64 protein-coding genes (2 of these 64 cut by a window edge) are annotated in these 56,990 nt (G+C 42.2%); all 64 read right to left on the bottom strand.

The genetic code is table 11. The features are described from left to right. Window positions 1–207 carry the start of an isoprenyl transferase gene (locus ACFVP7_RS09510; protein ID WP_003231925.1) on the bottom strand. The gene continues 576 nt to the left of window position 1, outside the view, so only the first 207 of its 783 coding nucleotides appear in the window; the start codon lies at window positions 205–207; its stop codon lies beyond the left edge, outside the window. Window positions 208–337: 130 nt separating this feature from the next. After that, window positions 338–895: a ribosome recycling factor gene (frr, locus tag ACFVP7_RS09505; protein ID WP_003231927.1), complete on the bottom strand. Its 558-nt coding sequence runs from the start codon at window positions 893–895 to the stop codon at window positions 338–340. A gap of 1 nt (window position 896) precedes the next feature. After that, on the bottom strand, window positions 897–1,619 hold the full coding sequence (gene pyrH, locus ACFVP7_RS09500; protein ID WP_003220923.1) for a UMP kinase: 723 nt from the start codon (window positions 1,617–1,619) through the stop codon (window positions 897–899). Window positions 1,620–1,764: 145 nt separating this feature from the next. Next, complete coding sequence (gene tsf, locus ACFVP7_RS09495) at window positions 1,765–2,646, bottom strand: translation elongation factor Ts (protein ID WP_003231929.1); 882 nt, start codon at window positions 2,644–2,646, stop codon at window positions 1,765–1,767. 101 nt (window positions 2,647–2,747) lie between these two features. Next, window positions 2,748–3,488: a 30S ribosomal protein S2 gene (gene rpsB / locus ACFVP7_RS09490; RefSeq protein ID WP_003220918.1), complete on the bottom strand. Its 741-nt coding sequence runs from the start codon at window positions 3,486–3,488 to the stop codon at window positions 2,748–2,750. A gap of 143 nt (window positions 3,489–3,631) precedes the next feature. Continuing rightward, the gene (swrB, locus tag ACFVP7_RS09485; RefSeq protein ID WP_038828246.1) at window positions 3,632–4,135 is read right to left on the bottom strand and encodes a swarming motility protein SwrB; all 504 of its coding nucleotides are present in this window, start codon (window positions 4,133–4,135) and stop codon (window positions 3,632–3,634) included. A 28-nt stretch (window positions 4,136–4,163) separates the two neighbouring features. Next, window positions 4,164–4,928: an RNA polymerase sigma-28 factor SigD gene (gene sigD / locus ACFVP7_RS09480; RefSeq protein ID WP_032725704.1), complete on the bottom strand. Its 765-nt coding sequence runs from the start codon at window positions 4,926–4,928 to the stop codon at window positions 4,164–4,166. Window positions 4,929–4,950: 22 nt separating this feature from the next. Further along, complete coding sequence (gene cheD / locus ACFVP7_RS09475; protein ID WP_014476818.1) at window positions 4,951–5,451, bottom strand: chemoreceptor glutamine deamidase CheD; 501 nt, start codon at window positions 5,449–5,451, stop codon at window positions 4,951–4,953. Continuing rightward, the gene (gene cheC / locus ACFVP7_RS09470) at window positions 5,448–6,077 is read right to left on the bottom strand and encodes a CheY-P phosphatase CheC (RefSeq protein WP_003231935.1); all 630 of its coding nucleotides are present in this window, start codon (window positions 6,075–6,077) and stop codon (window positions 5,448–5,450) included. The genes cheD and cheC overlap by 4 nt, the downstream gene beginning before the upstream one ends. Before the next feature lie 18 nt (window positions 6,078–6,095). Further along, window positions 6,096–6,566, bottom strand: a complete 471-nt coding sequence (cheW, locus tag ACFVP7_RS09465) for a chemotaxis protein CheW (RefSeq protein ID WP_003231938.1) — start codon at window positions 6,564–6,566, stop codon at window positions 6,096–6,098. 21 nt (window positions 6,567–6,587) lie between these two features. Continuing rightward, window positions 6,588–8,606, bottom strand: a complete 2,019-nt coding sequence (cheA, locus tag ACFVP7_RS09460; RefSeq protein ID WP_015483230.1) for a chemotaxis protein CheA — start codon at window positions 8,604–8,606, stop codon at window positions 6,588–6,590. A 5-nt stretch (window positions 8,607–8,611) separates the two neighbouring features. Further along, the gene (gene cheB, locus ACFVP7_RS09455) at window positions 8,612–9,685 is read right to left on the bottom strand and encodes a protein-glutamate O-methylesterase CheB (RefSeq protein ID WP_014476816.1); all 1,074 of its coding nucleotides are present in this window, start codon (window positions 9,683–9,685) and stop codon (window positions 8,612–8,614) included. Window position 9,686: 1 nt separating this feature from the next. Further along, window positions 9,687–10,583 carry a flagellum location/number ATPase FlhG gene (gene flhG / locus ACFVP7_RS09450; RefSeq protein ID WP_338733787.1) on the bottom strand — a complete coding sequence of 299 codons (897 nt, stop codon included), beginning with the start codon at window positions 10,581–10,583 and terminating at the stop codon, window positions 9,687–9,689. Beyond that, a complete protein-coding gene (flhF, locus tag ACFVP7_RS09445; protein WP_038428960.1) occupies window positions 10,574–11,674 on the bottom strand; it encodes a flagellar biosynthesis protein FlhF in 1,101 nt (366 codons plus the stop codon). Before flhF ends, flhG begins: the two co-directional genes overlap by 10 nt. Further along, window positions 11,674–13,707 carry a flagellar biosynthesis protein FlhA gene (gene flhA / locus ACFVP7_RS09440; RefSeq protein ID WP_338733784.1) on the bottom strand — a complete coding sequence of 678 codons (2,034 nt, stop codon included), beginning with the start codon at window positions 13,705–13,707 and terminating at the stop codon, window positions 11,674–11,676. The genes flhF and flhA overlap by 1 nt, the downstream gene beginning before the upstream one ends. A 32-nt stretch (window positions 13,708–13,739) precedes the next feature. After that, entirely contained in the window at window positions 13,740–14,822 is a 1,083-nt protein-coding gene (flhB, locus tag ACFVP7_RS09435; protein ID WP_003231949.1) for a flagellar biosynthesis protein FlhB, read from the bottom strand. After that, the gene (gene fliR / locus ACFVP7_RS09430; protein WP_003245510.1) at window positions 14,822–15,601 is read right to left on the bottom strand and encodes a flagellar biosynthetic protein FliR; all 780 of its coding nucleotides are present in this window, start codon (window positions 15,599–15,601) and stop codon (window positions 14,822–14,824) included. The genes flhB and fliR overlap by 1 nt, the downstream gene beginning before the upstream one ends. 7 nt (window positions 15,602–15,608) lie before the next feature. Further along, window positions 15,609–15,878, bottom strand: coding sequence for a flagellar biosynthesis protein FliQ (gene fliQ, locus ACFVP7_RS09425; protein ID WP_003220888.1), 270 nt, complete (start codon window positions 15,876–15,878; stop codon window positions 15,609–15,611). A gap of 14 nt (window positions 15,879–15,892) precedes the next feature. Beyond that, window positions 15,893–16,558, bottom strand: coding sequence for a flagellar type III secretion system pore protein FliP (fliP, locus tag ACFVP7_RS09420; RefSeq protein WP_003245692.1), 666 nt, complete (start codon window positions 16,556–16,558; stop codon window positions 15,893–15,895). Next, the gene (fliZ, locus tag ACFVP7_RS09415) at window positions 16,551–17,210 is read right to left on the bottom strand and encodes a flagella biosynthesis regulatory protein FliZ (RefSeq protein ID WP_076457714.1); all 660 of its coding nucleotides are present in this window, start codon (window positions 17,208–17,210) and stop codon (window positions 16,551–16,553) included. Before fliZ ends, fliP begins: the two co-directional genes overlap by 8 nt. Window positions 17,211–17,224: 14 nt before the next feature. Beyond that, complete coding sequence (gene cheY / locus ACFVP7_RS09410; protein WP_014476812.1) at window positions 17,225–17,587, bottom strand: chemotaxis protein CheY; 363 nt, start codon at window positions 17,585–17,587, stop codon at window positions 17,225–17,227. 25 nt (window positions 17,588–17,612) lie between these two features. Next, window positions 17,613–18,749, bottom strand: a complete 1,137-nt coding sequence (fliY, locus tag ACFVP7_RS09405; RefSeq protein WP_014479788.1) for a flagellar motor switch phosphatase FliY — start codon at window positions 18,747–18,749, stop codon at window positions 17,613–17,615. Further along, a complete protein-coding gene (fliM, locus tag ACFVP7_RS09400) occupies window positions 18,739–19,737 on the bottom strand; it encodes a flagellar motor switch protein FliM (protein ID WP_003220879.1) in 999 nt (332 codons plus the stop codon). The genes fliY and fliM overlap by 11 nt, the downstream gene beginning before the upstream one ends. Window positions 19,738–19,770: 33 nt before the next feature. Beyond that, window positions 19,771–20,193 (bottom strand): flagellar basal body-associated protein FliL, encoded by a 423-nt coding sequence (gene fliL, locus ACFVP7_RS09395; RefSeq protein ID WP_003231964.1) that lies wholly within the window; start codon window positions 20,191–20,193, stop codon window positions 19,771–19,773. Beyond that, complete coding sequence (gene swrD / locus ACFVP7_RS09390) at window positions 20,190–20,405, bottom strand: swarming motility protein SwrD (RefSeq protein ID WP_003231966.1); 216 nt, start codon at window positions 20,403–20,405, stop codon at window positions 20,190–20,192. The genes fliL and swrD overlap by 4 nt, the downstream gene beginning before the upstream one ends. 39 nt (window positions 20,406–20,444) lie before the next feature. Then, entirely contained in the window at window positions 20,445–21,239 is a 795-nt protein-coding gene (flgG, locus tag ACFVP7_RS09385; protein WP_003231968.1) for a flagellar basal body rod protein FlgG, read from the bottom strand. Between the two features lie 21 nt (window positions 21,240–21,260). Beyond that, window positions 21,261–21,683 (bottom strand): flagellar hook assembly protein FlgD, encoded by a 423-nt coding sequence (flgD, locus tag ACFVP7_RS09380; RefSeq protein WP_003231970.1) that lies wholly within the window; start codon window positions 21,681–21,683, stop codon window positions 21,261–21,263. Continuing rightward, the gene (locus ACFVP7_RS09375; RefSeq protein WP_257432689.1) at window positions 21,680–23,143 is read right to left on the bottom strand and encodes a flagellar hook-length control protein FliK; all 1,464 of its coding nucleotides are present in this window, start codon (window positions 23,141–23,143) and stop codon (window positions 21,680–21,682) included. The genes flgD and ACFVP7_RS09375 overlap by 4 nt, the downstream gene beginning before the upstream one ends. A 12-nt stretch (window positions 23,144–23,155) precedes the next feature. Further along, window positions 23,156–23,770: a MotE family protein gene (locus ACFVP7_RS09370; RefSeq protein ID WP_338733780.1), complete on the bottom strand. Its 615-nt coding sequence runs from the start codon at window positions 23,768–23,770 to the stop codon at window positions 23,156–23,158. 11 nt (window positions 23,771–23,781) lie between these two features. After that, on the bottom strand, window positions 23,782–24,225 hold the full coding sequence (gene fliJ, locus ACFVP7_RS09365; protein ID WP_003231977.1) for a flagellar export protein FliJ: 444 nt from the start codon (window positions 24,223–24,225) through the stop codon (window positions 23,782–23,784). A 2-nt stretch (window positions 24,226–24,227) separates the two neighbouring features. After that, complete coding sequence (gene fliI / locus ACFVP7_RS09360; protein ID WP_338733777.1) at window positions 24,228–25,544, bottom strand: flagellar protein export ATPase FliI; 1,317 nt, start codon at window positions 25,542–25,544, stop codon at window positions 24,228–24,230. Next, entirely contained in the window at window positions 25,541–26,293 is a 753-nt protein-coding gene (fliH, locus tag ACFVP7_RS09355) for a flagellar assembly protein FliH (RefSeq protein ID WP_003244804.1), read from the bottom strand. Before fliH ends, fliI begins: the two co-directional genes overlap by 4 nt. Beyond that, window positions 26,286–27,302 (bottom strand): flagellar motor switch protein FliG, encoded by a 1,017-nt coding sequence (gene fliG / locus ACFVP7_RS09350; RefSeq protein WP_003231981.1) that lies wholly within the window; start codon window positions 27,300–27,302, stop codon window positions 26,286–26,288. Before fliG ends, fliH begins: the two co-directional genes overlap by 8 nt. Before the next feature lie 12 nt (window positions 27,303–27,314). Then, a complete protein-coding gene (fliF, locus tag ACFVP7_RS09345; RefSeq protein ID WP_010886506.1) occupies window positions 27,315–28,925 on the bottom strand; it encodes a flagellar basal-body MS-ring/collar protein FliF in 1,611 nt (536 codons plus the stop codon). Between the two features lie 45 nt (window positions 28,926–28,970). Next, a complete protein-coding gene (gene fliE / locus ACFVP7_RS09340; RefSeq protein WP_003238544.1) occupies window positions 28,971–29,291 on the bottom strand; it encodes a flagellar hook-basal body complex protein FliE in 321 nt (106 codons plus the stop codon). Window positions 29,292–29,301: 10 nt separating this feature from the next. Continuing rightward, window positions 29,302–29,754 carry a flagellar basal body rod protein FlgC gene (gene flgC / locus ACFVP7_RS09335; RefSeq protein WP_003245521.1) on the bottom strand — a complete coding sequence of 151 codons (453 nt, stop codon included), beginning with the start codon at window positions 29,752–29,754 and terminating at the stop codon, window positions 29,302–29,304. Then, window positions 29,754–30,143, bottom strand: a complete 390-nt coding sequence (gene flgB, locus ACFVP7_RS09330) for a flagellar basal body rod protein FlgB (RefSeq protein WP_003245656.1) — start codon at window positions 30,141–30,143, stop codon at window positions 29,754–29,756. Before flgB ends, flgC begins: the two co-directional genes overlap by 1 nt. Before the next feature lie 379 nt (window positions 30,144–30,522). Continuing rightward, window positions 30,523–31,302, bottom strand: a complete 780-nt coding sequence (gene codY / locus ACFVP7_RS09325) for a GTP-sensing pleiotropic transcriptional regulator CodY (protein WP_003220850.1) — start codon at window positions 31,300–31,302, stop codon at window positions 30,523–30,525. A gap of 39 nt (window positions 31,303–31,341) precedes the next feature. Next, window positions 31,342–32,745 carry an HslU--HslV peptidase ATPase subunit gene (gene hslU / locus ACFVP7_RS09320; RefSeq protein WP_003245556.1) on the bottom strand — a complete coding sequence of 468 codons (1,404 nt, stop codon included), beginning with the start codon at window positions 32,743–32,745 and terminating at the stop codon, window positions 31,342–31,344. Window positions 32,746–32,761: 16 nt separating this feature from the next. Continuing rightward, window positions 32,762–33,307, bottom strand: coding sequence for an ATP-dependent protease subunit ClpQ (gene clpQ, locus ACFVP7_RS09315; RefSeq protein ID WP_003238555.1), 546 nt, complete (start codon window positions 33,305–33,307; stop codon window positions 32,762–32,764). A 12-nt stretch (window positions 33,308–33,319) separates the two neighbouring features. Further along, a complete protein-coding gene (xerC, locus tag ACFVP7_RS09310; RefSeq protein WP_003231988.1) occupies window positions 33,320–34,234 on the bottom strand; it encodes a tyrosine recombinase XerC in 915 nt (304 codons plus the stop codon). 67 nt (window positions 34,235–34,301) lie between these two features. Continuing rightward, window positions 34,302–35,609 (bottom strand): FADH(2)-oxidizing methylenetetrahydrofolate--tRNA-(uracil(54)-C(5))-methyltransferase TrmFO, encoded by a 1,308-nt coding sequence (trmFO, locus tag ACFVP7_RS09305; RefSeq protein ID WP_003244725.1) that lies wholly within the window; start codon window positions 35,607–35,609, stop codon window positions 34,302–34,304. A gap of 75 nt (window positions 35,610–35,684) precedes the next feature. After that, window positions 35,685–37,760 carry a type I DNA topoisomerase gene (topA, locus tag ACFVP7_RS09300; protein WP_003245599.1) on the bottom strand — a complete coding sequence of 692 codons (2,076 nt, stop codon included), beginning with the start codon at window positions 37,758–37,760 and terminating at the stop codon, window positions 35,685–35,687. Between the two features lie 187 nt (window positions 37,761–37,947). Next, window positions 37,948–38,841: a DNA-processing protein DprA gene (gene dprA / locus ACFVP7_RS09295; RefSeq protein WP_014479775.1), complete on the bottom strand. Its 894-nt coding sequence runs from the start codon at window positions 38,839–38,841 to the stop codon at window positions 37,948–37,950. A 60-nt stretch (window positions 38,842–38,901) separates the two neighbouring features. Then, on the bottom strand, window positions 38,902–39,804 hold the full coding sequence (gene sucD / locus ACFVP7_RS09290) for a succinate--CoA ligase subunit alpha (RefSeq protein ID WP_003238566.1): 903 nt from the start codon (window positions 39,802–39,804) through the stop codon (window positions 38,902–38,904). Between the two features lie 28 nt (window positions 39,805–39,832). After that, a complete protein-coding gene (gene sucC / locus ACFVP7_RS09285) occupies window positions 39,833–40,990 on the bottom strand; it encodes an ADP-forming succinate--CoA ligase subunit beta (RefSeq protein ID WP_003244732.1) in 1,158 nt (385 codons plus the stop codon). Window positions 40,991–41,162: 172 nt separating this feature from the next. Beyond that, window positions 41,163–41,444 (bottom strand): FlhB-like flagellar biosynthesis protein, encoded by a 282-nt coding sequence (locus ACFVP7_RS09280; protein WP_338733765.1) that lies wholly within the window; start codon window positions 41,442–41,444, stop codon window positions 41,163–41,165. Further along, on the bottom strand, window positions 41,441–43,171 hold the full coding sequence (locus ACFVP7_RS09275; protein WP_338733763.1) for a hypothetical protein: 1,731 nt from the start codon (window positions 43,169–43,171) through the stop codon (window positions 41,441–41,443). The genes ACFVP7_RS09280 and ACFVP7_RS09275 overlap by 4 nt, the downstream gene beginning before the upstream one ends. A gap of 31 nt (window positions 43,172–43,202) precedes the next feature. Continuing rightward, window positions 43,203–43,970 (bottom strand): ribonuclease HII, encoded by a 768-nt coding sequence (gene rnhB, locus ACFVP7_RS09270; RefSeq protein WP_038828231.1) that lies wholly within the window; start codon window positions 43,968–43,970, stop codon window positions 43,203–43,205. Between the two features lie 70 nt (window positions 43,971–44,040). Beyond that, on the bottom strand, window positions 44,041–44,889 hold the full coding sequence (ylqF, locus tag ACFVP7_RS09265; protein WP_338733756.1) for a ribosome biogenesis GTPase YlqF: 849 nt from the start codon (window positions 44,887–44,889) through the stop codon (window positions 44,041–44,043). 142 nt (window positions 44,890–45,031) lie between these two features. Continuing rightward, window positions 45,032–45,379, bottom strand: coding sequence for a 50S ribosomal protein L19 (gene rplS / locus ACFVP7_RS09260; protein WP_003220825.1), 348 nt, complete (start codon window positions 45,377–45,379; stop codon window positions 45,032–45,034). Window positions 45,380–45,518: 139 nt separating this feature from the next. Continuing rightward, window positions 45,519–46,250 carry a tRNA (guanosine(37)-N1)-methyltransferase TrmD gene (trmD, locus tag ACFVP7_RS09255; RefSeq protein ID WP_003232011.1) on the bottom strand — a complete coding sequence of 244 codons (732 nt, stop codon included), beginning with the start codon at window positions 46,248–46,250 and terminating at the stop codon, window positions 45,519–45,521. Next, window positions 46,247–46,771, bottom strand: a complete 525-nt coding sequence (rimM, locus tag ACFVP7_RS09250; RefSeq protein ID WP_003232013.1) for a ribosome maturation factor RimM — start codon at window positions 46,769–46,771, stop codon at window positions 46,247–46,249. Before rimM ends, trmD begins: the two co-directional genes overlap by 4 nt. A 4-nt stretch (window positions 46,772–46,775) precedes the next feature. Then, the gene (locus ACFVP7_RS09245; protein ID WP_015715875.1) at window positions 46,776–47,162 is read right to left on the bottom strand and encodes a YlqD family protein; all 387 of its coding nucleotides are present in this window, start codon (window positions 47,160–47,162) and stop codon (window positions 46,776–46,778) included. A 121-nt stretch (window positions 47,163–47,283) separates the two neighbouring features. Beyond that, window positions 47,284–47,529 carry a KH domain-containing protein gene (locus ACFVP7_RS09240; RefSeq protein WP_014476792.1) on the bottom strand — a complete coding sequence of 82 codons (246 nt, stop codon included), beginning with the start codon at window positions 47,527–47,529 and terminating at the stop codon, window positions 47,284–47,286. Next, a complete protein-coding gene (rpsP, locus tag ACFVP7_RS09235; protein WP_003220815.1) occupies window positions 47,529–47,801 on the bottom strand; it encodes a 30S ribosomal protein S16 in 273 nt (90 codons plus the stop codon). Before rpsP ends, ACFVP7_RS09240 begins: the two co-directional genes overlap by 1 nt. Before the next feature lie 105 nt (window positions 47,802–47,906). Further along, on the bottom strand, window positions 47,907–49,247 hold the full coding sequence (gene ffh, locus ACFVP7_RS09230) for a signal recognition particle protein (RefSeq protein WP_014113771.1): 1,341 nt from the start codon (window positions 49,245–49,247) through the stop codon (window positions 47,907–47,909). 13 nt (window positions 49,248–49,260) lie between these two features. Continuing rightward, window positions 49,261–49,593 (bottom strand): putative DNA-binding protein, encoded by a 333-nt coding sequence (locus ACFVP7_RS09225; RefSeq protein WP_003238590.1) that lies wholly within the window; start codon window positions 49,591–49,593, stop codon window positions 49,261–49,263. Between the two features lie 130 nt (window positions 49,594–49,723). Beyond that, entirely contained in the window at window positions 49,724–50,494 is a 771-nt protein-coding gene (locus ACFVP7_RS09220; RefSeq protein ID WP_144531034.1) for a phosphotransferase family protein, read from the bottom strand. Window positions 50,495–50,578: 84 nt separating this feature from the next. After that, entirely contained in the window at window positions 50,579–51,568 is a 990-nt protein-coding gene (gene ftsY / locus ACFVP7_RS09215; RefSeq protein WP_338733752.1) for a signal recognition particle-docking protein FtsY, read from the bottom strand. 19 nt (window positions 51,569–51,587) lie between these two features. After that, the gene (smc, locus tag ACFVP7_RS09210) at window positions 51,588–55,148 is read right to left on the bottom strand and encodes a chromosome segregation protein SMC (protein WP_338733749.1); all 3,561 of its coding nucleotides are present in this window, start codon (window positions 55,146–55,148) and stop codon (window positions 51,588–51,590) included. Between the two features lie 100 nt (window positions 55,149–55,248). Then, window positions 55,249–55,998 carry a ribonuclease III gene (gene rncS, locus ACFVP7_RS09205; protein WP_003232030.1) on the bottom strand — a complete coding sequence of 250 codons (750 nt, stop codon included), beginning with the start codon at window positions 55,996–55,998 and terminating at the stop codon, window positions 55,249–55,251. 139 nt (window positions 55,999–56,137) lie between these two features. After that, on the bottom strand, window positions 56,138–56,371 hold the full coding sequence (acpP, locus tag ACFVP7_RS09200) for an acyl carrier protein (RefSeq protein ID WP_003154310.1): 234 nt from the start codon (window positions 56,369–56,371) through the stop codon (window positions 56,138–56,140). A gap of 83 nt (window positions 56,372–56,454) precedes the next feature. Then, on the bottom strand, window positions 56,455–56,990 hold the 3' portion of the coding sequence (fabG, locus tag ACFVP7_RS09195) for a 3-oxoacyl-[acyl-carrier-protein] reductase (protein WP_003232035.1). 205 nt of this gene lie beyond the right edge of the window; 536 of the gene's 741 nt are visible here — the last part of the coding sequence; its start codon lies beyond the right edge, outside the window; the stop codon is at window positions 56,455–56,457.

Genomic DNA, 56,990 nt, shown 5'->3' with positions numbered 1-56,990 from the left:
CTTCGTGGTCCTTTTTACCACCTTCATCCCTTCATGGTGGCCTGCAATTCTGGGAAGAGAGCGTTTTTTAGCCCAACGGCCATTTCCATCCATGATAATGGCGATGTGTTCGGGAATTTCTCCCTTAAGTATGTCTTCTTTTGTATAACGTTCTAAGTTGGAAGCCGCTGTTTGCTGATTCTTCCAATTTTTGAGTATGTTGAGCATGAGATTCCTCCGTCACCCAAAAAGGTTACATTCCCTGCTGATAATCAATGTAATCAACAGTATTAACAAAAAAACCCCCTGTAAACATGAGAGGGTCTTTTCACTATTATCTATTGTACATAGTTTTTCATTAAACTTCCATGATTTCTTTTTCTTTGTCTTTTGTGACACTGTCAATTTTTGACACATATTCATCTGTCAGTTTTTGAACGTCTTCAGTGGAAGCACGCAGTTCATCCTCAGTAATGTCTCCGTTTTTCTCAAGTTTTTTGAGATCATCGTTAGCATCACGGCGAACGTTACGAACAGCTACTTTTGCTTCTTCAGCATATTTTTTTACAACTTTCACTAATTCTTTCCGTCTCTCTTCTGTTAGTGCCGGAATTGCAATTCGAATCATATTGCCGTCACTTGTTGGTGTAAGACCTAAATCAGCTTTTAAAATCGCTTTTTCGATATCGCCGATTGCTGTTTTGTCGTATGGTGTGATAACGAGCATACGAGCTTCAGGCACGTTAATAGAAGACAACTGATTTAAAGGTGTCTGCGCTCCGTAATATTCAACCGTTACTTTATCTAATAATGATGGATTTGCACGGCCTGCGCGTACAGTAGCCAATTCGCGCTGATAAGCAGCAATTGCCTTTTCCATTTTTTCTTTTGTTTGAGTTAATACTTCTTTTGACACGTTATTTCCCCCTCACGATCGTTCCGATTGATTCACCGATAACGGCACGTTTGATATTTCCTTCTTCCATAATAGAAAAGACGATAAGCGGAATGTCATTGTCCATGCATAAAGAGGAAGCTGTTGAATCCATGACTTCCAGGCCGTCTTTAAGAACGTCAAGATAAGAAAGTGATTCATACTTAACAGCTGATTCATCTTTTCTAGGATCAGCATTATACACACCGTCAACGTTATTTTTAGCCATCAAAATAACGTCTGCCTCAATTTCAGCAGCCCGCAGTGCAGCTGTCGTATCAGTTGAGAAATATGGGTTTCCTGTGCCCGCAGCGAAAATAACGACACGTTTTTTCTCTAAGTGGCGTATCGCTTTTCTTCTTATGTACGGTTCAGCAACTTGTCTCATTTCAATGGATGTTTGCACTCTGGACTGGATTCCGAGTGTTTCCAAGCTGTCTTGAAGAGCAAGCGAATTCATTACTGTCGCCAGCATTCCCATATAGTCAGCAGTCGCGCGGTCCATGCCCAGGTCACTTCCTGTTTTTCCGCGCCATAAGTTGCCGCCGCCTACTACAACAGCCACTTCGACTTCAAGCTCAGCGATTTCCTTCACTTGCTTTGCAATGGATTGAATGACAGTTGGGTTAATTCCATTTCCCTGTTCTCCTGCCAATGCTTCCCCGCTAAGCTTTAATACGATACGTTTGTATTTTGGTTTTTCCATGATAACCTCCAAGTGTAAACATTGCCGTTTTCTATTATGCAAGAGAAAAAAAGGTTTGTAAATATAGTTTTAAAAATAGGGAACACAAAATGTGTCCCCTATACTGCCTGAAAAGACGCGACTTAGCCGCGAAATCTTTTCACCATTATTTTTTCACTTGGTTCATTACTTCTTCAGCAAAGTTTTCTTGACGTTTTTCGATGCCTTCTCCAACTTCATAGCGGACAAAAGTTTGAACAGTAGCGTTTTTCGCTGCAATAACTTGTTTCACTTTTTCATCTGGGTTTTTAACGAACGCTTGGTCTAATAGACAAATTTCTTCGAAGAATTTGTTTAGACGGCCTTCAACCATTTTCGCTACGATGTTTTCAGGTTTGCCTTCTTGGAGGGCTTGCTGAGTTAAGATTTGACGCTCATGATTTGTTTCTTCTTCAGATACTTGATCACGAGAAATGTAACGAGGGTTAACTGCAGCAACGTGCATTGCGATATCTTTCGCAGTTTCTTCATCAGTTGTACCGTTGAGAACAGTTAATACACCGATGCGGCCGCCCATGTGAAGGTACGCACCGAATGCAGAGCTGTCGTCTTTTGTAAGAACTGTAAAGCGGCGAAGAGTGATTTTCTCACCGATTTTAGCAACTGCGCTTGTGATGTACTCTTCAACAGTTGAGCCATTTTCCATTTTTTGGCCCATTGCTTCTTCAACATCAGCTGGCGTGTTTGCAAGAAGGTGGTCAGCTAAAGTGTTAAGAAGCTCTTTAAAACCTTCGTTTTTCGCAACGAAATCAGTTTCAGAGTTTACTTCTAGGATAACGCCTTTGTTGCCGTCAGTTTTAATAAGAGTAGAACCTTCTGCTGCGATACGATCAGCTTTTTTCGCTGCTTTTGCAATCCCTTTTTCTCTTAAAAGGTCAATTGCTTTGTCCATATCTCCGTCAGTTTCAGTTAACGCTTTTTTACAATCCATCATGCCCGCGCCAGTTTTTTCACGCAGTTCTTTTACTTGCTGTGCAGTAATTGCCATTTGTATTCCTCCTTATATGTTTAAACAAGAGTATGTATATTACACATTTTTCTTGAAAAAAGGTGATAAAAGGCAGTCCCTCTTATCACCTTTTGAATAGGTTACGCAGTTGTTGTTTCTGTTTCTGGTGCAGTTTCTTCAGCAACTTCCGCTTCTTCTTCGCCTTGCTTCGCTTCTAAGATTGCATCTGCCATTTTAGAAGTTAGAAGTTTAACAGCGCGGATAGCGTCATCGTTCGCTGGGATAACAACATCGATTTCATCTGGATCACAGTTAGTATCTACGATACCGATGATAGGGATGTTTAATTTGCGAGCTTCCGCAACAGCGATGCGCTCTTTGCGAGGATCGATGATGAATAATGCATCAGGAAGATCCTTCATATCTTTAATTCCGCCTAGGAATTTTTCAAGACGCTCTAATTCTTTTTTCAATTGAACGACTTCTTTTTTAGGAAGTACATCAAACGTACCGTTTTCTTGCATTTTTTCAATGTCTTTAAGACGTTTAATACGTTTTTGGATTGTTTCGAAGTTTGTTAATGTACCGCCCAACCAGCGTTGGTTGACATAGTACATGCCAGAGCGTTGAGCTTCTTCTTTAACAGAATCTTGAGCTTGTTTTTTTGTTCCGACGAAAAGGATTTTTCCGCCTTCAGCAGCAAGATTTTTAGTGAAGTTGTAAGCTTCCTCTACTTTTTTGACTGTTTTTTGAAGGTCAATGATGTAGATTCCGTTACGCTCCGTGAAAATGTAACGCTTCATTTTTGGGTTCCAACGGCGTGTTTGGTGACCGAAGTGAACACCAGCTTCAAGCAATTGCTTCATAGAAATGACTGACATGTTATTTCCTCCTAATATAATGGTTTTTTTCCTCCGCTTAGGTCATTTTTGTGCAGAACTGCCGCCTGCAGCACCCTCTGCATAAATCGTTAAGCGTGTGTATTTAACACCAAGACATAATATAACACAGCTTTATCCGACAATCAAGAATCCTTTACACCTTTGGAGCGAAATTTTAAAAATAGCTCGATTTCTGTCTTTCCGCTCTTCATTTTCTGGGCAATTTGACTTGCCGAATATCCCTGTTCATATAATTCTATGACCTGGTCTTCAAATGATTGGACCTCACTGTTTACGATCTCTTCCCGACGGTCAACCTCTGTAATCAGACCTTCAATATGTTCAGGAAGATTCTCTGCCTCTTGGACTGGATCCCGCTCTTGATATGTTTCAGAGGTCTGAAGGCCTGGCTTTTGGGATTCTTCATCTGATTGACTTGCAGATGAAGCTTTATTTTCTATCAGTTTCTCATTTTCTTCTTTTAATTCAAGCAGAAATGCCGCCAAGGTGTTTTCCGTCTCTTCAAGTATCTGTTTTTGCTGTTTTTCTGTTTCTTTCACTGCAGCGAGCCTCGTATACAGGATAATGACAGCGTACAGAAGAACGCCGTGGAGCGTAAAGCTTAAAAGCCATAATAGTGTTGACATGTTTTTCACTCGCTAACCATGAAATTCATTATTGTATCACTTTTTCCAGCAGATTCTTTAATTTAAATAATGCCTTTGAATGGATCTGAGATATGCGGGACGTAGAAAGATTTAATACTTGTCCGATTTCTGTCAGTGTCAACTCCTCTTTGTAGAACAAACTGACAACCAGCTGTTCTTTTTCAGAGAGTTCGTGAATTTTTTCTGCAAGCTGTGCAACCAGTTCATCCTTCATAATCTTTTCTTCAGGCGGAACATTTTTGTCATCTCTGATCATGACTTGAATGTTTTCCCCGTCATCTTGATCATGGAGCTTTTCATCAATTGACAGCAGATTTGCAAAAAAACCTTCATTCATTGTTGACACGACATCCTGTACCGTCATTCCGAGTTCCTCTGCAATTTCCGCGGGCGATACATTGCGAAGATACCGCTGTTCAAGCTTTTCAATTGCTGCTTCAACCTTTTTTGTTTTTTCGCGCGAGGTTCTGGGCAGCCAATCTTCTTTGCGAAGCCCGTCTATGATTGCGCCGCGAATTCTAAACGAGGCGTAGGTATCAAATTTTAAGTCCCGGCTGGGGTCAAATTTTTCAAGGGCATCATATAAACCAAGCATACCAAGGCTCATAAGATCGTCTTTATGCACTGATTTCGGCAGTCCGACAGAAATTCTGCCTACATGATATGTGACAAGCGGCATGTAACGGCGCATTAAGTCGTCACCGGCTTTAGGATCTTTCCACTCTTTCCAGCGCGTCCAAAGCACCTGATCTTCATAATTCAAGGATTGCATTGTTATCCCCCTAATACCTTAATTAAATCGTTTTTTCACCTTGTTTAACAGTTCGAATATGCAGCATGCAGGACTTCGGTTCAAATTCTATCGTCCGGCCGCTTGAGCCGCCCGTATCTTCACTAATAATAGGAATATTAAATAAAGACAGCTGTTCTTTTATCGCTAATACATTTCTCGGTCCGATCTTCATTAAATCATTTGTCGATTTAAATTTAAACATCTCTGATCCGCCGGCCAGCTTTGCTTTTAATGCAAATTTCCGGCATCCCGCTTCTATCAGCATATCAATCGTGGTCTTTACGGCGGTGTCAGCGTACTTAGCCCGGTTGAGCTCGGCAGTTTTCGATAACGTCGAATCCGGAAGCATGACATGAACAAGACCCGCCGTTTGCTTTTCTTTATCATAAAGCACCAGCCCCACACATGAGCCCAACCCAGAGGTCCGGATGGTATCCGGGAAGCGGGCGATCTTCACGTCAGCAATCCCAACCTTTATAACAACAGCCTCAGTTGTACTCATAATGATGCACCTAAGGCGACAAAGAGCTTTTCAAATGAATCATAGTCCGGCAGCATAAACATATGCGCTTTCAGCTCCTGCTGATGGCTTTGGTCAAAAATTGACGTGTCGACAACAATGGCGTGTTCTCCAACCTGACTGAGCTCCATCAGCCCTTCGCTGATCACAGCTCCGAACATGTCCAATGAGACTTCAGGAACACTTGGATAGAGCTGGAGCTTCGTCAAATCCGCCAAAGCTGTTAAATATGACCCCGCTAAAATATTGCCCAGTTCATGCAAAGCGGATGAGCTCATGTGGTCTTCACCTAAGTCCTCTATGTCAAAATCGGGGTTTCCAATCAGCTCTCTGATAAACTGCTCCGCCTGAAAAAAAGGCATTATAAAGAACATTGAACCCGTTAAATCGCCTTCCATTCTTAAAAAGATGCTGGCAACCGGGACATCGGCGCCGCCGAAAAAATCAACAAGCTCATCAAAAGACAGCAGCTTTGCAAATGGGACTTCCATATCTATCTTTCTATTTAACAGCTGGGCCATTGCAGAGGCGGAGTGGCCGGCGCCTATATTGCCGACTTCCCGCAAAATGTCCATCTGCTCTTCTTTGATTCCATTAAAAATACTCATGTCATAACCCCTTTAAGATTAAGCTTGATCGGGCACAGCGGACTGAGATGATTCTTTATCCAAAACCGCGTTCGCATCAATAATATTTAAGAGTCTGTTCTCTTGTTTCACAATCTGTTCGATCGACACATCCGTATCTTTCTGAACGCCTTCTGGAGCAGATTCTATTTCACTTTCGTGTACGGTAATCACATCATTCGCTTCATCCACAATCCAGCCGACTTCAATATCACGATAAGCAATAATGATAATTCGTGTTTCATCGGTAATTTCATACTCTGGCAAATTCAGGCGTTTTCTTAAATCAATAACCGGAGTCACCACCCCGCGTAAATTGATTACCCCGCAAATATATGGTTCGACGCCAGGTACCCTCGTTGGCTTTTGCCATTTTTCAATTGATTTCACCTGAGTGACAGAAATGGCATATTCTTTGCCATTTACCATAAAGACTATCATTTTTTCGCCTGTTTTAATTTCTGCAGTCATGTGAGACACCTCCTCGAATGGTTAAATAATCAGTGCATTACAATCAATAATGAGCGCTACTTCTCCGTCTCCTAAAATAGTAGCTCCGGAAATTGCAAAGACGTTTGTTAAATAATCTCCGAGTGATTTCAGCACAACTTCCTGCTGGCCAATAAAGGAGTCCACCACAAATGCAGTAGGTTTGTCGCCTTTTTTCACGACAATGATATGGAGCTGTTCCGCATCTTTTCTTGTATCTTCTATTTTAAACTCTTCTTTTAAATAAACGACAGGGACAATATGCCCTCTAAAGTCAATCACTTCACGGTCATGAGTTTGCAAAATGTCTTTTCTGTCAATAACTGCTGTCTCAATGATTGAAGAAATCGGAATGGCAAATGTCTCTTCTTCCAACTTAATCAGCAGAACTGAAATAATAGACAAGGTAAGCGGCAGCTGGATGCTGAATAGAGAGCCTTGACCCTCGGCTGATTTCACACTGACTGAACCGCCAAGAGACTCCAGTTTGTTTTTTACAACGTCAAGTCCTACACCGCGGCCGGAAATATCAGAAATTTGGTCAGCAGTTGAGAACCCCGGAGCAAAAATCAATTCGTAAATTTGGTTGTCTTCTAAGGTTTCAGCTTCTTTTTCCGTTATGACCCCGCGCTCAAGCGCTTTTTCCAGAATTTTTTTGCGATTAAGGCCTGCGCCGTCATCCTCTACTTCGATAAAGACATGGTTGCCGCTGTGATAAGCTTTAAGCACAACTTTTCCTGATTCCGGTTTTCCCTTTTGCAAACGTGTTTCCGGTGCCTCGATACCATGGTCAATACTGTTTCTGATCAAGTGAACGAGTGGATCTCCGATTTCATCAATTACTGTACGATCCAGTTCAGTTTCCGCACCGATGATCGAGAGTTCAATTTTTTTATTCAGCTCTTTCTGAAGCTGGCGAATCATTCTCGGGAATCTGTTAAAAACAGTTTCAACCGGGACCATTCTCATATTCAGAATAATCGATTGCAAATCTCCGGAAATTCTCGTCATTCGTTCAACCGTTTCAGTCAGTTCATTGTGCTCAAGCTCTTTCGCAATCTGCTCGAGACGCCCGCGGTCAATGACAAGCTCTTCAAATAAGTTCATTAAAGAATCAAGCCTGTCAATGTTGACACGAATTGTTTTAGATCCGCCGGCTGAATGCTTCGCCTGTTCATCGTTTTTAGCAGGCTGTTTTTGTTTCTCCTGCTTCGCAGGTACAGCTGCTGCTGGTGAATCTTCTTGCTTAGATTCTTCAGGCTTTTCAGCTGATGTTAAAGGAGCCCCTTGAATGACTTCAACATGCTCAATTTCCGACACGCCATTGATTAATTGTTCAATGTCTTCCGCTGATTGATGTGTTAAGAAACAAACTTGAAAGTCAGTTCCAAAATCTTCCGTTTCAAGCACTTCAGCACTTGGAATTGTTTTGGCTACTTCTCCGACTTCATTTAGTTTTTCAAACACCATATAGACACGAACTGCTTTTAACATACAGTTTTCGTTCAGAGAAATCTTGATTTCATATCGTTTGAAGCCTTGCTCCTCCGCTTCTTGTATAACTGTACGTTCAAATTCATCATATTCCCAATCAGATGCTGAACTCTGTGCTTCTGCAGGTTCCGCGGAGGCAGCGGATTCAGCGTGCGCACCATTCACATCAAGCTTGGCACTCACTTCTGAAATATCTCTTTTACCATCCCCGCCATCAATAATAGACTGAACCATTGCTTCCAGATGATCCAGAGCTTCAAACAAAATATCCAGCCAGTCTGAGGTGACTGCCATGTCTCCGTTTCGGATTGCATCCAGCACGTTTTCAAGCAGATGGGTAAGATGTGCTAAATCCGTGTAGCCCATCGTTGCGCTCATTCCTTTTAATGTATGGGCAGCCCTGAATATATCATGTACGAGCTGAAGATCAGTCGGGTCTTTCTCTAAAAGGAGAAGCTTTTCATTACATGTTTGTAAATGTTCTTTACTCTCATCAATAAAGACATCTAAATACTGATTCATATCCATTTGAATCACACCCTCTCTTTTTTCACACAGCTTGTGATGGATGCTGCGATATCTTCCACATGTTTAATCTCATGAATGAGACCCGCTTTAACAGCAGCTTTTGGCATCCCGTATACGACACAAGATTCTTCAGACTCCGCAATGGCTTTCACATTGCCGGCTGTTAGCATGTCCTTTAGCCCAGCAGTGCCGTCACTGCCCATGCCGGTCATGATAACCGCTACTTTTTCATAATCTGTCAGTTTCCCGACAGAACGGAATAAATAATCAGCAGATGGTTTATGACGGCTTGGTGTGTCATGGTTATCAAGCACAATCTGGAGTCCTTCGCTGTTTTTAATAACGGATATGTTTTTTCCGCCCGGTGCTATGTAAACACAGCCGTTAAGAGCTGCTTCACCATCTTTTGCTTCTTTTACCTGAATGTCAGATAAATGATTCAGCCGATCAGCCAAAGAAGCAGTAAACCCTTCAGGCATGTGCTGAACGACAACCACTGGTGCGTTCAAATCCTTAGGGAGCTTCGGTATCACCTTTTGTAATGCCCGTGGACCGCCTGTTGATGTGCCGATACACACAATTTGTCTGCCCGTGCCAGGTTTCGGTTTGCTTAATTCAGGCTTAACGACAGCACGCACAATAGGTTCGGGCCGAACTGTCTGGGAAACAGGACGTTTCCGCTTGCCAGAAAGTCCTGCCGCGACGACACGCTCAACTAATTGTTCTTTAATTTTGTATAAATCCAGAGATATTGAGCCTGATGGCTTTGTGATAAAATCAAAGGCACCGATCTCCAAACAATTAATTGTGCATTCTTTACCTTTCTCGGTCTGGCTCGACACCATAATGACCGGCAAGTTATAAATCTCAATAATTTTGCGGAGCGTATCTGTCCCATTCATGACCGGCATTTCAACATCAAGAGTAATAACATCCGGTTTTAATAATTCAATCTTCTTAAGCGCTTCTTCTCCGTTTCTCGCAGTTCCGATTACTTCTATCTGCTTTTCCTCGGTCAGAAAATCACTTATCATTTTTCTCATAAAAGCTGAATCATCAACTACAAGCACACGAATCAAATTAAGCCCTCCTCATTAAAAAAGAAGATAATTTCTCAATAAATGTCTGTTTGTCTTCTTTGTGTCTCGTTTCTTCTCTTTCAAACAAGGCGTCCGCTAAAATACGGACTGACCGGCTGGCTTTTGCCTGAGGGCTTTTTATGAAAAAAGGAACCTGTTCGACAACCGCTTTGCTCACGATCACATCGTCAGAAACGGAACCGGCAAACTGAACCTGAACATCCAAAAACATATGAATTGTACGGGAGAGGCGGGCAAAAGCCTCAAGCCCTTCCTTTTGGTCACGGCACCGATTGACAGCCACCTTCATTGAAAGCTTATTTTCTGTCAAAACCAAGTGCTTGACAGCGCTGTATGCGTCCATAATGGCCGTCGGCTCAGGAGTTGTTATAATCAAAATATCTTCTGCTGATAAAATAAAAGGCAGTTGATCTTTTGATAAGCCTGCTCCCATGTCAAACAGCACATAATCGAACTGGCTCAATGCATGAGAAAGTTCATTGGCAAAAAACGTCCATTTTCTCTGATCGAGCTGAAACATCACATCCAGACCAGTTCCCCCTGATATATACCGCAAACCCTTTGGGCCAACGGATAATGACTGCAGCAAAGGCTTACGATCGGTTAAAACATCGATTATCGTGGCAGACGATGAATTTCCCATTAATATATCAATGTTTCCCATCCCGATATCAAGGTCGATGAGCAGCACCTTCTTACCTTTATCCTGCAGCGCAAGTGCCATATTTAAGGTAATATTGGATTTTCCGACACCGCCCTTGCCGCTAATGACAGCAAGTGTCTTCGCTTTTTGTGAATAAACCATCGGCAGAACGCGCTCACGTTTTTCCATTTTCGCCCGTAAAGTTGCTGCTTGGTCATATCTGTTCATCTGCACAGCATCCTCACAAAACCAAGTGGAGATACAGTCTGTATATCCTCAGGCACATTCTGTCCGTTTGTCATAAACCCGACACCTATTTTTGATTCTGCCAGTATATTAAATACAGAACCTAAGGAAGTCGTTTCATCTATTTTCGTAAAAATATACTGATTGACAGGGACGGATGAAAACCGTTTGACAATATGCTTCATATCTTCATATTTTGCAGTCGCGGATAAAACAAGAAATGACTGAATGCTGCTCTCAAAAGGAATCGTTTCTTTCAGTTCATCAATGTATTGCGGATCCTTGAAGTTTCTTCCGGCTGTATCAACAAACACATGATCATACTCAGAAAATAACTCCTTCGCCTGCTGAAATTCTTCTTTTGTATAGCAAACTTCCAGAGGAGCCTGCAGCAGTTCAGCGTATGTTTTCAACTGTTCAACAGCTGCAATACGATACGTATCTGTTGTAATAAAAGCGATTTTTTTATGTTTTTCAAGCATAGATATGGCTGCGAGTTTAGCCAGTGTAGTTGTTTTACCAGCCCCTGTTGAACCAAAGAGAACGATATATTTTGAATGAATTGGCTCCTGCCACTTGTCTGCTGAGGGCAGCATATCGCATAGTATTTCCTGAAGTTTGCCGACAACATTTTCTTCAGTCAAGCCGCCTGCTTCAACAGAGAAGCGAAGCAATTTTTTCAGAGTGTTCGTTTTCGTAGACTCTTTGATCCCTGTTTCGTGCAAAAGCTTTTCTGCTTTTCGCAGCGGCTCAGGAAGTACAGATTGATATGCTGAAAAATCACCTAGCTCCTGTTGCGCCGGAATTTGAGGGGGATATGTTCTCTCCTCTATTTTCGGACTGCTGACCGGAGTTTTTAATGTTTGTTTCGGTTCAGCTGCCTTCTGAGGCGTTTTTTTCTCAAGAAAGTCCTGATCCAATACGGCGATTACTTCAACAGCAGGCTTGTTGACGAGGCCAAACCATTTTCGCTTTTTAATTTTTTTCGAATTTAATATGACCGCTTCATTACCTAACTCTTTTCTGATGAGAAGTGCCGCTTCTTGCATTGAAGCAGCAGTAAATTTTTTTATTTTCATTAAATATCCACCACTCCAATGCTTTGTACCTCAACATTCGCCTCAAGTTCGTTATAAGAGAGTACCGGAAGATCAGGGAAGTACCGTTCCAGAAGCTGCTTCACATACATTCTGACAGGCGGCGAGCAAAGAAGAATCGCGGTTTCCTGACGTAATGAGAGCTGTTCAGCTTCTTTGGCGACAGAGCGCACTATACTTTCTGAAATATCTGGTTCAACTGATAAATAGTTCCCGTGTTCCGTCTGCTGCACACCGTCTGCTATTGCTTTTTCTACACGGCCCGAACAAGTAACAACCTTCAACACTTCATTTTCTTTGGCAAACTGGGCTGTAATTTGTTTAGCAAGCGCTTGTCTTGTATACTCTGTCAAAAGATCAGAATCTGTTGTTAATTTCCCATAGTCAGCAAGTGTTTCAAAAATCGTTACTAAGTTTCGAATTGAAACTTTTTCTTTTAAAAGCTTAGCAAGCACTTTCTGAATATCACCGACAGACAATGGATTCGGCGTAACCTCTTCAACCAGGACTGGATACGATTCTTTCAAGTGATCGATCAGCTGTTTTGTCTCCTGCCTTCCGATCAATTCGTGGGCATGCTGCTTAATTTTCTCCGTAATATGCGTTGAAACGACTGATGCAGGATCAACTACTGTATAACCAAGCATGTCGGCTTCATCCTTTACCGCTTCGCTAATCCATTTAGCCGGCAGTCCGAATGAAGGCTCCACTGTTTCAATCCCTTCAATGAGATCGTCCTCAGGAGTAGGCGACATCGCTAAATAATGATCAAGCAACAGCTCGCCTTTTGCTACTTCGTTTCCTTTAATTTTCAATCGGTATTCATTAGGCTGCAACGCTATATTATCTCTGATTCGCACGACAGGAATGACAAGCCCGAGTTCCAAAGCCAACTGACGGCGTATCATAACAATTCGGTCTAATAAATCACCGCCTTGATTGGCATCAGCAAGCGGTATCAGGCCATATCCAAACTCAAATTCTATCGGATCTATATGCAGAAGCTGAACAACACTTTCAGGGCTTTTAAGCTCGTCCACCTCAGCCTCTTCCTCAAGAATCTCATCCACTTCTTCTTTTTCCTTACCTGATTTAGATAGTGTATATGCGCCAAAAGCAAGCAATCCCGCAAGCGGCCCCGTCAGAAGGATGCCGATCGGAGTGAAAATACCTAAAAGCATGATCGTAGCTGCTGCGACGTATAAAAGCTTTGGATACGCAAACAGCTGGCCTGTAATGTCATGCCCTAAGTTTCCTTCAGATGCAGCTCTTGTGACCACAATACCCGTAGCCGTAGAAATTAACAGTGCCGGGATTTGCGAAACAATTCCATCCCCTACAGTCAGCATCGTAAAGTGTGAAGCAGCTTCTTGAATGGACATGCCCTGCTGAAGCATTCCGATCACGATTCCGAAAATAATATTGATCATCACAATGATGATTCCGGCAATGGCGTCACCTTTTACAAATTTACTGGCACCGTCCATTGCTCCATAAAAGTCTGCTTCTCTTGCCACTTTTTCGCGGCGATGCTTCGCTTCCTGTTCGGTAATCATCCCTGCGTTTAAATCAGCATCAATACTCATCTGCTTCCCCGGCATTGCGTCCAGCGTAAACCTTGCTGCAACCTCGGAAACACGTTCAGCACCTTTTGTAATGACGATAAACTGAATAATAATAAGGATGATAAATACAACGAGTCCAACTAATACATTTCCGCCGACAACGAAATTTCCGAAAGTCTCGACGACTTTACCTCCCTCACCGTGTGAAAGAATTGAACGGGTAGTTGAGACGTTCAAGCCCAAACGAAATAGGGTCAAAAGCAGCAACAGTGACGGAAAAATCGAAAACTGAAGCGCTTCCTGCATATTCATTGTGGTGAGAAGCACGATCAACGCAAGAGAAATATTAATAATGATCAAAATACTTAACAGCCATGGAGGAAATGGAATCACCAGCATCGCCACAATGAGGACAACACTTATTAAAACGGATAAATCTCTTGTTGACATGCTGTTTTTTCTCTCCTTTTAAATCGAAAAATTCAATATACTTTTTGTTTTGTTTTATATACGTAAGCCAGAATTTCTGCTAAAACTTTAAAAAATTCTTCCGGCACTGCCTGGTCAATTTCCACCTGATCATATAACGCACGGGCAAGCGGTCTGTTTTCTACCATCATGACATCATGCTCTTTAGCAATTTTCCTGATTTTTAACGCCAGGTGGTCGACACCTTTTGCAACAATATAAGGAGCGTCCATTTTTTCTTCATCATATTTCAAAGCAATCGCATAGTGAGTCGGGTTTGTGATAATGACATCTGCTTTTGGAACTTCCTGCATCATCCGCCTCATCGCCATTTCCCGCTGTCTTTGTTTAATTTTAGACTTGATAATCGGGTCTCCTTCAGATTTTTTGTACTCATCTTTTATATCTTGTTTTGACATTTTGATATTTTTCTCATAGTCAAATCTCTGATATAAATAGTCGAGACCAGCAAGTATCAACAATGCACCTGCACCGCTTAGTCCCATCCACAAAGTGAGTTTTGAAACGAAAGAAAGTGCCTCTTCGGGTGTCAGGAGAGGAAGCCGGAGAATTTCTCCATAATGCAGCCAAAGCACAGCAAAAGCCGCAAAACCGACGACTACGATTTTCAAAATTGATTTAATCAGCTCTACAATCGCCCGCATACTGTATATTCGTTTAAAGCCTTTGATCGGATCCAGTTTTTCAAGCTTAGGCTGTATCACTTCAGCAGAAAATAAGAACCCAACCTGCATATAGTTGCTTACGACTCCTGCAACAAGAGCAACAAGCAAAATCGGTGCGAGTATCATGCCCATATCCTTTAATAAGCTGACAAACAATGTATGCACATTTGATTCTGAGAGCTTCATTGTGAGCGATTCGGTATAAAATGTTTCTATGAATGACAGCAGCCTGTCTCTCATATACGGACCAATTGCAATAAGCGAAAGGAATATTACCAGTAAAGAAACGGCGGTATTGACATCCGAGCTTTTGGCTACCTGCCCTTTTTTTCGCGTATCCTTCCGTTTTTTCGGAGTTGCTTTTTCTGTCTTCTCTCCCGCAAAAAACTGCAGGTCAACTCTAAGCTTCATTAAGAAACACCGACCAATGCTAAAAGATTCCGCATCGTTTCAATCGTTAAACTGAAAACATTCCGGACAACGACGAAGATAACGGACATACATACAATGAGCATGATGAAACTGACAGCGATCTTTAAAGGCAGACCGACCACAAATACATTTAACTGCGGAACAGTTCGAGCCACGATGCCTAATGCTAAATCAACTAGAAACAAGCTGGCCACAACCGGCGCTGACATTTGAAAAGCGATAATAAACATTGCATTAAAGCTTTTCGCAATAAAATAGGCAAACTTTTCATCGCCGAAATTCGGAAATGCCTGATCAACTGAAATATACTGAAAGCTGTAGTAAATACCATCCAGCAACAAATGGTGGGCATTGACACTCAGCATAAACAAAAGTGCCATCGTATAGATAAACTGGCCAATCAACGGACTTTGTGCACCGGTTTGCGGATCAATAACGTTTGCTATTGAAAATCCCATTTGAAAATCAATAAACGAGCCGGCAATCTGCACTGCGGCAATCATCATATAAGCAATTAAACCCAGACATAGGCCGACCAAAGCTTCTTTAAACGCCAAGAGCATATAGTGCTCATCTATCTCCAAAGAGGGCGGTTTATCAATGGTGCTGAAACAAATAACTGCAAGAAAAAAAGCAAATCCTATGCGATGAACAGCTGGCACATTCCGATGTCCAAATAGCGGAATCGTTACAAAAAAAGCAGAGATTCTAATAAAAACCAATAAAAAAGCAGGAAATAAGTCAATAATTGAATTCATCTCTACATTACCCTGCAAAACGATTTAAATTAGAAAACAGCTCTGTTGTAAATGAAAGAATCGTCGACAGCATCCACGGACCAAAAAAAATGAGAGCCAGGAGAACCGCCACGATTTTCGGAATAAACGCCAAAGTCTGTTCCTGGATTTGAGTTGTCGCCTGAAATATGCTGACAATTAAACCGACCAGTAAAGCAATAGCCAATAATGGCCCGCTGATCATCAGCGTTACGTATACGGCTTTTTCCGCCATAGAAATTACAAATTCTGAACTCACGTTTAGCACCTACCCTAAAAGCTCTGAAGCAAAGATTTCACAATTAAATACCAGCCGTCTACCAAAACAAAAAGTAATATTTTAAAGGGCAGAGAAATCATAACTGGAGGCAGCATCATCATTCCCATTGACATCAAGACGCTCGCCACTACCATATCTATAATTAAAAAAGGGATAAAAATCATAAAACCTATTTGAAATGCTGTTTTAAGCTCCGATATGGCAAAAGCCGGAACCATTGTTGTTAACGGAATATCCTTTAATGATTCAGGTTTATCCATTTTCGCGTAATTCATAAACAGCGCCAGATCCTTCTGCCTTGTGTGTTTACTCATAAATTCTTTAATCGGTTCCTCAGCTTTCGTATACGCTTCATCCAAGCTGATTTTGTTGTCCATTAATGGGGTCAGCGCTTCTTTATTAATTTCTGAAAAAGTAGGAGCCATAATAAAAAATGTTAAAAACAGCGCAAGCCCGATAAGAACCTGGTTTGGGGGCATAGATTGCGTCGCAAGTGAAGTTCTGACAAATGACAGAACAATGACGATGCGAGTAAAACAAGTCATAAGAATCAATATTCCAGGCGCCACTGAAAATACAGTTAACAATAATAGTAATTTAACAGTTGAACTTACGTTTTCCGGATCGCTTGAACTGAAAATATTAATAAACTCATTCATGATGACGTGGGCCTTTCTTCTTTCCTTCAGAACGGTTTTGTTTTAACTCTTCAAGTTGCTCTTTTAATGCTTTTGAAAATGAAGGCAGTTTTTGCTGCGGCTGATGTTCAGAACTCTTATGCGGCTTCACAAACTTTTGCCACTCTATTTTGCTTGACATTGCCTCTTCATGCTGACTGAGAATGACTTCAATCTCTTTTTCATCCTCAATTTCTTTCAGCAGCTGGATCGTCTCTCCTACACCGACGACGAGCACACTTTTCCCGACCTTGATCAATTGTATGGATCTGTTCTGGCCGACCGATGTGCCGCCAATATTTTCAACATATTGAAAAGGCTTTAGGAGCCGATTTCTTTTGTTCATGAGCTTAACCAGCCCGTAAATCAGCACGATAACAAACAGTAAAGCGAAAATCATCTTTACAAAATCAAAAGCTGAGACAGAAGGAGCAGCCGCTCCCTCCGTCTCATCAGCAGTTTTTGTTGTTTTCTCTTTCTTTTGTTCTGACTTATCTGCAGTTTTTTCATCTTTCTTTTGAAACCATTCGTTTACAGTTGAATTATCAGAGTCTGCCGCGGCAGCAGCAATCGGATGTACACTGAATAAAACGAAAAAACAAATAAAAACGATAAAATATTGACTCTTTTTCAACAGTCGTACACCCTTTAACTTAATGTTTTGTTGATTGCTTCAAGCACACGGTCAGCCTGGAAAGGTTTCACAATGAAATCCTTAGCGCCGGCCTGAATGGCATCAATAACCATTGATTGCTGTCCCATAGCAGAACACATGATGATTCTTGCCTGCGCATCAATTTGTTTAATTTCTTTTAATGCTGTAATACCATCCATTTCTGGCATCGTGATATCCATAGTAACAAGGTCAGGTGAATGCTCTTTATATTTCTCTACCGCTTGTGCTCCATTTTCAGCTTCCGCCACAACTTCAAAACCATTTTTAACCAAAATATCTTTAATCATCATTCGCATAAATGCTGCGTCATCTACAATTAAAATTCTATGTGCCATAATCTATCTCTCTCCTTGTGTTTCGTTATTTTAAATTATTAATGCGCTCTGCCTGGCTTAAAATGTCAGTGACTCTTACTCCGAAGTTTTCTTCAATGACAACGACCTCGCCTTTGGCAACGATACGCTGATTAACTAAAATATCTACAGGCTCACCGGCTAATTTATCAAGCTCGATAATACTTCCGGCAGAAAGCTCTAAAATCTCTTTTACGCTTCTCTTCGTTCTGCCAAGCTCAACAGTAATCGAAAGCGGGATATCCAAAAGCATATCCAGATTATGAATAGGGGCTTGTACAGCTTCGTTTGGATCAAACGCTGAAAATTCCACCGGTGAAACCTGAACTGGCGCTGCTTTTTTTGCTGTTCCCTGCCTTTTTGGCGGCTGCTGCTGTTGCTTCGGTTCAATACGCGGCTCTGGCGTCACAGGCTCTTTCGGCTGTTCGTATGTAACTTCAGGCTGCACCGTTTCTTCTTCCTCTGCACTTTCTGAGTTCATAAGGCTTGAAATTAAATCTTTCGCAAATGTCAATGGGTAAAGCTGCATAATGCTGGAGTCTATTAATTCTCCCACCTTTAAGTTGAAAGAAACTTTCACCAGCATTTCATCATCAGGAATACGGTCTGTACCCTTTTCTTCAGTAACATCCAACAATTCAACCCGAGGAGGCGAAATATCAATTTTTTTACTGAATACAGTAGACATTGATGTGGCAGCCGATCCCATCATTTGGTTCATTGCTTCTTGAACCGCACTTAAATGGATTTCACCCAGTGAAGGGTCCGCACCTTTTCCGTCTCCCCCGATCATTAAGTCAGCAATGATCGCCGCGTCACTTTGTTCCACGACTAACAGGTTGCTTCCGCTGAAGCCCTCCGTATAATTCACTTCAATCGCTACATACGGTTCAGGAAACGCATCGCTGATTTTACTTCTTGGAATGACCGTTACGCTTGGAGTCGTAATATCGACCTTTTGATTTAAAAGCGTTGAAAGTGCTGTCGCAGAACTGCCGAATGAAATATTACCGATTTCACCGATCGCATCACGCTCCATTTCCGATAAGTCATCTACTTCCGGAACCTCTGGCTCATCAAGCGTGCTGCCAGTACCGTTAAGAAGCGCGTCAATCTCATCTTGAGATAATCTATTATTCTCCATCTTGTTCACCTCTTATGTCGTGATCTAAAATTTGCACTGCCTGTTTTCGATTCACCCGGCCGGCTTGTCCTAAAAATTTCGGCTTATCTCCGACCAATACAGTAAGAGGATCCGTGACTGATTTGTCCAAAGTTATGCAGTCTCCGACTTCTAAACTTAAAAACTCTTCTATCGTCAGTTCAGATGTGCCGAGCTCGGCCACGACAGGTATTTGTGCTGTCATGATACGTTTTTCAAGCGACTTTGTTTCCTCAGGCTTTGGCTCATTTCGGTCTGATTGCATCCAATAGTGGACTGAAAGCTTCGGTATGAGCGGCTCGAGTACGATATGCGGGATACAGAGATTAATGACACCGCTGATTTCACCAATTTGAGTATTGAGCGAGATCACCACGACTGTTTCATTAGGAGATACCATCTGAACAAATTGCGGATTCACTTCAAACTCAGTCATTTCCGGTTCAATATCAGCAATTGACTGCCAAGCTTCTTTATAATTACCCAGTGCATTTTCAAATAAATTAGAAATGATTTTTGTTTCAATTTCTGTCAAACTGTCAACCTTGTTATGACTGATTCCAATCCCGCCCATGACCCGATCCATCATCGTATAAGCTATCGTGGGGTTGACCTCCATCATAATTCTTCCTTCCATCGGATGAACATCAAATAGATTTAGAATCGTCATGTTCGGGATCGATCTGATAAATTCCTCATACGGGACCTGGTCAACAGAACTGACAGATATGTGAATATATGTTCTGAGCTGAGCAGAAAAATGAGTGGTAAGAAGTCTTGCAAAATTGTCATGAATTCTCGTTAAACTGCGGATCTGATCCTTAGAAAACCGCAGCGCACGTTTGAAATCATAAACCTTGACTTTCTTCTCTTTTTCTTCTTTTTTCAGCTCTTCAGCGTCCATTTCACCTGTTGATATTGCAGAAAGCAGTGCATCTATTTCATTTTGGGAGAGAACTTCTCCTGACATTTTCCTCACCTCCGTATTCTGTCAAATTATGCTTTATTGCAGATTAAAGGAGGTAATATACACTTTTTCTACTTTTCCTTCTTGGAGGTAGCTATTTATTTTATCTTTTAGTTCCTTCTTAAAGGTTTCTTTTCCCTTGTCTCCCTCAATCTGATCAGCATTCGTATCAGCCAGCAGTGATATAACAGCGTCTTTCACTTGGAAATCACGTTTCTCAAGTTCTTCTTTTGATTTATCAGAATCGGTTTCAAGTTTAATAGCAAGACGGATAATGTTATCAGACTTTAAATTTGTTGTGATCTCTTCTACATCAACAGAAGACGCAACGATTTCATCAATACTTTTTTTCGCTTCACTTTTTTCGGACTTTCCGCCTAAAACAAAATAAGCCGCCGCCCCGAGAGCACCAATTACGATAAGAATAATTAGTAATATGATCATTAACTTTTTCTTCATTCCGGTTCCTCTATTCCTTGATCCATTGCAAATATTTGTATTTTTCGGTAGAAAGCTGCGATCTTTTCCAGAACAGCTTCTTCATCTTCTTTTACTACAAACTTCTTACCATTTGACAGAGTAATTGTAGTATCCGGAAAACATTCAATCTGTTCAATAAATAGCGCATTCAGTGTAAAGGGCTGCCCGTTCAAACGGGTTACTTTAATCATAAAACAGCGGAGAAGCGATTACTCGCCTCCCCTCCCTCCTTAACGTTTAAGGTTAACCAGTTCTTGAAGGATTTCATCAGATGTTGTAATAATTTTTGAGTTTGATTGGAATCCGCGCTGGGCTACGATCATTTCAGTAAATTCGTCAGTTAAATCGACGTTAGACATTTCGAGAAATCCTGATTTAAGAGCACCAGTTCCGCCGTCACCAGGCTGGTTCGCTGCACTGGCCGTACCAGAGTTTAAAGATTCACGGTATAGGTTGCTTCCGATTTTATCCAATCCATCACTGTTGGCAAAAGTAACAATCCCGATTTGTCCCCCGTCTTGTGTTTTCCCCTCAGCATCAACAATTGACACCTTTCCATCAGAACCAATGCTAAAGCTTTGAGCGTCAGTAGGAATTTTAATTGTTCCCCCATTCATATTTAACACATGGTAGCCATCACCTGTAACCAGTGTTCCGGTGTTATCTAAATAGAAGTTCCCTGCTCTTGTATAAGCTGTCCCGTCACCTGTATCAATTCGGAAGTAACCGTCGCCGTCAATTGCTAAATCAAGTGTTCTTCCTGTACTTTGTGTCGCGCTTGTTGAATGAATTGTATCAATTGTGCCAGATGATGAACCTAAACCGATTTGCTTAGAGTTTGTTCCGCCGATTGTTGCACCAGCAGCAGAACCGCCGGCAATCGTTTGGCTTACCATATCTTTAAAGGTCACACGGCTCTTTTTGAATCCTACTGTATTTACGTTGGCAATGTTGTTACCGATTACGTCAAGCTTTGTTTGAAAGTTTTTCATACCGCTGATTCCAGAATAAAGTGAACGTAACATAATATATTCCCCCAGATGTTTTTATTTAGATGATTGTCCCACAGACATGACATTCGCAGGACTGATCTCGGTCCCATCATCAAGAACGAGATAATAATTTCCTTTAAAATGTTTAACAGAGCTTACTGTGCCTGTTTTATCTGTTGCACTTTTACCATCAGTCCAAGATACTTCTTTTCCCATCCAATCAACATACGTTGTAAACGGATCTTGGTTTTCAACGAATTGAGTCATTGTCGTGTTCAGATTCATCATTTGCTCCAAGCTTGAAAAAGTCGCCATCTGGCTGATAAATTCTTTATCGTCAATCGGGTTAAGCGGATCTTGGTTTTGAACTTGAGTCATTAATATTTTTAAAAACTCGTCTTTCCCCAAGCTGCTGTTGTTCGTCGACACAGTGTTCGTTTTTTCAGGCAGTTTATATTCTGAACTTATAGAAGTCATTCTTCTTCCTCCATTTCAACCATCGACACTTCATCGAGCAGATCGCCAAAATCATTTGATTGCTTTTTCTGTCTTTGCTGTCTCTGCCCCTCTTGCTGCTGTTTCTGTTCATCAGCAAGCTGGCCGTATATCGGCTGATCCCCGCTTTGGACCGGAAGAGTAAAACGGTCAATTTGGACGGCCATATTCGGCAATGATTGCTTCAGCTGAGGAAGATGCTGTTCAAGCAATTCTTTTGCTGATTGGCTAGATGCTATGATTTTACTCTGAAACATTCCATTTTCATTTGTCAGCTTGATTGTGACAAATCCTAAATGTTCAGGGTTCAGCCGAATAGTGAAACTTCCCGTCGATCTGCCGAAAGGCGTATATTTCATCTGCTTCCACGCATTAATCACTTGATCAGCCACCGTTTTTGTTTCGGCATTTGGTATATCAGATGACATCTGCTGCAGATCAAGTGTTTGAACTCCTCCTATGCCCCGATACCCCGAAAACAGCATTTGGAGTCCTGATTTACTATCTACAGGCTGAATACTTCCAGAAACATCCGATGCATTTTTGCTGGATGAACTCTGCGAGAGCGGTGTGAGAACACGCTTCCCAAAGTCTTGTGATGATTCGGATGATTTCGATAACAAGAAGGCTTTCAGCTGGCTTTCAGCTAAACTCCATTCTTTGGTCCCTTTTTGAGGAAGCATAGACATTTGATCCATTAAGCTTTGAAAACTTTTCAGCTCTGACGCTGTCATCGAGTAAAGTTTTGAACTTGACTCAGCTTTAGTGAATATTTGCTGTTTAAGATCCTGAATTAGTTGTTGAGATACACCCTTCTTTTCTAATGCAGAAAGGAATTGATCTCCATTTTGGTAAATGGCATGAGCTTCATTGCCATTCCCGAGATCAGTCAGCTTATTCCCTTCTACGAGCTGGCTAATGAACATCTGGATATAGATAAGCTCTTTAGCAGGCTCGGATACTTCATTTTCCTGATTTGATTGCTCTTTATCAGACTTCAGTGCTCCATTAATGTCAGAAGCAGAATCATTGGCACTCAGAGCCGTTTTAGCTTCTGAAAAGATTTTCTCCGTTTCTGTGAGCAATTGATCCGTCCCGCCTGACATTTTTGATTCAACTGCTTGCAAAAGATTTTGCAACATTTGCAGAGCATTCGCATCCAATTGCTTCCCTGTCAGTTTGCTTAATGTTTGCAAAAGATCCGCATTTTGTTTGTCTTGATCTTCAGGACTTGCATTTAGCCATTCACCGATCTTTTTAAGCGCATCTGCTAAAAGCTGATCTTCAGAATTAGGAGTTCCCTTTCCTTGTTCTGAAAGTTCCTTCAATCCAGCCTCAGACATAAGCCAGTTTTGAAAAACTCCCTGGCTACTTTTCATGTTTTTAGCGGCAGAACCCGTTGTGGTTTGCAGCAAAGGTCCGGCTAATTCAAGCAGCTTCACCTTTCATTCCCCCTATTCTTGGCTGGCAGCAATTTTTTCTGTATAGGTTGCTGCTTGCTCAGGAGTCATTTTCGCCAATATGTCAGCAAGCTGCTTTTTGCTTAGGCCATTCAATATTTTCAGTGCTTCTTTCTCCTTTAATTGGGCAATAATTTTAGCAGCCTTTCCGCTGTCCATGCTTTTGTACACACTGATCACTTTGTCATTTTCAGAAGAAGCTTTCGAGTCTGCTGATCCTTCAGTATGATCTTCTGATGACTTTTTTTGATCCTCAGCCGTCTTTTCAAGTGAACGGATCTTTTGATTGAGCCTATCGATTTCTGATTTACTTGTTTCTAGATCTTTATTCAATATACTGATTTCACTTTTTTGATCCTTAATGGTCTTTTCCAGAGCTGCCGTATTACTGCTATCCTTACTTGATGCTGTGCCTTTTTTATTTTCGGTTTCAGGGACCAATTCTTTAAGAACCGGCGTTTTTGCCGCAGCATCCTGTATCGGCTTTAAGACATTGATACCAGTAGCCCAAAGAACAATCCCCCCTGCGATTAATAGAAACATCAGCGGGAGGATAATGATAAGCAAAACCGAACGGAACTTACCTGATTCTTTCTTTTTGCCGGACATTACATTCGCTCCTAATGGCCTTGAATCATAAACTGCTTAATCGAAATATCGTCCATTTCTTTCATTTCTGCAGCTTTATCTTCAAGAGCAAACATTTTAAACTGTTTTTCACGCATTTTTTCAAACTTTTTCACTTCAATGTTTTTCTCTGTCAAAATTTCTTGTTTTTGATTCATTTGATTTCTTTTCATAATGACAAGCTTTTGATAGTGATAAATCGTATTATCAAGATTTGAGACAAATTGTTGGTAGTGCCTCATTTCTTGTACACTCATGCCGCTTTTTAATTTCTTTTCCTTATTTTGTTCCAGCAATTCTTTTTTGCTCATATTCTCATATAATTTTTCAGCAACGTTTTCAAATTCAGAAACTGATTGCTGATACTCGGATAAGGATTGGTCTTTTTCATTTTCTTTTAGTTCCAGCAGCTTTTGGAATCTAAATTGATAAGCCACGTTTATTCCTCATTTCCTGTCAAACTAGTTAATGCAGCAACGCTTTCTTCCAATAAAGCCGGTTCGTCTGTTCCCTGCTTTAAAAATTGAATAAGCTGCGGATAAAATTGTATCGCTTCATCAATTTCTCTGGATGATCCTCTTTTGTAAGCTCCGATATTAATGAGATCTTCCGAATTTTGATATGTCGATAAAAGTTCACGGAATTTATTTGCCGCATCCAGATGCTGTTTTGTTGAAATGTTTGACATCACCCTGCTGATGCTTTTTAGTACGTTAACTGCAGGAAACTGGCCTTTATTGGCAAGCGCCCTGTCCAACACAATATGTCCGTCTAAAATTCCGCGTACAGTATCGGCAATCGGCTCATTCATGTCATCCCCGTCTACCAACACTGTATAAAATGCCGTAATGGTTCCATGCTCGTTTGCACCTGTTCGTTCTAGTAAACGAGGTAAAATAGCGAACACTGAAGGTGTATAACCTTTTGTCGTCGGAGGCTCTCCTGCAGCCAGTCCAATCTCTCGCTGCGCCATTGCCACCCTTGTAACAGAATCCATCATAAACATGACATTTTGGCCTTTATCTCGGAAATACTCGGCAATTGCAGTCGCTGTATATGCCGCTTTCAATCTCATTAATGCTGGCTGGTCTGAGGTGGCAACGACTACAATCGATCGTTTCAACCCCTCTTTCCCCAGATCTTTTTCAATAAACTCCCGAACCTCTCGTCCGCGTTCTCCGACAAGTGCAATGACGTTTAAGTCAGCCTCTGTCTGCTTGGCGATCATCCCCATTAATGTGCTTTTTCCGACACCGCTTCCTGCAAAAATTCCAATCCGCTGGCCTTTACCGACTGTCAGCAAGCTGTCAATTGATCTGACTCCAACACCCATCTTTTCACGGATAGGCGGCCGTTTCATCGGGTTGGGCGGTGATTGCTCCGTTGATACAGGCGAAAGCCCTTTCGGCAGAAGCTTTCCGTCAAGCGGTTCTCCAAAAGCATCGATGACTTGTCCGATCAGTCCGGTCCCAACTTTAACCCGAAGTGATTCCCCAGTAGCTTCTACAATGCTGCCAGGTGCAATGCTCGCAGCCTCTAAATAAGGCATAAGCAAAATATTTTCTTCCTGGAAGCCGACTACCTCAGCTTTAATGACTTTCCCAGACTGTCCTTTTGCATAAATCAGGCACAGGTCGCCAATTGAGCTTGCTGGCCCTTTTGATTCAATCATCAAGCCGATTACCCGCTTGACTTTTCCGTACCGTTTATACGAGTCTGTCATTTCTATACAATCTATCAGACTCTGTGTCTTCATTCAGCTGCACCTGCTTCCAGCGCTGTCAGAAGTTTATCTTTCAATTGCATCAATTGTGTGTCAACACTCGCATCTACCCTGCCAAAAGGAGTTTCAATATAACAGGTTCCTTTTTGAGCTTTTTCATCAGCATATATGCCAAGCCGACATTCTTTATAAAGAAGCTGCTGGATTTCATCTTTTTGCTGAAAGATTGTCTCATAGTAATATGGATCAACATAAATTGATATATCGTCATATTCCTTCACTTCGTTTATAACCTGTTGTACAAGCAGGAGGAAAGCCTCTTTATCATCAGACTTTTGCTGCCAAACTTTTTTTGCTAGGGCAACGGCAAGCTCAACGATTTCTTCATTTGCGTCTTCAAGCTTGTCCTCAACAGCTTTTCTGGACATTTCAGTTATACTGTTTGCTTGGCCGATCAGTTCTGCATACTGTTTCATTGCCTCAGCTTTGCCCAGCGCTACTCCTTGTTCAAAGCCCTCGGCTTTTGCTTCTTCAATAAGCTTCTGTTTTTCAGCCGCCCAATCGTTTTTCTCCTGTTCAATTTGACGGCGAATATTTTCTATATGACTGTTTGCCTGCTCAGAAATCCGATCAGCTTCCTCTTTCACTCGGGCCATAAGCGCCTCCGGGTTCTCTTCAGCCTGCAAAAGGTGAGAATGATCAATACGCACCTCTTGTATAGAAAGTTTTCTTTTTTCCTTTTGTGGAGAAATAGATGATTCTTGTTTAATGATATTAGACAATAATATCATCCCCTCCGCCTCTTGCTATTACAATTTCACCGGCTTCTTCAAGCTTTCTGACGATACTTACAATTCTCGATTGAGCTTCTTCTACATCTTTCAAGCGTACAGGGCCCATAAATTCCATTTCTTCTTTGAAGGTTTCAACCATACGCTGTGACATATTGTTGAATACAATTTCTTTGACTTCCTCGCTTGCAACCTTTAATGAAAGGAGCAAATCGTCGTTCTCAACATCGCGAATGACTCTCTGAATGGCACGGTTATCAAGTGTGACAATATCTTCGAAGACAAACATCCGCTTTTTAATTTCTTCAGCAAGATCGGGATCCTGAATTTCCAATGAATCCAAGATCGTCTTCTCTGTCCCTCTGTCTACCCCGTTTAACACTTCCACAACAGCTTCAATTCCGCCTGTTTGTGTATAATCCTGAGTAAATGCAGAAGATAATTTTTGTTCCAGAATCCGTTCTACCTCATTAATTATTTCTGGAGATGTTCTATCCATAACCGCGATTCTTCTCGCAACCTCAGCCTGTACTTCAGGATTCAGCTCGGATAAAATCTGCCCAGCCTGCACTGGATCTAAATAAGACAAGATTAACGCCATCGTCTGCGGATGCTCTTGCTGGATAAAATTCAAAATTTGTTCAGGCTCCGCTTTTCTGGCAAAATCAAATGGTTTAACCTGCAAAGAAGAAGTCAGCCTGTTTAGAATGTTCTCCGCCTTATCCTCTCCAAGCGCCTTTTCCAGAACTTGTCTTGCATAGCTTAAACCGCCTTGAGAAATATAATCTTGCGCAATGGCTATATTATGAAATTCTTCTATGATTTCATCCTTTTTTTGATGATCGACGCTTCGAACACCTGATATTTCCAGAGTAAGCCTTTCAATTTCTTCATCGGTTAAGTGCTTATAGACAGAAGCTGACACATCTAACCCCAAGGAAATCATGAGAATGGCTGCTTTTTGTTTTCCTGTAAGCTTATCTTGATCACGTCTCGCCATTTCTAATTCCTCCTAATCCTCGGCCAGCCAGCTTCTCAGCAGTTTTGCAAAATCTTCCGGCTTGTCTTTCGCCATCTTTTCAAGCTGTTTTCGTCTGACTGATTCCGCTGTTTCATTTTCCTCTTCGTTGATATCAGGCAAATTGATTGGTTCTTGAGGAACCTCATACTCATATTCCTCAAATTCATCCTCTTGCGCCCGTTTCTTTCTGATAAGCATAATGATCAGAACAATGATCGCTGCGATTAAAACACCGCCTACAATATATGCCCACAGCGGGATACCTGAGGATTCTTCCGTATTTGTATCCAAATTGACTTTTCCGTCGAATGGCTGAACGGAAACAACAATCTTATTATTGATATCAGCATCAGATAAATTCTGATTTTGCGTTTCATCTTTATCCAAAGATGTTCTGACTACAGTTGAAAGGATTTTTTGTATATCATCCTGTCTTTCAGTTGATAGCGACGCAGTGTTTTTGGCATCAGGCGGCTCTACCATTACTTGAATCCCTAAATCTCTGACCTTATAAGGACTTTCAGCGATTTCTTTATGAATTCGGTTAACCTCGTAATTGATTTTGTTGCTGTTTTTTTCGTAGTTCCCGCTTTCGGTATTTTCACCGTCAGCCTTATAATTTGTAACATCTTCCTCGCCGGTTCCGGCAGTTCCGCCGTTGGCTGCACCGTCGCCCTGATATGTTTCAGATACCTTTTCAGCGCTGACTGCAATACCTTCCATGTTTTCTTTATCCACAGGCTCGACAATGTCTTCTGTCCGATTTTCTTTTGTGAAATCAATGTCTGCTGTAACGGAGACAACGACTTTATCTTGGCCCATCATCGTACCCAGCAATGACTGTACATGTTTTTGAATGTCTTTTTCAACTTGAGACTTAATTCCTTGCTGAGAAGAATAACTATCCGCGTAGGACCCTGCATCGCTGTCTGATTTGTCGTAGTATGTAGAATTTTGGTCCATGATGACGATGTTATCTTCTTTTAGGTTTGGCACGCTTTTAGATACCAGATGATATAATCCGTTGATTTGGCTTTGATCAAGTGTATAACCCGGTTGAATCTGCAAAACGATTGATGCAGATGCTGCAGATTGCTCCTCACCGACAAACACAGCGTCTTTCGGGAGATTAATCATTACTTTTGAATTTTTAATACCGTCCATTTCATTGATCAAGTTTGACAGTTCTGTCTGTGTAGCTTTCACTTTCACCATATCAAACTCATTGTCTGTCAAACCAAAGCCGGCATTCTGTCCAAAAAACGAATAATCAATTGATCCCGTTTTAGGAAGTCCTTCTGCAGCCATCTGCACTTTCAAAGAATCAACCTGATCCTCCGGAACACTAATCACTGTACCGCCATTCGAAAGTTCGTTTGGCACTTTTTTTGCATCCAATTCTTCTTTGATTTGTCCTGCTTCTTCGGCAGACAAATCTTTGTACAGCGGCGCCATTTTAGAATTCGAAGCAAAAACACTAATAATAATTCCAATAATAATAATTGCCGCTAAAGCACTAACCATTAAAATCTTTTGTAATTTAGATCTATTTTTCCAAAACTCACTCGTTTTGTTTTTCATTTGCATTAGAGTACGATTCATGTTAACCCCCGGTCATTCCACTCTTTCTCTAAATCGTCAGACCCCCTACATTTGCATTCTCATAATCTCCTGATAAGCTTCCACAGCTTTATTGCGGAACTCTGTTGCTGCAGTTAGAGAGATGCTGGCTTTTTGAGCAGCGATCATGACCTCATCAAGATTTACATCTTTTCCTGCAGCCAAGGCATTAGTCATGTTGTCAGAAGCTACTTGGGACTCATTTAACGAACTAATAGAGTTTTTTAAAAGCTCCGAAAAGCTTGTTTGATTTGAAGAATCTGTTTTTTGGCTATTGTTTACTTGATTTGTTGCATTTTGAGTGTTTTGAGTATTTTGAACCTGAAAAGGAGAAATTGCATTAATCACATTCATTCACCTACTTTCCGATTTCTAACGCCTTCATCAGCATTCCCTTTGTGGCATTCATCGCCGTGACATTCGCCTCGTATGATCTGGTGCTGCTGACAAGATCAACCATTTCCTTTAATGGATCAACATTAGGCTTTTGTACATATCCTTCAGCGTTTGCATCAGGGTCTGTCGGATCATAGACAAGATTAAAATCTGAATCATCCTCCGTAATTTTTGAAACCTTCACACCGTTTCCAGCATTCCCGCTTCCGCTCATTTGAGAATTGAGAATAGAAGAGAACGATTCACCTTTTGACTGAAGGGAAACCATTTTTCTTCTGTAAGGCACCCACTCTCCATTCACCTGCTTAGCTCTTGTCGTATCCATATTTGCTAAGTTAGATGATACAACGTCCATTCTGACTCGCTGAGCTGTTAAAGCCGATGCTGAAACATTTAAGCTATGAAAAGCTGTCATCATTTTCCTCCTGTTAATACGGTCTTCAGCGAATTAAATTTACCGTTCATTCTTTCAACCAAAGCTTGATAGTTGATTTGATTTTGCGCCAATTCTGTCATCTCTTTGTCAACATCAACATTGTTTCCGTTTTGCTGATACGATGTATCTCCGCTCGCAACAATTGAATAATTCGAATCAGTATCAGAAAAATCAACATGACGATAGTCTGTTTTTATCGCTTCAAGACGCGAGGATTCTTGATCTAATAAATTTTGGAAAGAGACTTTTTTTGCCTTATAGTTCGGTGTATCTATATTGGCGATATTATTAGTTATGACTTTTTGCTTAATATCCGCTCTACTCAAGGCATTTTCAAGATTTTGTATCGTTCCAGAAAATAAGCTCAAATCCACTTACCTCCATTTCAGTTTTTTTCACCCTCAATATCCTTGTCGAGAATTGTAAAACTATATGCTTATTGTAAGAAATAACAGGCATAAAGTCTATGAAGTTCGTGTAAAAAAATGTCCTCACAATTATCTATTTTGCAACTAGGTATAAAGTCCTAGATTGTTAGAACTACATTTCTCGCCTTGATATAAGCCTGAAAATAGCAGAATTTCTGTTTTTTCTCCTTTCTTTTCGGCATTTTTGAAACTTTTTGAAGAAAAATGCAAAATTTATTAAAATTATTACATAGAAAGACTTTCAACCCAGGAAATAAAGCTTATTGATTTCCTTTATTTGAAATAAAAAAAGAACCCTCAAAAAGGGTTCTTTTTGTGATTAATGAGATTTTAGATTTTCTAATTCAATTAGGAATTTGTTGTTTAGTACCTTGATATAAGTACCTTTCATTCCTAATGATCTAGACTCGATAACACCGGCGCTCTCCAGCTTTCTGAGTGCGTTCACAATAACAGAACGGGTAATGCCGACACGGTCAGCAATTTTACTTGCAACAAGAAGACCTTCATTTCCGTCAAGCTCCTCAAAAATGTGCTCAATTGCTTCAAGCTCACTGTAAGAAAGCGAGCTGATAGCCATTTGTACGACAGCTTTGCTTCTTGCTTCCTCTTCAATTTCTTCTGCTTTTTCTCTTAGGATTTCCATTCCGACAACTGTTGCGCCGTATTCAGCTAGAATTAAGTCATCGTCATTGAATTGATCTTGTAAACGCGAAAGAATAAGTGTTCCTAATCTTTCCCCGCCTCCGATGATCGGCACAATTGTTGTTAAACCAGCTTGAAACAGGTCTCTGTTCTCAACAGGGAAAGCAGTATATTCACTATTAATATCCAAGTTAGAAGATGTTTCAGGGACATTAAACAGATTTTTCGTATATTCTTCAGGGAATTGACGATCCTCAAGCATTTTTTTCATACGATCATTTTCAATTTGCTGGTTAATAGAATACCCAAGGAGTTTCCCTCTGCGGCTTACAACGAAAATATTGGAATCAATTACATCCCGCAGCGTCTCCGCCATTTCCTTGAAGTTTACCGGTTTCCCTGCCGCAGCTTGCAGCATGGAGTTAATAATTCTTGTTTTTTGTAATAAAGCCATGATAAATAATCCTCCTAAACATTCCTCATATTAAATTTTTCACAATATAAATTGACTTAAATCTTTGTTTTTGGCTATCGTTCCGAGCTTTTCTTCGACATACTGTGGTGTAATCGTTATTTTCTCCATCGTTACATCTGGAGCTTCAAACGACAAATCTTCTAATAGGCGTTCAAGTATTGTATGAAGGCGTCTCGCACCGATATTATCTGTGTCCTGGTTCACATGATAAGCAACTTCAGCAATCTTATGAATAGCTTCGTCAGAAAATTCAAGAGATATACCTTCTGTCTGCAATAATGCCTGATATTGTTTCAGCAGCGCATTATCCGGCTCAACCAAAATTCTCACGAAGTCGTCTACCGTGAGTTTGTTCAGTTCTACACGAATCGGGAAACGCCCCTGCAGCTCAGGAATCAAATCAGACGGTTTGGCCATATGAAACGCTCCTGCTGCAATAAATAATACATGGTCTGTTTTTACAGAACCATATTTTGTGACAACGGTAGAACCTTCAACAATCGGAAGGATATCCCGCTGAACGCCTTCTCTTGAAACATCGGCAGAAGAAGATGCACCGCCGTTCTTTGCGATTTTATCAATCTCATCGATAAAGATAATCCCGCTCTCTTCTGCTCTCTGAACAGCTTCCTGGCCGACTTCATCCATATCGATGAGTTTGCTTGCTTCTTCATTCGTCAGGACTTTTCTGGCTTCTCTGACTGTCATTTTGCGCCGCTTCTTTTTCTTTGGCATTAATCCGCTCAGCGCATCCTGCATGTTCATACCCATCTGCTCCATACCCGAGCCCTGCAGCATGTCAAACATAGAAGGCTGCTGCTCTTCGACTTCTACTGTTACATAGTAGTCTTCGAGCTCTCCTAAAGCCAGCTGATGCGCCATTCGTTTTCTTTTTTCTTCGATGTTTGCTTCTTCCTGGCTCTCCGCCTCATCTTCACCATTCGGCTGGCTGCCTCCAAAAAACATTTCAAACGGATTTTTAACGCCAGATTGTTTTTTCTTCCCAGGAACTAACAGACGAACAATGCGTTTGTTTGCATTTTCTTCTGCCTGTTCCTTTACTTCATTCATTTTCTCTTCTTTTATAAGCCGAACAGAAGTCTCCACAAGATCTCTGACCATTGATTCAACATCTCTGCCTACATAGCCGACTTCGGTAAATTTAGTAGCTTCAATTTTGATAAATGGCGCACCTGAAAGCTTAGCGATTCGTCTGGCAATTTCAGTTTTCCCGACGCCGGTAGGACCCATCATTAAAATGTTTTTCGGAACGACCTCGTCCTTCAGCTTTTCATCCAGAAGACTTCTTCTATAGCGGTTTCTTAATGCCACGGCGACAGCTTTTTTCGCATTTTGCTGACCGACAATATATTGGTCTAACCGATCTACAATCTGTCTAGGAGTTAACGGTTTTTTTTCCATGCGCCTCAAGTCCTTTCTATTCAAGCTCTTCCAGTATGATTTGATCGTTCGTGTAAACACAAATTTCGCCTGCTGTTTCTAACGCGGCTCTGGCAATCTCACTTGCAGACATGCTTTCACCGGCATGCTTTTTCAGTGCTCTTCCCGCTGCCAAAGCGTAATTGCCTCCTGATCCAATCGCGAGAATGCCGTCATCTGGTTCGATCACCTCGCCTGTTCCCGATACGAGAAGCAAAGTATCCTGATTCATAACAATCAGCATGGCTTCGAGCTTTCTTAGCACTTTATCACTGCGCCATTCCTTCGCAAGCTCAACAGCCGCCCGTTTTAAGTTGCCGTTATATTCTTCAAGCTTAGCTTCAAACTTTTCGAATAAAGTGAAAGCGTCTGCAACAGATCCCGCAAAACCAGCAAGAACTTTGCCGTTAAACAGTTTTCTCACTTTCCGTGCCGTGTGTTTCATGACAACAGCCTGACCAAATGTTACTTGGCCGTCTCCGGACATAGCGCTTCGTCCTTTATGCTGTACGGCAAATATTGTGGTCGCATGAAAAGATGACATAAAGGGCCTCCTTTAATTTTTCTTAAATGCTCTTGGATGGTGAGACATATATGTGTTTCTCAACATTTCCTTCGAAACGTGCGTGTATATCTGTGTAGAAGACAGATTGGAATGCCCGAGCAGTTCTTGAACGCTTCTCAAATCCGCTCCTTCATTTAACAGATGCGTGGCGAACGTATGTCGAAGCATATGCGGATGGATATGTAAAGTGCTTGACGCTTTTTGAACAAGCCCGCTTAAAATATGTCTGATGCCACGGGCTGTAAGCGGTCCGCCTCTTTGATTTACGAATAATAGATCATGAGGTTCTTTTGCCTTCATCAGCAAGCACTGTCTTCCGCTATTCATGTATACCTTCAACGCTTCGCGGGCATAAGACCCAAAGGGGATATAGCGCTGCTTCTTGCCTTTACCGTGAACAAGCACAGTGTCCATAAATAAATCAACGTCGTTAATAGTTATGGAACAGCATTCACTGACCCTCATTCCAGTGGCATAGAGCAGCTCTAACAGCGCTTGATCCCTCATTCCGGCCGGCTGGCTTATATCTGAAACTTCAAACAGCTCCTCAAGCTCTTTTTGATATAGAAACTTCGGTATCCGTTTCTCCTGTTTTGGCAGATGAACAAGCTGAAACGGATTTTCTTCAATAAGCTTTTCCCGCATCAGAAACTTATAAAAGCTTCTTAATGCAGATATCTTTTTGCTTATTGTTCTTCTCGATAAACCTTTTTCATAGGCTTCTGTCAAAAAAATCCTAGTATCTTGATATGCAGCTTCTTCAAATCCATTTATACCTTGAACGCGCAGGAAAGTCTCGAATTCTTCAATTGAATCCACATAATTCACAATAGTATATTGTGAATAATTTTTTTCAATTTGTAAATATTCAACGAATAACTTTACGAAATTCTTAACATTCTCCATGCCTAATACCTCCCCAGGAAGGGCTTTTAAATGGTATCACAAATCGCGCTCAGGTTGCAATCAATACCTATATTGTTTTCGAAATTGTTTGAATTGTTTCAATCGCACGGTTCGCGTATTGTTCATTTCGTTCTTTTTTATTTTTAATTTTAACTGGCAATTCTTTCAAAAGCCCAAAGTTTGCATTCATCGGCTGGAAGTTCTTCTGGTTTGTTGTTGTAATATAATGTGCCATACTGCCAATTGCTGTTTCCTGAGGGAAGATCACAAGCTCTTCTCCCAATACAAGCTTCGCCGCATTAATGCCTGCTACAAGTCCTGAGGCAGCTGATTCCACATATCCTTCTACTCCCGTCATTTGGCCTGCAAAGAACAGATCACTGCGGTTTTTAAATTGATAAGTCGGCTTTAACAGGCTTGGAGAGTTAATAAATGTGTTTCTGTGCATCACGCCATATCTGACGATTTCTACATTTTCAAGTCCTGGAATCAACTTGAGAACTTCCTTTTGGTCTCCCCATTTTAAATGAGTCTGGAATCCTACAATATTATAAAGTGTTCCCGCAGCATCATCCTGTCTGAGCTGAACGACGGCATAAGGGCGTTTTCCTGTAACAGGATGCTCTAGACCAACCGGTTTCATCGGACCGAAAAGCATTGTTTTCTTACCCCGTTTTGCCATAACTTCAATCGGCATGCAGCCTTCAAAGAAAATCTCTTTTTCAAATTCTTTTAACGGCACTGTTTCTGCTGATGTTAATGCTTCATGAAAACGGTCAAACTCTTCTTCTGTCATCGGGCAGTTCAAATATGCTGCTTCACCTTTATCATAACGGGATTTTAGGTACACTTTATCCATATCAAGGCTGTCTTTTTCTACAATTGGCGCCGCTGCGTCATAAAAATATAAATAGTCCTCTCCAGTCAGCTCCTTCAGCTGGGCAGACAGCGATTCAGATGTTAACGGACCCGTTGCGATGATAGTAGGGCCTTCAGGAATTTCAGTCACTTCTTCATTAATAACGGTTACGTTTGGATGATTTTTCACCCGATTTGTCACACTTGCGGCAAATTCATGACGGTCTACTGCAAGAGCGCCCCCGGCAGGCACCGAACATTCGTCAGCCGCAGCGATAATGGCTGAATCAAGCGCACGCATTTCTTCCTTTAATACACCGACAGCGTTAGCAAGTGTATTAGAGCGAAGAGAGTTGCTGCAGACAAGCTCAGCAAATTTATCTGTATGATGCGCAGGCGTTTGTTTAACTGGCCGCATTTCATACAATTTGACTTGAATCCCACGTTTGGCAAGCTGCCATGCTGCTTCACTTCCTGCGAGTCCGGCTCCGATTACATTCACTGTTTGTTGGTTCATCTTTCACATCTCCTAGTTTATTATTCAAGGCCTTCTTTTAACACACAAAGAAGGTGAGCAAGACCCTGCTCACCGCTACTTCTGTGGTTCTTCCTTATAATCGCATTCCACGCATTGGACTTGTATACCTTTTTTGAGTTTTTTCTCGACGAGCATTTTTCCGCATTTCGGGCATTTTCGTTCAATTGGTTTGTCCCATGATACGAATTCACAGTCCGGATAACGGTCACAGCCGTAAAACACCCGTTTCTTTTTCGATTTTCGCTCAACAATGTTTCCTTCTCCGCAGCTCGGGCACTTCACACCGATTTGTTTCACAATCGGTTTCGTGTTCCGGCAGTCAGGGAAGTTGGAGCAAGCTAAGAATTTACCGTACCGTCCCATTTTATATACCATTGGAGAACTGCACAATTCACAATCCTCTCCAGCATACTCTGGTTCAATCTCAACTTCCTTCATTTCCGATTCGGCTTTTTTGACGCGTTTTTCAAAATCGGTGTAGAAATTATCGATAATCTTGACCCATTCGGTATTTCCTTCTTCAACATGATCAAGATCTCTCTCCATTTTAGCTGTAAACTCAACGTTAATGATCTCAGGGAAAAACTCCATGATCAAGTCAAGAACGATCTGACCTAATTCAGTCGGAACGAAACGTTTATTATCCAATGCCACGTAGCCGCGCCGCTGAATAGTATCAAGTGTCGGAGCATATGTGGATGGACGGCCGATACCGCGTTCTTCAAGGGTTTTAACAAGCCGGGCCTCAGTATATCGCGGAGGCGGCTGGGTAAAATGCTGCTCAGGTTCTATATCTTTTGATAATACCGTGTCGCCTTCTTGTAAGTCAGGCAGCATCCGGTCTTTTTCTTCCATTTGATCGTCTTTTCCTTCAACATACACCTTCATAAACCCGGAAAACTTGACTTTACTTCCATTTGCACGAAATGTCAAACCGTTGTTTGTCAGGTCGACACTCATTGTATCGAGAACAGCCGGTGCCATTTGGCTGGCAACAAAACGCTCCCAAATTAATTTATACAGTCTCATTTGGTCTCTGCCGAGGACTGCTTTTAATTCACTTGGTTTTCTAAGAACTGAAGTCGGCCGAATTGCTTCGTGGGCATCCTGGGCGTTTTCATTCTTTTTCGCAGGCTTCCGTTTTCCGCCTAGGAACTCTTTTCCATAAGTCTGATCAATAAATGCAGCTGCTTCATCAACAGCCGTATTTGAAATACGGGTTGAATCCGTTCTCATATACGTGATCAGACCAACCGTTCCTTCTCTTCCTAAATCAATTCCTTCATATAATTGCTGTGCAATCATCATCGTTTTCTTCGCTCTGAAATTGAGCTTGCGAGCCGCTTCCTGCTGCAGGGTAGAAGTGGTAAAAGGCAAAGCAGGATTACGTTTGCGTTCCTTTTTGGTTACTTTTTCAACTGTATATTGATTCCCTTTGAGCTGAGAAAGAATCTCTTTTACATCAGCTTCACTATTTAAAGGAAGTTTTTTGCCGTTTTTCCCGAAAAAGCTCGCTTCAAAGGTTTCTTGACCTTTTAAGAACGTACCGTCAATTGTCCAATATTCCTCAGGCTTAAAGTCGTTAATCTCTTTTTCACGGTCAATAATCAAACGGAGGGCAACGGATTGCACGCGTCCTGCGCTAAGCCCTTTTTTGACTTTTTTCCATAAGATTGGACTGATTTTATATCCGACAAGCCTGTCTAAAATACGTCTCGCTTGCTGTGCATCCACTAAATCCATATTGATCATGCGGGGATGCTTAAACGATTCCTTAATAGCGTCTTTTGTAATTTCGTTAAACACCACACGGCAGTCTGAGTTGAGATCTAAATCAAGACTGTGTGCCAAATGCCATGCAATCGCTTCCCCTTCTCTGTCGGGGTCGGCTGCAAGATACACTTTTTTGGCTTTTTTCGCAGCCGTTTTCAGCTCTTTTAATACCGGGCCTTTACCTCGAATGGTAATATATTTCGGTTCAAAATTCTGTTCTATGTCAACTCCCATTTGACTTTTTGGAAGATCCCGGACATGTCCCATTGATGCTTTTACTTTATATTTTTTACCTAAGTAACGTTCAATCGTTTTCGCCTTAGCGGGCGATTCCACGATGACTAGATAATCAGACATTTTCATCCCCCTCAAGAGGTGTTCTCTCTCTTTTCAAGATATTTCAATTTTATTTTTGCAGCTGTCTTTATTTGGCTTTCAACATTTCATTCTTTATCATGAACGTCATTAATTAAATAGAAAACAATATGCAACTTTAAATCCTCACTATTATTAAATATTACAATACCGTTTGTCAAACGATAATTCAAAAGGGTTCCGTATATTGAACGTTTCTCTCAGGAAGTTCCTCGAAAATATCCTCTGCTGACCATATGGCTTTAGCCCCCTGCTGGATCAGTTTTATAGGACCTCCGGCGTAAGGGTCAAACAATGAACCGGGTACGGCAAATACCTCTCTCCCTTGTTCCAATGCTTGATAGGCAGTAATCAGCGAACCGCTTTTTTCTTTGCCCTGAACGACAATAACGCCTTCACTTAGTCCGCTGATAATACGGTTTCTCATAGGGAAATGCCATTTTTGGGGTTTAGTTTCAGGTGGGTGCTCTGACAGCAGGATATGGTGTTTAGCCATGTGATCTGCTAACTGAAGGTTTTCTCGGGGATAAATGTGTTGAAATCCGCCTGCAATGACGCCAATTGTCCGCCCCTTCGCCTTAATACTTGCAGCATGGGACATTCCGTCTATCCCAGACGCCAGTCCGCTGACAATCACCCAACCTTTACGACAGATCTCTTTTGTAAGATGATTGACAACTTGTTTCCCATAAGCTGTTGGATTTCTTGTCCCTACAATTCCAATTTTTCTCCCTTTCGAAAGAAGAGTCATATCACCTTTTGCAAACAGTACGGCAGGGGGATCATAAATGCTTTTAAGCCAGAAAGGATATTGCTTTGAAGAAATAGGGATGGTGTTAATGCCTTGCTCACGATAAGCAGCAAGTACACGCGGGAGCTTTGGATAAAATTGTTCTATTTCGTTTTTTAATGCAGCTGCTTTTATTTGATCACGAGTAACCGTTTGTAACACGGGTGATGTCAGCGACATAGACGGATCGGCTTTCCACCATTTTAATAGAAGGGATGGGGATAATAATTGATTGATTCTGCAAATCGTTAGGCAGGCAGCGGCCTGATCCAATAGATTGACCTCCTTTTGTTAGAAAAAGCAGGAACAGCCTTGACGGCTGTCCCTTTTTTATTAATGCGTTTTACAAGTTTCGAACAAGTTCTTCTCTTTCAGCACCTTGATTAAGGTTTCACCCATGACAGAAGGTGTCTCTGCAACTTCGATTCCGCATGCATTAAGGGTTTTGATTTTTTCATCAGCTGTCCCTTTCCCGCCGGAAATAATGGCGCCTGCATGCCCCATGCGCTTCCCAGGAGGTGCTGTTTTACCACCGATAAAACCGACTACCGGTTTTGTCATGTTGGCTTTTACCCACTCTGCCGCTTCCTCTTCGGCAGTACCGCCGATTTCGCCAATCATGATGACTGCGTGTGTGTCAGGATCTTCGTTAAACGCTTTTAAAACGTCAATAAAGTTTGTTCCATTTACAGGGTCGCCGCCGATTCCAACAGCTGTAGATTGCCCTACACCCGCTTCTGAGAGCTGGTGCACCGCTTCGTATGTTAATGTTCCTGAACGTGATACAACGCCTACATGACCCTTTTTATGGATGTATCCGGGCATAATGCCGATTTTACATTCTTCAGGCGTAATGACACCAGGACAGTTCGGCCCTATCAGTCTCGTTTTCTTGCCTTCCATGAAGCGTTTGACCTTCACCATATCCAAAACCGGGATATGTTCTGTGATACAAATCACGAGATCAAGCTCCGCATCTACCGCTTCCATAATCGCATCAGCTGCAAACGGTGCGGGCACATATATAACAGACGCGTTAGCGCCGGTCGTTTGAACTGCTTCAGCCACTGTATTAAATACAGGAACACCTTCCGCTTCTGTTCCGCCTTTTCCAGGTGTTACACCGCCAACGATATTTGTGCCGTATTCAAGCATCTGCTTCGTATGAAATAAAGCGGTAGAACCTGTAATCCCTTGCACAATAACTCTTGTATCTTTATTAATGAAAACACTCATTATTTGGTCCCCTGCCTTTCATTCTTTCTTAAACTAAGGATACGATTTTCTGCGCGCCGTCAGCCATTGATTCCGCAGATGTAATGTTTAATCCTGATTCACTAAGGATTTTCTTCCCTAGATCCACGTTTGTGCCTTCAAGACGGACGACAAGCGGCAATGTCAAACCAACTTGTCTAGTCGCTTCAACAACCCCTTCTGCGATGACATCACATTTCATAATGCCGCCGAAAATGTTGACAAAAATCCCTTTAACGTTTTGATCAGAAAGAATGATTTTAAATGCTTCCGTGACTTTTTCAGCGGTTGCACCGCCGCCCACATCAAGGAAGTTGGCCGGTTCTCCTCCATAATGCTTGATAATATCCATCGTGGACATTGCAAGCCCCGCGCCGTTTACCATACAGCCGATATTTCCATCAAGGGAAATGTAGCTTAGATCATATTTGGACGCTTCAATTTCTTTCGGATCTTCTTCATCCAAATCTCTGTATTCCATAATGTCCTTTTGTCGGTACAACGCATTGCTGTCAAAATTCAATTTTGCATCAAGCGCCATCACATTTCCGTCGCCGGTAACAACAAGCGGATTGATTTCGGCGATTGAGCAGTCTTTCTCAACAAACGCTTTATATAGTCCAAGCATAAATTTAGCAGCTTTTCCCACGAGCTCTTTTGGAATATTAATAGCGAATGCAATTTCTCTGGCTTGATAGCCTTGAAGGCCAACAGCCGGATCAATGACAGCTTTTTTGATTTTTTCCGGTGTTTTCTCCGCAACCTCTTCAATTTCCGTTCCGCCTTCTTCAGAAGCCATCAAAACGATTCTTGAAGTGGCGCGGTCAAGCACTAGACCGATGTAATATTCTTTTTTAATATCGCAGCCTTCTTCAATAAGTAAGCGTTTTATTACTTGGCCGTCCGGACCCGTCTGATGTGTAACTAGGGTCTTCCCTAATAGTTCTTCGGCATACGCTTTTACTTCGTCTAATGATTTTGCTATTTTTACCCCACCAGCTTTGCCTCGACCGCCAGCATGAATTTGAGCCTTTACGACATAAACCGAGCTGGATAAGCTCTTTGCACTCTCAACTGCTTCTTCTGCTGTAAAAGCCACTTTACCTTCAGGAACAGATACCCCATATTTTCTGAGGACTTCTTTTCCCTGGTACTCATGGATATTCATTTCCCATCCTCCTAACTTATGTAACAAAACTAAAATAGACTGCGCTTTCATTCTATAATAATACTGGAAGAATTGTCTACAGTTCGATGCAAAATCTTTTAATCCTTCTAAACATTCAAACTTTTACTTTATTAAAAACATAAATTTCAAAGGAGGATGGGGAATATTTTAGCTATTTTTTGTTTTTTACGCTTTCGTCCAATTTGTAAATGAATGAAAAAATCTCGGCTACCGTTTCATAAAGAGCTTCAGGAATTTGATCATCTACCGTCAAATGGCGCATTAATTCGACAAGGGTCCGATCTTCTTGAATCGGGACCCCTGCTTTTTTCGCTTCTTTGATAATGTTGTCAGCTACATAGCCCTTCCCTGTGGCAATCACTCTCGGCGCCTTGTCTTTTTGTTCGTCATAATGGAGAGCAACAGCTTTTCTGATCGGTGTCTGCTCTTTCATATTTTCACATCCACTTCCTGATCACTGATACTTGTTATATATTGATCGATTGAAGCCTTTTCTTCGGTGTGAACCCTTTTTTTAGCGTTTACCCCTGAAAGGCTGTACCCCATTTCCTTTAGCCCCTGTTTAAGCGCGGGCACCATCGGATCGATCGCAGCCTGCAGCTCGAAATCAGTCTCTATTGTAATGGTCATGACTTTTTGTTGTACCAAGCAATCAACGACGGTTTCTTTTAGTGTATCAAGCTGCAGCAAAAACAAAAGGCGGCAATGGGAAGGATCAAGCTTTCCATCCGCTTCTTTCTTTCCTTTAAACAGAACAGTCATGTCCTGAACCCCTGACTTCGAAAACATCGGAAATGACATTACAATTTGGCTGTATGATGGATGGTCCTGCTGTATGAAAAGCTGGCCATTTAATTTATGAAAAAGCTGATCGGCTTCTTGTTTGACTGGTTCGGCTACCTCATGCGATGCTCTTAAGGCAGAAAGAGCCAGCTTGATGGATTGCATTTCGCCAGATGTGACTGCGCTTCCTTGTTCAAACGCTTTAATGAACGCAACCTCGTCCCTTGCGCCGATTGCCGTTTTCACTTTGGATAAGAAAGAAAGAACATCTGCCTTATCCGCCAAATGGGGTGCTGTCTGCTGAACAGCCTTTAAAAAGACTTCGGCTTCCTGGTCTGTGACTTGTGCCGCTTGTAAAACAGCTGAAGCTGCAAGTGACTTACTATCACCCGATGAAGCAGCCGCTTGAATCCAATTTGCTGCTTCTTTCACAATTTGGAGACCGTTTTTTTCAGCAGATTCCGTCAGCTTCAACAGCAGCTGGCGGGCTTCTTTAATTGGAATGTCTGCTGCTGTTTTAACAGGCTCTTCTTGTATGCTTCCCTGTTCTGCTGTGTGATTTGCAATCGGCAGGCTGGCTTTTCCGGGGGAGCCAGCTGGTGTGCTAAGCTCCCTGCTTCCAGCTGTATTCGCCGGAGAAGGTGCTTTCGTATTGTCGGTTAAAGAAATAAGCTTATCAATCAGCCGTTCTGCATGGACATCGATTTCACTATTTAAAAGCACCGTAACTGCTTCCTTTAGCTTTGACATCATTTGGCTCTGCTGAGGGTTTTGGTCGATTGCCTGTAGCAGCTGGGATACGTGCTGATGCAACGGAACAGGCGATTTCACAGCGTGAACACCATTCAAAATCTCGGAGTGAATGGGAAGATCACGCTTTAAAGCGAAGAGAACCGCTTCAACTGCTTTTTTTGTGTCTTGCGAAGGCAGCGTGTCCATCCAGCGGACAGCTGTTTTGATATCATTTTCTGTTACGGGTGTTTTGCTCTTCAGCATCGCTCCTGTCATCATGAGAGCTGCGTTTGACGTCTTCACTGACATGGCATTTAAAAGCTTGCCAGCTGCATCCTGAATGGTTTTAGGATTTTGATCAAAGCTTTGAACGACCTGAAGACGGCCTGTTTGTTCTGCCGTTTTTTTTTCGTAGGAAAACCAATAGTATGCCTGAGGACGAAGCTGGGCTTCAAGTTTTCCCTGAACAGTTTGATTACCGACTTGGATCAGGGCATGCTGATCTCCTAGTAAACGAAGCACTTTTCCTAAGAGGAGACGCTTCTCCCCGTTTAGCGCTTCGTTTACTTTTGATGTAACCTGCGGGTCGGCTGTACGCCCGAAAAGGTGCTGCAGCGCCTTTTGCACATCATTTCGTATGTTCATTTTAAAAAGGTGCCTCCTTGTCCATGGTGATTTATCTGAAAGATTGAACAGGAGCGAAAGTTTTGCGGTGCAATTCAGTTGGGCCGTATGCAGCGAGAGCTTCCAAATGTTCTTTTGTCCCATAGCCTTTATTTTTTTCAAAGCCGTACATGGGATACGTTTCGGCATAAGCGCTCATCATTCGGTCCCTCGTCACTTTTGCGATACACGCACCTGCCGCAATAGACACGCTTTTGGCATCGCCTTTTATAATTGACGCCTGAGCCGTGTCGAGCGGAAGTGTCATTGCGTCAACAAGCAAATAATCAGGTGTATCCGACAAATCCTGTATCGCTTTCACCATTGCCATTTTTGAAGCTTCATATATATTGATCTCATCAATCACAGTAGCTTCTACAATTCCTATCCCGACCGCCAGTGCTTCCTTCATAATAAGCTCGTAATATTCCTCGCGTTTTTTCTCTGAAAGCTTTTTGGAGTCTGTCAGCCCAAGTATTTCACATTCCTCTGGAAGGATGACTGCGCTGGCGACAACTGGTCCTGCCAATGGCCCCCGGCCCACCTCGTCAACACCTGCAATCAAGCGAAATCCTTTGTTTCTTGCCAGCCTTTCATAGGAAGTCATATTCACCCATTGTTCTTTCAGCGCTTTTTCTTTCGCTTGCTTTTTAAGCCATTGCTCTACAAGCGTTTGAACGCTTTTTCTCGGGTCGTTTTCGCATTGGGCAATAAATGGGTCTCGTGCATCCTTCACTTCCTGCAAACGGTCTTTAATGTCCTTTACGGTTAATGTATTCACTTTCTCTTCTCCCTTACTGTATGTATCGGTTCAGCCAAGAAAAAATAAAGACCCGCATTTCTGCGCGCCTTTACATCGTCGGCTGTTCAAATGACAGCCTGCCGAACTTTTCAGTGCGAATATCGCGAATGATGACTTCAGTCGTCTTATCATAGTTAATGAGCCCACCGCTCATGAGACAGCCCCGCTTTTCACCTATTGCATCAAACAGCTCGGCAATGTCCTCTGGGATCTCCTCAAGGCCATAACGCTCCTTGAGCCGTTCTGGGTAATGTTCTTCGAGAAAACGAAGACCAAACACGGCCACGTCCTGCAAATTGATAATCGAGTCTTTAATAGCCCCGGTGACTGCCAGTCTCAAACCGACAAGCTCATCCTCAAATTTAGGCCACAAAATTCCCGGTGTATCTAATAGCTCTAATTCTTTCCCAACTTTGACCCACTGTTGAGAAGTCGTAATACCAGGTCTGTCTCCCGTTTTTGCTATGTTTTTCTTTGCAAGCCGGTTGATGAGCGTTGATTTTCCGACGTTTGGAATGCCGATAATCAAAGCGCGAATCGCTCTCGGCTTCACACCTTTCGCACGCATCCGGTCAAATTTTTCTTGGAGGATCTCTTTTGATGCAGGCACAATTTGATTTAACCCTTGTCCATTTACAGAATTAATAGACAGAGAGCGGATCCCCTGCTTCTCAAAGTGCTCTTTCCACCGCTGTGTAACTGCCGCATCTGCTTTGTCAGACTTGTTTAACAGCATAATTCGCGGCTTGTTTTTTAGAATATCTTCAATCATTGGGTTTCTTGATGACATTGGAATTCTGGCATCTACCAATTCATATACGATATCGATTAATTTTAATTTTTCGGTTACTTCCCTTCTTGCTTTTGCCATATGGCCCGGGAACCATTGAATTGTCATGTGACACGAACACCGCCTTTATCTTCAGTATGCATGATTCATTGTTGTCCTTTATGTATTTTACGATGCCTGTCCGGCATTTTCAAATTCTGTATAAAAAAAGAGCTTGTTACAGGTAACAAGCTCTTTTCGTTCGTTATCATTATCGTCTGATCTCTTTAATACGAGCCGCTTTTCCGCGAAGTTCACGCAGGTAGTAAAGTTTAGCACGGCGTACTTTACCGTAACGTACAACTTCGATTTTCGCGATTTTTGGTGTGTGTACTGGGAAAGTACGTTCAACGCCAACACCGTAAGAAATCTTACGAACTGTGAACGTTTCGCTGATTCCACCACCACGACGCTTAATCACAACACCTTCAAAGATCTGGATACGCTCACGGTTACCCTCAACAACTTTAACGTGTACACGTAAAGTGTCACCAGGACGGAACGCAGGAAGATCAGTACGAAGCTGTTCTTTTGTGATATCTTCAATTAGTTTTTGCATCGTTTTCAACTCCTTCCAACAGATGCTCTTGGCCACAAAAACCGGCACAGCGGAACATCGTTTTCAAGCTTGCAGCGGATAAGCCCGCTTAAGCCACAAGTAGTATCTTATCACAATTTCATAGCCTATGCAATAAAATCTATTCTTTTTCCCATTCAGAAATCCACTTTCTTTGCTGCTCTGTAAGCGGGTAGTCTTTCAACAGATCCGGACGTCTTAGGTAGGTCCTTCTGATCGATTCTTTATTCCGCCATTCTTCAATTTTTGCATGGTTTCCTGACAAGAGTGTTTCAGGCACTTTTAAACCTTTGTAATCTGCCGGTCTTGTATAATGCGGGTGCTCTAAAAGTCCGGTGCTGAAGGAATCCTCAATATGGGAAGCCTCTTTACCCAGTACACCCGGAAGCAGTCTGACCACACTGTCTGCGATCATCATTGCAGGGAGCTCACCGCCCGTCAGAACAAAGTCGCCAATTGATATTTCATCCGTTACCAAGTGCTCGCGAATGCGTTCATCATAGCCTTCATAGTGGCCGCAAATGAACAGCAAATGCTCTTCCTTAGCTAATTGCTCGGCTTTTTTTTGGGTAAAACGCTCACCTTGCGGGCATACCAGGATAATACGCGGAGCGGCGGCTGCCTTTGATGTCAGGTCCTCGACCGCGTCAAAAACAGGCTGGGGCTTGAGAACCATGCCTGCCCCGCCGCCATAAGGATAATCATCAACAGTATTGTGCTTGTTATCAGAGTACTCCCGGAAATTTACGACTTGAAACTGCACCGCATCTTTTTCCTGGGCTTTTTGAAGAATCGATGAGCCGAGCACGCCTTCAAACATTTCGGGAAACAGCGTCAAAAAATCGATTTTCATTCGTCTATTAACCCTTCCATGAGTTCAATCTCAATTTTCTTTTCCCTGACATCGATATGTTTAACCACTGATTCAATGTAAGGAATGAGTGCGTCTTTTTTTCCTTTTCGTCCGATGACCCAAACGTCATTGGCTCCAGGCGTCAAAATTTCTTTGACCTTTCCGATGAGTTCGCCTTCTTCAGTAAATACTTCACACCCAATAATTTCGTGGAAATAAAATTCACCCTCATTCAGCTCTCCTAATTCTTCTTCAGGAACTTTAATGATTGCGTTTTTCAGCTCTTCTACTTCATTTAGGTTTTGTCTTTCTTTAAACTGCAGGAGATGAAATTGCTTATGCAGTCTATGTGTGTTTACCGTTACCTCCACTGGTTCGTTACGGCCGTCCATAAACAAATACAGCGTGTTTCCCGGCTTGTATCGTTCTTCGGCAAAATCTGTTTTTGAAATCACCCGCACTTCGCCTTTGATTCCGTGGGTATTTACGATTTTGCCTACATTAAACCATCGCTTTGTCATATGATCACCTCTGGCGAATTTCAATTACTTTTCCGTCTTTTATGACGATGGTGTTCGCTGCTGTTTTCTCATGCCAGTCATCCCCGGCTTCAATCGTCAGCAGCGCATCGACTTCCTTTTCTTTCAACTCACTGCCAAGCGGCAATGTATGTACTTGAGCAATTTGAAAATCGATGATTTTCATATCATCTTTTCGCTTTTCTATTGCCTTTTTAAATTGTTCTATCATATCAGGGTTTTGCTGTTCTTTCTCATGTTTTCTAAGCTGAAAATAGAGCTGGCTGCATTCTCGTTCAAGCATTTGTTTCTTTTCGGCAAAAGAAGCTAAAAGCTTTTCTTTACTGCGCTCGGTTAAGACTTGCATAACGGCTACACGGTGAATAATTTGCATTGCACCAAGCTCCCCGCTTTTAAAACTTTTACTCGCCCAGGCTTTTCTATTTTGCCTAAGCTTCTATCAGTTTACCCTTTTTTTGCGTGTAAAAAAAGGGGAGGTGCCGGCCCTCTCCCTTTTAGTCAAATATTTCAAATTGAACTTTCTTAGAAGACTGTGCGCCAGCTGCAAATACAGCTGTTCGAATCGCTTTTGCAGTCCGGCCTTGCTTTCCGATAACTTTACCGGTATCTGACTTATGGACAGATAAGCGCAGCGCAATCTTTTGATCGGTTTCTTCTCTTATGACGCGAATGTCATCTGGATGATCAACAAGCGGCGTCACAATGTGGACAATCAAATCTTCCAAGTGTTGATCAGTCATTACTTGCCTTGTTTAGCGTTGTGGAATTTTTCCATGATTCCTTGGCTAGAGAACAAGTTGCGAACTGTATCAGATGGTTTCGCTCCAGTTTGAAGCCATTTAAGAGCAAGCTCTTCGTCAATTTTTACTTCCGCTGGTTTTGCAACCGGGTTGTAAGTTCCGACTGTTTCGATGAAACGGCCGTCACGTGGTGAACGAGAATCTGCTACAACAATACGATAGAAAGGAGATTTTTTTGCTCCCATACGTTTTAAACGAATTTTTACTGCCATTTTACTAGCACCTCCGAAAATATTTCAACAAGATAGTATATTAACAATGATAAAAGTGTTTGTAAAGTGTTTTTTCTTAACAACGGTTTTATCATGTATAACCGATTACATAAAAGGTAGCTTAAACCCTTTTTTCTTGCCTTTTGACATGTTTGTCATCTGCTTCATCATTTTTTTCATTTCATCAAACTGCTTAAGCAGACGGTTGACTTCCTGTACGGATGTCCCGCTTCCTTTTGCAATCCGCTTCCGCCGGCTGGCATTGATAATATCCGGCTGTTCTTTTTCAAGAACAGTCATTGATTTGATGATTGCTTCCACATGATTCAGCTGTTTTTCATCAACTTGGATGTTTTTCAGGCCCTTCATTTTACCTGCACCCGGCATCATTTGCAGAAGCTCATCAAGCGGCCCCATGTTTCTGACTTGCCCGAGCTGCTCCAGAAAATCGTCCAATGTGAAGCTCATCGTTCTCATTTTTTGTTCCAGCTCTTTGGCTTTGTCTTCATCAACGCTGGCCTGTGCTTTTTCAATCAATGTCAGCACGTCGCCCATGCCGAGAATCCTTGATGCCATACGTTCAGGATGGAACGGCTCTAACGCATCAAGCTTTTCGCCCAAACCTGCGAACTTAATTGGCGTGTTTGTAACAGCGCGAATAGAAAGCGCAGCCCCGCCGCGTGTGTCTCCATCCAGCTTAGTTAACACAACACCGGTTAAACCGAGCTGTTCATTAAAGCTTTTGGCAACATTCACAGCGTCCTGACCGGTCATTGAATCGACAACCAGGAAAATTTCTTCCGGATTCGCGATTTCTTTGACGTTGGTCAGTTCATCCATCAGTTCATGGTCGATATGCAAGCGCCCTGCCGTATCCAAAATGACGTAGTCATAATGTTCTTCCTTGGCTTTCTCAATAGCCTGTTTAGCTATTTCTACAGGACTGACCTGATCGCCAAGAGAGAAAACAGGCATATCAAGCTGTTTGCCGAGTGTTTCCAGCTGCTTAATTGCGGCTGGGCGGTAAATATCGGCAGCAACCAGCATCGGTTTGCGATTATGCTTTTTGCGCAGCAGATTCGCAAGCTTACCGCTTGTTGTCGTTTTACCGGCACCTTGGAGACCGACCATCATAATAACAGTCGGCGGCCTTTTTGCGACGGCGATTTTGCTCTCTTCGCCGCCCATCAGCTCAGTCAGTTCCTCTTTAACAACTTTAATGACCTGCTGGCCGGGCGTCAGACTTTTCATGACGTCTTGGCCTACAGCGCGTTCACTTACTTTTTTGACAAAATCTTTGACTACTTTAAAGTTAACGTCAGCCTCAAGCAGCGCAAGACGAACCTCACGCATCATATCTTTTACATCTTGTTCGCTGACTTTCCCTTTTCCGCGGATTTTAGAAATCGTCTGCTGCAGTCGGTCGGCTAATCCTTCAAATGCCATAGTTTGCCGCCTCCTAATCTAATTTCTCAAGCGCTTCAATCAGAGCTGTAATTTCTTCCTCTTCTTTTGAACCGGAAGCAAGCTCCTTCAGCTTATTAAACATCTCTTTACGCTCCTGAAACTTTTTTAAAAGGAGCAGCTTTTCTTCATATTGTTCAAGCATCGCTTCTGTTCGTTTGATGTTATCATAAACAGCTTGTCTTGAAACCTCATATTCTTCGGCTATTTCGCCTAGGGAGAAATCGTCCAAATAATAAAGCGACATATAGCTCTTCTGTTTTGACGTCAACAACGACTGATAAAAATCAAACAGATAATTCATTCTCGTTGTCTTTTCGAGTGACATTTGAGCTCTCCCCTTTGTTAAGTCAAATCCCTTTACGATAACTTAGTTTACACGGTTTTATTGACACTGTCAAGTTTTTATCTTGTCAAAGCATGCTGCTCTTTTTGCATAATAAATTCATTCGGTTTTTTCAGAAAAATTCATATAGACCGCCGTTAAAATACTCAAATTCTTGTTTAGATACTCGATAGCGACAATAGCCTTCGTAAAAAGCATTGAGAAATGCTTCATTTGTGACAAAATTTCTGATCGCTAATGATTCATCATATCGCGGGTCTCCCGCCGATATTCCCGCAGCATCAATAAACAGATAGACCTCTCCGTCTTTCACCAGCACATTATCAGTTGTGCAGTCACCGTGAATCATTGTCTGCTGAACAGGAACAGGCCTGTGCTCGTCCAATTCCTTCAAAAGCCCTGCGCTGCCTTCAGCTTGTCCTTTTTCGACATATTCACCGGCTCGTTTGATTTGCAGATCGAGCCAATCTATTTCCGGCTGTAAATCAGGGGCAAGTTCGGTTTCATGCAGACGCTTGAGAAACTGGCCGAAGCTTTTGATCAGCTTTTTCTTTTCAGTATCCCCCTTTGCTTTCCTTAAAGCAGAAGTCAGTGTAATTCCATCTTCAAACGACATGACGATATGGCTGGAATGCTGTTGCTGGATAAACCCATAATAAACAGGGACAGGCAGACGATGAGTTTCGGAAAGCTTTTGTAAAACAAGGGCTTCTCTCCTTAACCATTCCCGATACCTCTGTTGAGAAGAGCTTTTCAACAGAAATGCGCCTTGGCTTGTCACTATTTTTCGAACGGTTGAAGTGCCTCCCTGTTCATCCAACAGCGACATATGTTTTATTGCGCCGATCTTTCTTTCCAATTCAGCTTTCAGCCATTTGTCCAACAATCTGCACCCTCCATTCCGATATATCAATGCGTATAAAAAAACGAGTATAAAACTGTCCATTTTATACTCGCTTTTTATTCATTAATCGTCGGCTTTTTCCACTAAATCTGAAAAGAGTCCGTACACATAGGATTCTGGATCAAATTCCTGAAGGTCATCAACTTTTTCTCCTAAACCGACTAGTTTAACCGGGATGTGAAGCTCGTTGCGAATCGCAAGGACGATACCGCCTTTTGCCGTACCGTCAAGCTTCGTTAAAGCAATGCCGGTAACATTTGTTGCTTTAGAGAATTCTTTTGCCTGAGCCATTGCATTTTGGCCGGTCGTGGCATCAAGGGCAAGCAGCACCTCATGCGGAGCTTCAGGAACTTCTCTTTCGATAACACGTTTTACTTTTTCAAGCTCTTTCATGAGATTTACTTTGTTTTGGAGACGCCCTGCCGTATCACAAATTAATACATCGGCATTTCTTGCTTTCGCAGCATGAACAGCATCGTAGATGACAGCTGCCGGATCGCTTCCGGGCGTCTGCTTAATGACAGGCACTCCTGTACGCTCTCCCCATACTTCCAGCTGTTCAATGGCTCCCGCTCTGAAAGTGTCTCCGGCGGCAAGTACGACAGATTTTCCTTCTTGTTTCATTTTATGAGCAAGCTTTCCGATCGTTGTTGTTTTCCCGACACCGTTTACACCTACCAGAAGGATTACGTTTAAACGCCCATCCTTGATGTTCAGTTCTGAAATTTGCTCATCTCCGCTGTTATAAATCTCGACCAGTTTCTCAGAAATCACTGACTGGACTTCCTTTGGATCTTGAATATTTCTGCGTTTGACTTCTTTTTTCAGCTCATCTATTAATTCCATAACGGTTGTAAAACCGACATCCGCGCTGATAAGAACCTCTTCAAGCTCTTCGAAGAAATCCTCATCCACTTTACGGTAACGGGATACAAGATCATTCACTTTGTTTTGAAAGGAGTTTCTTGTTTTTTCAAGGCCATCCTTAAACTTTTCAGATACGGAATCTGTCTGTTTTGTGATTTTCTCTTTTAATTTTTTAAAAAAGCTCATCTTTTAACCTCTTTCCTCGTTACTGAACGAATTCTTTTGTTTCTTCCAGCTTAACGGAGATTACCTTGGAAACACCGGATTCCTGCATGGTTACGCCATAAAGCACATCCGCTTCCTCCATCGTTCCTTTTCTGTGTGTAATCACAATAAACTGGGTATCACTGCTGTATTTTTTTAAATACTGCGCAAATCGGAACACATTCGCTTCGTCGAGCGCAGCCTCTACTTCGTCAAGGACGCAAAACGGCACTGGACGAACCTTTAGGATTGAGAATAAGAGCGCTATAGCAGTAAGCGCACGCTCTCCGCCTGACAGGAGATTTAAGTTTTGCAGCTTTTTCCCCGGCGGCTGAGCGATAATCTCGACTCCTGAATGAAGCAGATCGTTAGGATCGGTGAGCCTCAGTTCAGCTCGCCCTCCTCCGAATAAGGAGCGGAAAACTTGATCAAAGTGTGAGCGGATTTGGACGAATGTGTCGTTAAAGCGCTTCGTCATTTCTTCATCCATTTCTTCAATCACTTGGAACAAGGTATTTTTCGCTTCTGTTAAATCTTCTTTTTGTTCCGACAGAAACTTGTACCGTTCGTTGACCCTCTCAAACTCATCTATGCTTCCGAGGTTCACGGTACCCAGCTCTTCAATTGCGAGTTTAATCAGCTTCACACGCTTTCTGGCTTCCTCTGGATCAGTTTCAAGCTGATATTTCTCTTTTGCCCCCTCAAAGGACAAGCTGTATTCCTCCCGTAAGTATTGGAGTAAATTATCAAGCTCGACTTCCATTCGTCCGAGTTTGACTTCTTCGTCTTTTAAGAGCGTTGTTTTTTGTTTATACAGGCGTTTCATTTCTTTCAGCTCACGCTCATACGTATCAAGCCCATGCTGAAGCTTGATGCGCTGATCGCGCCTTAATGCAATCAGTTCGATCGTTTTCGTTTTGTCATTCAATTTATGTTTTGCTGCTTCTTCCAGCTTTTCTTCGCCGCTGGTGCTAGATGACATCTCTGACGTTAAGAAGCTTAAGTCTTCTTTTGCTTCTTTTAACGCAAGCTCTGTTTCAGTGAGCTCTTTCTTTAATCTGGCAAGGTTGTCCTCTTCCCCCTTGCAAGCCTGCTCTTTTTTGGCCGCAGCGATCTTCAGCTCAGTCAGCTCGTTGGAGAGAGACTCTTTCGTTGAGGATTGCGTTTGTTTTTGTTTTGTCAGTTTGTCTATGTCCTCTTCAAGCTGTTTCATCTTTTCAGATACGGCAGAGAGCTCTTCTTCAAGCTTGCGTTTGCGCGCTTTTTTCTCTTCATCGCTTTCAGACAGAGCAGATTTTTCTTGGTCATAGAGCTCTAAATGGGTATTGATATTTTTCTCGGCAACTTGAAGTTCGTACAGCTGGCCTTTCACATCCTGCTGCTTTAACCTTAAGCCTTCCCCGGTTTCTCTTAAGTCAGCCAGTTTTTTCTCCATATCCTGAATGGATTGCTTAAGGGTTTTGACCTCTTGTTCAAGCAGTGCTGTTTTCTCTTCCATTTCAGCGAGCCGTTTCGTCACATCTTCTAGCTCCCGGCTTCTTCCAAGGAGGGAGTTATTTTTCTTTTTAACCGCGCCGCCCGTCATTGAACCACCGGGGTTCACAACATCTCCCTCAAGGGTTACGATGCGGTACCGGTGCCCGAGAAGCTTCGCAAGCTCGTTTGCACCCTTTAAGTCCTCTGTGATCAGAACGGTTCCAAGAAGATTCTGGATGACGCTTCGATACGCAGGATCAAATGTGACAAGTTCACTGGCAACCCCGAGAAATGATGAATGCCGGGCGGCTGTTTCCGCGTCACGGCTTTGAAGCTGGCGGTCTCTAATAACAGAAAGAGGCAGAAACGTCGCCCGGCCGAAGGAATTCTGCTTTAAATATTGAATCGCTTTTCGGGCAGATTGTTCATCGTCGGTCACGACATGCTGAGCAGAAGCGCCGAGCGCTATTTCAATGGCCGTTTCATACTTCTGTTCTGTAGAAATCAGCTCAAGAACCGCTCCGCGAATTCCACCAAGGCGCTCTTTCGCTTTTAGCACTTCTTTAACACCTTGATAAAAGCCGGAAAAATCTCCCTGCATCGTCTCAAGCATGTCCTTTTTTGATCTCGCTTGCTGAACGTATTGGTATGCCTGATACAGAGCGGATTCATTTTTTTCGTATTGGCGCTTTTTCTGCTCATATTTTGTCTGCATATCTCGATATGCACCGACTTGACTGTGAATCTCCTGCTCAATTCGGGCAAATTCCGTTTCACATGCGGCTTTACGCGCAGAAATATCACGCCGTTCCTGCAGGTGCTTTTCATTGTTGTCCGAGAGTCTCTGCAATGTGACAGCGGATTGGGACATCTGGTCATCAAGAAGCTGGAGTTCGTTGCGTATCGAAGCCTGGCTGTTTAACAGCTCAAAATAATCACTTTTCAGCTGCTCGATTTTCTCTTCGACATTTTCATTGTGAAGACTGAGAGCCTGCTGTTTTTCTTTTACTTGCGCCCTTAACTGCTTCACCTCAGCCTGAAGCGTTTCGAAGACAGCTTCCTGCTTCGAAAGCTCTTCTTTCAGAACCGTTTCTTTTTGCTGGAACTGAACGATGGCTTCTTCAAGCTGTTCTTGGTTTTGCACAGCGTTTTTCTTTCGTTCTTTCAGGACTTCTTTACGGCCTTCAAGCTTTTCCAGCTCTTCACTAGTTACCAGTAAAACTTGCTGGAGCTCATTTACTGACTCATCAAGCGCTTGTATTTTGTCCCTTGTATCCTCAATCTTTGCTTCTTTCGCAGAAATAGCAGACGATTCAGCAAGCTCTTCTTCTTTTGCCATCTGCACTTTCTCTTTAAGAGTCGACCATTTACCATGCAGCTCTTCGATATCATAGGCAGTCAGCGCAATTTCAACATGCTCCAGCTCTTTCTTTTTCTCAAGGTAGTCTTTCGCTATTGAAGCTTGAATTTTAAGAGGTTCAACCTGTCCTTCAAGCTCATGTAATATATCTTCTACCCGATTTAGATTGTCCTGTGTCTCAAACAGTTTATTTTCTGCTTTTTTCTTTCTCGTTTTATATTTAAGCACCCCGGCAGCTTCTTCAAAGATACTGCGGCGATCCTCCGCTTTGCTGCTAAGGATCTCTTCCACTTTCCCTTGGCTGATAATAGAAAATGCTTCTTTACCAAGGCCAGAGTCCATAAATAAATCAATAATATCTTTTAACCGACACGGCTGATTGTTAATCAGAAACTCACTCTCACCTGATCTGTACACACGTCTTGTGACACTCACCTCGTGGAAGTCAATTGGCAAGAAATGATCATCATTATCAAGAGTAAGCGTAACTTCAGCTAGATTTAATCGCTTTCTTGAATCACTCCCGGCAAAAATGATGTCTTCCATTTTTCCGCCGCGAAGAGAGCGTGCCGATTGTTCGCCGAGAACCCAGCGAATGGCATCCGTGATGTTGCTTTTTCCGCTTCCGTTCGGCCCGACAACTGCTGTCACGCCTTTAACGAAGTCTACGGAAATCCGTTCTGCAAATGATTTAAATCCTATAACGTCTAAACGTTTGAGGAACATAGCGATCCTCCTTATGTAATAAGTATTTCAATTCTATCATAAACATTGGTGAAATAAGACGGCATACATACTGAAATCCCCCTGAGTCATAAGGGGGATTTTATTGTTTCGTATGGTGTTTTTGCAATTTAGCTAAAGCTTCCTGAGCAGCGTGCTGTTCGGCTTCTTTCTTTGAACGGCCGTTTCCGACTCCGAGTGGTTCACCTTTTAGAGATACGATGGCTTCAAATTCACGGTTGTGCGCAGGTCCTTTTTCGTTGGAGATTTTATACTCCAGAGAGCCTTTGCCGTCCCGCTGCACGTATTCCTGCAGCTGGCTTTTGAAATCCATCACATGAGAAAAAGCACCATCGTTAATTTTAGGGAACACATAAACTTTTAAGAAACTTTCGACCGGCTCTAATCCTTGGTCAAGATACAAGGCTCCGATAAATGCCTCAAAAACATCCGCCAATAGAGCAGGACGCTTTCTTCCGCCTGTCATTTCCTCGCCTTTACCCAACAGGACAAGATCGCCGAATGACAGCTCGTGAGCCAATGAAACGAGAGACGGTTCGCAAACAATTGCGGCTCTCAATTTCGTCAAATCTCCTTCACTCATAGCCGGGTATTTGGCAAATAAGAATCTGGAGATCGTCAGTTCCAAAACAGCGTCACCTAAAAATTCAAGCCTTTCATTATCTTCATACGGCTTTTTCCGATGCTCATTCACATAAGATGAATGTGTAAATGCTTGATACAAAAGCTTTTCATTTTGAAAGTGAACCGAAATCCGTTCTTGAAACTCTTTAAATTGTTCTACTTTTTTATAGAACTTTTTTTTATCTTTATAATGTGAGTGTTTTGACATAGTAACCTCCATAGGCACATCAGGTTCACCGCGCTTCTCTGACTAAACCGGATACAGCGCGCGTAAAAGCGGCATGCTGTAATAACTGCACGAATAAAGGGCTAAAGCCCCGCGTTTCGGCGGGACTTTTAGCATCAGCTTATTGCTGGTTTTGTATGTAGTTCACAGCGTCGCCGACTGTTGCAATCTTTTCAGCATCTTCGTCAGAAATCTCCATATCAAACTCGTCTTCAAGTTCCATAACAAGCTCAACTACATCTAGGGAATCAGCACCTAAGTCTTCCTTGAAAGAAGCTTCAAGTTTGACGTCTGCTTCATCAACGCCAAGGCGATCTACGATGATTTTCGTTACACGCTCTAATGTGTCTGCCATAGCAATTCACCTCCCCTCAAGTATTATAGTGGATTCGTTTTTAAAAAACTAGAGAAACTACGATGAAATTTTCGAGAAAAAACTTACATCACCATTCCGCCGTCAATATGAAGCGTTTGGCCTGTCATATAACGGGCTCCCTCTGAAGCTAGGAACGTGACAACACTGCTGACATCGCTAGGTTCACCAAAGCGCGCGAGCGGAATTTGTTTCAGCATTTCGTCTTGAACGTCTTTTGCAAGTTTATCTGTCATATCAGTTGAGATAAATCCTGGCGCTATTGCGTTTACCGTAATATTTCGGCTGGCGAGCTCTTTAGCAGAAGACTTGGTTAAACCGATGACGCCGGCTTTTGCAGCCACGTAGTTGGCTTGTCCAGGGTTTCCGCTGACGCCGACGATAGACGATACGTTAATAATGCGGCCTGAACGCTGTTTCATCATTTGTCTTGTAACAGCTTTCGTGCAGTTGAAAACACCCTTCAGGTTAATGTTAATGACGTCATCCCATTCGTCTTCTTTCATTCTCATGATGAGATTGTCTCTTGTAATTCCCGCATTATTAACCAGAATGTCAATCGTAGAAAAAACAGACAATGTTTCTTTTATCATGTTTTGTA

The organism is Bacillus sp. SG20033, from assembly GCF_044570195.1.
Taxonomy (GTDB): domain Bacteria; phylum Bacillota; class Bacilli; order Bacillales; family Bacillaceae; genus Bacillus; species Bacillus subtilis.
This window is presented reverse-complemented; position numbering and strand designations above follow the sequence as displayed.

Excerpts from the sequence above, each read along its gene's own strand:
- pyrH (WP_003220923.1), bottom strand. The coding sequence starts at position 1,619 with ATGGAAAAACCAAAATACAAACGTATCGTATTAAAGCTTAGCGGGGAA.
- tsf (WP_003231929.1), bottom strand. The coding sequence starts at position 2,646 with ATGGCAATTACTGCACAGCAAGTAAAAGAACTGCGTGAAAAAACTGGC.
- rpsB (WP_003220918.1), bottom strand. The coding sequence starts at position 3,488 with ATGTCAGTCATTTCTATGAAGCAATTGCTTGAAGCTGGTGTTCACTTC.
- swrB (WP_038828246.1), bottom strand. The coding sequence starts at position 4,135 with ATGTCAACACTATTATGGCTTTTAAGCTTTACGCTCCACGGCGTTCTT.
- sigD (WP_032725704.1), bottom strand. The coding sequence starts at position 4,928 with ATGCAATCCTTGAATTATGAAGATCAGGTGCTTTGGACGCGCTGGAAA.
- cheD (WP_014476818.1), bottom strand. The coding sequence starts at position 5,451 with ATGAGTACAACTGAGGCTGTTGTTATAAAGGTTGGGATTGCTGACGTG.
- cheC (WP_003231935.1), bottom strand. The coding sequence starts at position 6,077 with ATGAGTATTTTTAATGGAATCAAAGAAGAGCAGATGGACATTTTGCGG.
- cheW (WP_003231938.1), bottom strand. The coding sequence starts at position 6,566 with ATGACTGCAGAAATTAAAACAGGCGAAAAAATGATAGTCTTTATGGTA.
- cheA (WP_015483230.1), bottom strand. The coding sequence starts at position 8,606 with ATGGATATGAATCAGTATTTAGATGTCTTTATTGATGAGAGTAAAGAA.
- flhF (WP_038428960.1), bottom strand. The coding sequence starts at position 11,674 with ATGAAAATAAAAAAATTTACTGCTGCTTCAATGCAAGAAGCGGCACTT.
- flhA (WP_338733784.1), bottom strand. The coding sequence starts at position 13,707 with ATGTCAACAAGAGATTTATCCGTTTTAATAAGTGTTGTCCTCATTGTG.
- flhB (WP_003231949.1), bottom strand. The coding sequence starts at position 14,822 with ATGAAGCTTAGAGTTGACCTGCAGTTTTTTGCGGGAGAGAAGACAGAA.
- fliR (WP_003245510.1), bottom strand. The coding sequence starts at position 15,601 with ATGAATTCAATTATTGACTTATTTCCTGCTTTTTTATTGGTTTTTATT.
- fliP (WP_003245692.1), bottom strand. The coding sequence starts at position 16,558 with ATGAATGAGTTTATTAATATTTTCAGTTCAAGCGATCCGGAAAACGTA.
- cheY (WP_014476812.1), bottom strand. The coding sequence starts at position 17,587 with ATGGCACATAGAATTTTAATTGTAGATGACGCAGCATTTATGCGAATG.
- fliY (WP_014479788.1), bottom strand. The coding sequence starts at position 18,749 with ATGGAGAATAATAGATTATCTCAAGATGAGATTGACGCGCTTCTTAAC.
- fliM (WP_003220879.1), bottom strand. The coding sequence starts at position 19,737 with ATGTCAGGAGAAGTTCTCTCCCAAAATGAAATAGATGCACTGCTTTCT.
- fliL (WP_003231964.1), bottom strand. The coding sequence starts at position 20,193 with ATGAAGAAAAAGTTAATGATCATATTACTAATTATTCTTATCGTAATT.
- swrD (WP_003231966.1), bottom strand. The coding sequence starts at position 20,405 with ATGATTAAAGTAACCCGTTTGAACGGGCAGCCCTTTACACTGAATGCG.
- flgG (WP_003231968.1), bottom strand. The coding sequence starts at position 21,239 with ATGTTACGTTCACTTTATTCTGGAATCAGCGGTATGAAAAACTTTCAA.
- flgD (WP_003231970.1), bottom strand. The coding sequence starts at position 21,683 with ATGACTTCTATAAGTTCAGAATATAAACTGCCTGAAAAAACGAACACT.
- ACFVP7_RS09370 (WP_338733780.1), bottom strand. The coding sequence starts at position 23,770 with ATGTCCGGCAAAAAGAAAGAATCAGGTAAGTTCCGTTCGGTTTTGCTT.
- fliI (WP_338733777.1), bottom strand. The coding sequence starts at position 25,544 with ATGAAGACACAGAGTCTGATAGATTGTATAGAAATGACAGACTCGTAT.
- fliG (WP_003231981.1), bottom strand. The coding sequence starts at position 27,302 with ATGGCGAGACGTGATCAAGATAAGCTTACAGGAAAACAAAAAGCAGCC.
- fliF (WP_010886506.1), bottom strand. The coding sequence starts at position 28,925 with ATGAATCGTACTCTAATGCAAATGAAAAACAAAACGAGTGAGTTTTGG.
- flgC (WP_003245521.1), bottom strand. The coding sequence starts at position 29,754 with ATGACAGCTTTTCATAGCTTAAATGTTTCAGCATCGGCTTTAACAGCT.
- codY (WP_003220850.1), bottom strand. The coding sequence starts at position 31,302 with ATGGCTTTATTACAAAAAACAAGAATTATTAACTCCATGCTGCAAGCT.
- hslU (WP_003245556.1), bottom strand. The coding sequence starts at position 32,745 with ATGGAAAAAAAACCGTTAACTCCTAGACAGATTGTAGATCGGTTAGAC.
- clpQ (WP_003238555.1), bottom strand. The coding sequence starts at position 33,307 with ATGTCATCTTTTCATGCGACCACAATATTTGCCGTACAGCATAAAGGA.
- xerC (WP_003231988.1), bottom strand. The coding sequence starts at position 34,234 with ATGGAGAATGTTAAGAATTTCGTAAAGTTATTCGTTGAATATTTACAA.
- trmFO (WP_003244725.1), bottom strand. The coding sequence starts at position 35,609 with ATGAACCAACAAACAGTGAATGTAATCGGAGCCGGACTCGCAGGAAGT.
- topA (WP_003245599.1), bottom strand. The coding sequence starts at position 37,760 with ATGTCTGATTATCTAGTCATCGTGGAATCGCCCGCTAAGGCGAAAACG.
- sucD (WP_003238566.1), bottom strand. The coding sequence starts at position 39,804 with ATGAGTGTTTTCATTAATAAAGATACAAGAGTTATTGTGCAAGGGATT.
- sucC (WP_003244732.1), bottom strand. The coding sequence starts at position 40,990 with ATGAATATCCATGAGTACCAGGGAAAAGAAGTCCTCAGAAAATATGGG.
- ACFVP7_RS09280 (WP_338733765.1), bottom strand. The coding sequence starts at position 41,444 with ATGAAAGAGCAGACACCGATCAGAAAAGCTGTTGCTCTCCATTATGAC.
- ACFVP7_RS09275 (WP_338733763.1), bottom strand. The coding sequence starts at position 43,171 with ATGAACATACGAAATGATGTGCAAAAGGCGCTGCAGCACCTTTTCGGG.
- ylqF (WP_338733756.1), bottom strand. The coding sequence starts at position 44,889 with ATGACAATTCAATGGTTCCCGGGCCATATGGCAAAAGCAAGAAGGGAA.
- rplS (WP_003220825.1), bottom strand. The coding sequence starts at position 45,379 with ATGCAAAAACTAATTGAAGATATCACAAAAGAACAGCTTCGTACTGAT.
- trmD (WP_003232011.1), bottom strand. The coding sequence starts at position 46,250 with ATGAAAATCGATTTTTTGACGCTGTTTCCCGAAATGTTTGAAGGCGTG.
- rimM (WP_003232013.1), bottom strand. The coding sequence starts at position 46,771 with ATGACAAAGCGATGGTTTAATGTAGGCAAAATCGTAAATACCCACGGA.
- ACFVP7_RS09245 (WP_015715875.1), bottom strand. The coding sequence starts at position 47,162 with ATGCAAATTATTCACCGTGTAGCCGTTATGCAAGTCTTAACCGAGCGC.
- ACFVP7_RS09240 (WP_014476792.1), bottom strand. The coding sequence starts at position 47,529 with ATGACTGATCAACACTTGGAAGATTTGATTGTCCACATTGTGACGCCG.
- rpsP (WP_003220815.1), bottom strand. The coding sequence starts at position 47,801 with ATGGCAGTAAAAATTCGTTTAAAACGTATGGGAGCAAAAAAATCTCCT.
- ffh (WP_014113771.1), bottom strand. The coding sequence starts at position 49,247 with ATGGCATTTGAAGGATTAGCCGACCGACTGCAGCAGACGATTTCTAAA.
- ACFVP7_RS09225 (WP_003238590.1), bottom strand. The coding sequence starts at position 49,593 with ATGTCACTCGAAAAGACAACGAGAATGAATTATCTGTTTGATTTTTAT.
- ftsY (WP_338733752.1), bottom strand. The coding sequence starts at position 51,568 with ATGAGCTTTTTTAAAAAATTAAAAGAGAAAATCACAAAACAGACAGAT.
- smc (WP_338733749.1), bottom strand. The coding sequence starts at position 55,148 with ATGTTCCTCAAACGTTTAGACGTTATAGGATTTAAATCATTTGCAGAA.
- rncS (WP_003232030.1), bottom strand. The coding sequence starts at position 55,998 with ATGTCAAAACACTCACATTATAAAGATAAAAAAAAGTTCTATAAAAAA.
- acpP (WP_003154310.1), bottom strand. The coding sequence starts at position 56,371 with ATGGCAGACACATTAGAGCGTGTAACGAAAATCATCGTAGATCGCCTT.